This window comes from Chromatiales bacterium 21-64-14, assembly GCA_002255365.1.
GTDB lineage: Bacteria > Pseudomonadota > Gammaproteobacteria > 21-64-14 > 21-64-14 > 21-64-14.
Genome location: NCBI01000019.1, coordinates 1 through 57,671, shown reverse-complemented (window position 1 = coordinate 57,671; position 57,671 = coordinate 1). Strand labels below are relative to the sequence as shown.

General features: G+C 65.3%; 51 protein-coding genes (1 of these 51 running past the window's edge). 37 read left to right on the top strand and 14 right to left on the bottom strand.

Annotated elements, in window-relative coordinates; all coding sequences use genetic code 11:
• Together B7Z66_10065 and B7Z66_10060 are read left to right on the top strand one after the other, a co-directional pair.
• Positions 1-1,471, top strand: partial view of a cytochrome c oxidase subunit I gene (locus B7Z66_10065; GenBank protein OYV76149.1) — the 3' portion only. Its footprint begins 110 nt before the window's first position; only the last 1,471 of its 1,581 coding nucleotides appear in the window; the start codon falls outside the window, past its left edge; it ends in the stop codon at positions 1,469-1,471.
• A 242-nt stretch (positions 1,472-1,713) separates the two neighbouring features.
• On the top strand, positions 1,714-2,580 hold the full coding sequence (locus B7Z66_10060) for a cytochrome c oxidase subunit 3 (GenBank protein OYV76148.1): 867 nt from the start codon (positions 1,714-1,716) through the stop codon (positions 2,578-2,580).
• 267 nt (positions 2,581-2,847) lie between these two features.
• Here the strand turns inward: B7Z66_10060 and B7Z66_10055 are convergent, their stop codons facing one another.
• On the bottom strand, positions 2,848-3,090 hold the full coding sequence (locus tag B7Z66_10055; protein ID OYV76147.1) for a hypothetical protein: 243 nt from the start codon (positions 3,088-3,090) through the stop codon (positions 2,848-2,850).
• Positions 3,091-3,162: 72 nt separating this feature from the next.
• Between B7Z66_10055 and B7Z66_10050 the strand changes: the two genes are divergently transcribed.
• The 3 genes from B7Z66_10050 to B7Z66_10040 all read left to right on the top strand — a co-directional run bounded on the left by B7Z66_10050 (position 3,163) and on the right by B7Z66_10040 (position 5,538).
• On the top strand, positions 3,163-3,900 hold the full coding sequence (locus B7Z66_10050; protein OYV76146.1) for a hypothetical protein: 738 nt from the start codon (positions 3,163-3,165) through the stop codon (positions 3,898-3,900).
• Positions 3,897-4,514, top strand: coding sequence for a hypothetical protein (locus tag B7Z66_10045; GenBank protein ID OYV76145.1), 618 nt, complete (start codon positions 3,897-3,899; stop codon positions 4,512-4,514). Before B7Z66_10050 ends, B7Z66_10045 begins: the two co-directional genes overlap by 4 nt.
• A 94-nt stretch (positions 4,515-4,608) precedes the next feature.
• Positions 4,609-5,538: a protoheme IX farnesyltransferase gene (locus B7Z66_10040; GenBank protein OYV76144.1), complete on the top strand. Its 930-nt coding sequence runs from the start codon at positions 4,609-4,611 to the stop codon at positions 5,536-5,538.
• A gap of 93 nt (positions 5,539-5,631) precedes the next feature.
• Here the strand turns inward: B7Z66_10040 and B7Z66_10035 are convergent, their stop codons facing one another.
• From B7Z66_10035 to B7Z66_10020, 4 genes are all read right to left on the bottom strand, one after another.
• Positions 5,632-6,501, bottom strand: coding sequence for an RNA polymerase factor sigma-32 (locus B7Z66_10035; protein OYV76143.1), 870 nt, complete (start codon positions 6,499-6,501; stop codon positions 5,632-5,634).
• 206 nt (positions 6,502-6,707) lie between these two features.
• The gene (locus tag B7Z66_10030; GenBank protein ID OYV76142.1) at positions 6,708-7,745 is read right to left on the bottom strand and encodes a cell division protein FtsX; all 1,038 of its coding nucleotides are present in this window, start codon (positions 7,743-7,745) and stop codon (positions 6,708-6,710) included.
• Positions 7,742-8,431, bottom strand: coding sequence for a cell division ATP-binding protein FtsE (locus tag B7Z66_10025; protein OYV76141.1), 690 nt, complete (start codon positions 8,429-8,431; stop codon positions 7,742-7,744). The genes B7Z66_10030 and B7Z66_10025 overlap by 4 nt, the downstream gene beginning before the upstream one ends.
• Positions 8,432-8,482: 51 nt before the next feature.
• Positions 8,483-9,493, bottom strand: a complete 1,011-nt coding sequence (locus tag B7Z66_10020) for a signal recognition particle-docking protein FtsY (GenBank protein OYV76140.1) — start codon at positions 9,491-9,493, stop codon at positions 8,483-8,485.
• Between the two features lie 99 nt (positions 9,494-9,592).
• Between B7Z66_10020 and B7Z66_10015 the strand changes: the two genes are divergently transcribed.
• From B7Z66_10015 to B7Z66_10000, 4 genes are all read left to right on the top strand, one after another.
• A complete protein-coding gene (locus tag B7Z66_10015) occupies positions 9,593-10,960 on the top strand; it encodes a peptidase M16 (GenBank protein ID OYV76168.1) in 1,368 nt (455 codons plus the stop codon).
• A 22-nt stretch (positions 10,961-10,982) separates the two neighbouring features.
• On the top strand, positions 10,983-12,635 hold the full coding sequence (locus tag B7Z66_10010; protein OYV76139.1) for a hypothetical protein: 1,653 nt from the start codon (positions 10,983-10,985) through the stop codon (positions 12,633-12,635).
• A 64-nt stretch (positions 12,636-12,699) separates the two neighbouring features.
• Positions 12,700-14,070, top strand: coding sequence for a peptidase M16 (locus tag B7Z66_10005; GenBank protein OYV76138.1), 1,371 nt, complete (start codon positions 12,700-12,702; stop codon positions 14,068-14,070).
• A 171-nt stretch (positions 14,071-14,241) separates the two neighbouring features.
• The gene (locus tag B7Z66_10000; GenBank protein OYV76137.1) at positions 14,242-14,811 is read left to right on the top strand and encodes a 16S rRNA (guanine(966)-N(2))-methyltransferase RsmD; all 570 of its coding nucleotides are present in this window, start codon (positions 14,242-14,244) and stop codon (positions 14,809-14,811) included.
• Positions 14,812-14,820: 9 nt separating this feature from the next.
• Here the strand turns inward: B7Z66_10000 and B7Z66_09995 are convergent, their stop codons facing one another.
• The gene (locus B7Z66_09995) at positions 14,821-15,138 is read right to left on the bottom strand and encodes a hypothetical protein (protein ID OYV76136.1); all 318 of its coding nucleotides are present in this window, start codon (positions 15,136-15,138) and stop codon (positions 14,821-14,823) included.
• A gap of 154 nt (positions 15,139-15,292) precedes the next feature.
• On the opposite strand from B7Z66_09995, the gene B7Z66_09990 reads away from it, so the two are divergent.
• Both B7Z66_09990 and B7Z66_09985 read left to right on the top strand, forming a co-directional pair.
• Positions 15,293-15,772: a pantetheine-phosphate adenylyltransferase gene (locus tag B7Z66_09990; GenBank protein ID OYV76135.1), complete on the top strand. Its 480-nt coding sequence runs from the start codon at positions 15,293-15,295 to the stop codon at positions 15,770-15,772.
• Between the two features lie 53 nt (positions 15,773-15,825).
• Entirely contained in the window at positions 15,826-16,080 is a 255-nt protein-coding gene (locus B7Z66_09985) for a ferredoxin (GenBank protein OYV76134.1), read from the top strand.
• 21 nt (positions 16,081-16,101) lie between these two features.
• Here the strand turns inward: B7Z66_09985 and B7Z66_09980 are convergent, their stop codons facing one another.
• A complete protein-coding gene (locus B7Z66_09980) occupies positions 16,102-17,484 on the bottom strand; it encodes a hypothetical protein (GenBank protein ID OYV76133.1) in 1,383 nt (460 codons plus the stop codon).
• On the bottom strand, positions 17,403-18,218 hold the full coding sequence (locus tag B7Z66_09975) for a DNA-formamidopyrimidine glycosylase (GenBank protein ID OYV76132.1): 816 nt from the start codon (positions 18,216-18,218) through the stop codon (positions 17,403-17,405). Before B7Z66_09975 ends, B7Z66_09980 begins: the two co-directional genes overlap by 82 nt.
• Positions 18,219-18,308: 90 nt before the next feature.
• On the opposite strand from B7Z66_09975, the gene B7Z66_09970 reads away from it, so the two are divergent.
• The 5 genes from B7Z66_09970 to B7Z66_09950 all read left to right on the top strand — a co-directional run bounded on the left by B7Z66_09970 (position 18,309) and on the right by B7Z66_09950 (position 26,266).
• On the top strand, positions 18,309-20,393 hold the full coding sequence (locus tag B7Z66_09970; protein ID OYV76131.1) for a type II secretion system protein GspD: 2,085 nt from the start codon (positions 18,309-18,311) through the stop codon (positions 20,391-20,393).
• A 14-nt stretch (positions 20,394-20,407) separates the two neighbouring features.
• Positions 20,408-21,958 (top strand): type II secretion system protein GspE, encoded by a 1,551-nt coding sequence (locus B7Z66_09965; GenBank protein OYV76130.1) that lies wholly within the window; start codon positions 20,408-20,410, stop codon positions 21,956-21,958.
• Between the two features lie 159 nt (positions 21,959-22,117).
• Entirely contained in the window at positions 22,118-23,332 is a 1,215-nt protein-coding gene (locus tag B7Z66_09960) for a type II secretion system protein GspF (GenBank protein OYV76129.1), read from the top strand.
• A gap of 109 nt (positions 23,333-23,441) precedes the next feature.
• Positions 23,442-24,785: an amino-acid N-acetyltransferase gene (locus B7Z66_09955; protein ID OYV76128.1), complete on the top strand. Its 1,344-nt coding sequence runs from the start codon at positions 23,442-23,444 to the stop codon at positions 24,783-24,785.
• A 359-nt stretch (positions 24,786-25,144) separates the two neighbouring features.
• Positions 25,145-26,266 (top strand): phosphate permease, encoded by a 1,122-nt coding sequence (locus tag B7Z66_09950; protein ID OYV76127.1) that lies wholly within the window; start codon positions 25,145-25,147, stop codon positions 26,264-26,266.
• 23 nt (positions 26,267-26,289) lie between these two features.
• On the opposite strand, the gene B7Z66_09945 is transcribed toward B7Z66_09950, so the two are convergent.
• Positions 26,290-26,952, bottom strand: coding sequence for an SAM-dependent methyltransferase (locus B7Z66_09945; GenBank protein OYV76167.1), 663 nt, complete (start codon positions 26,950-26,952; stop codon positions 26,290-26,292).
• Positions 26,953-26,999: 47 nt separating this feature from the next.
• Between B7Z66_09945 and B7Z66_09940 the strand changes: the two genes are divergently transcribed.
• Positions 27,000-27,902: a 3',5'-cyclic-AMP phosphodiesterase gene (locus B7Z66_09940; protein OYV76126.1), complete on the top strand. Its 903-nt coding sequence runs from the start codon at positions 27,000-27,002 to the stop codon at positions 27,900-27,902.
• A gap of 287 nt (positions 27,903-28,189) precedes the next feature.
• On the opposite strand, the gene B7Z66_09935 is transcribed toward B7Z66_09940, so the two are convergent.
• Both B7Z66_09935 and B7Z66_09930 read right to left on the bottom strand, forming a co-directional pair.
• Positions 28,190-29,860 (bottom strand): sensor domain-containing diguanylate cyclase, encoded by a 1,671-nt coding sequence (locus tag B7Z66_09935; protein OYV76166.1) that lies wholly within the window; start codon positions 29,858-29,860, stop codon positions 28,190-28,192.
• Positions 29,861-30,273: 413 nt separating this feature from the next.
• Positions 30,274-30,735, bottom strand: a complete 462-nt coding sequence (locus B7Z66_09930; GenBank protein ID OYV76125.1) for a hypothetical protein — start codon at positions 30,733-30,735, stop codon at positions 30,274-30,276.
• Between the two features lie 249 nt (positions 30,736-30,984).
• Here B7Z66_09930 and B7Z66_09925 point away from each other — a divergent pair, with 249 nt between their 5' ends.
• Positions 30,985-35,064: a hypothetical protein gene (locus tag B7Z66_09925; GenBank protein OYV76124.1), complete on the top strand. Its 4,080-nt coding sequence runs from the start codon at positions 30,985-30,987 to the stop codon at positions 35,062-35,064.
• A gap of 73 nt (positions 35,065-35,137) precedes the next feature.
• Positions 35,138-36,325 carry a hypothetical protein gene (locus B7Z66_09920; protein ID OYV76123.1) on the top strand — a complete coding sequence of 396 codons (1,188 nt, stop codon included), beginning with the start codon at positions 35,138-35,140 and terminating at the stop codon, positions 36,323-36,325.
• Positions 36,326-36,385: 60 nt separating this feature from the next.
• Here the strand turns inward: B7Z66_09920 and B7Z66_09915 are convergent, their stop codons facing one another.
• The 3 genes from B7Z66_09915 to B7Z66_09905 all read right to left on the bottom strand — a co-directional run bounded on the left by B7Z66_09915 (position 36,386) and on the right by B7Z66_09905 (position 39,793).
• The gene (locus tag B7Z66_09915) at positions 36,386-36,910 is read right to left on the bottom strand and encodes a hypothetical protein (GenBank protein OYV76122.1); all 525 of its coding nucleotides are present in this window, start codon (positions 36,908-36,910) and stop codon (positions 36,386-36,388) included.
• A 33-nt stretch (positions 36,911-36,943) separates the two neighbouring features.
• The gene (locus tag B7Z66_09910; protein OYV76121.1) at positions 36,944-39,208 is read right to left on the bottom strand and encodes a phosphoenolpyruvate--protein phosphotransferase; all 2,265 of its coding nucleotides are present in this window, start codon (positions 39,206-39,208) and stop codon (positions 36,944-36,946) included.
• Between the two features lie 63 nt (positions 39,209-39,271).
• On the bottom strand, positions 39,272-39,793 hold the full coding sequence (locus B7Z66_09905) for an RNA pyrophosphohydrolase (GenBank protein ID OYV76165.1): 522 nt from the start codon (positions 39,791-39,793) through the stop codon (positions 39,272-39,274).
• Positions 39,794-39,951: 158 nt separating this feature from the next.
• Between B7Z66_09905 and B7Z66_09900 the strand changes: the two genes are divergently transcribed.
• From B7Z66_09900 to B7Z66_09815, 18 genes are all read left to right on the top strand, one after another.
• Positions 39,952-40,620, top strand: a complete 669-nt coding sequence (locus tag B7Z66_09900) for a phosphoserine phosphatase (GenBank protein ID OYV76120.1) — start codon at positions 39,952-39,954, stop codon at positions 40,618-40,620.
• Positions 40,621-40,717: 97 nt separating this feature from the next.
• Positions 40,718-42,622, top strand: a complete 1,905-nt coding sequence (locus B7Z66_09895; GenBank protein ID OYV76119.1) for a tRNA uridine-5-carboxymethylaminomethyl(34) synthesis enzyme MnmG — start codon at positions 40,718-40,720, stop codon at positions 42,620-42,622.
• A complete protein-coding gene (locus tag B7Z66_09890; GenBank protein ID OYV76118.1) occupies positions 42,622-43,308 on the top strand; it encodes a 16S rRNA (guanine(527)-N(7))-methyltransferase RsmG in 687 nt (228 codons plus the stop codon). The genes B7Z66_09895 and B7Z66_09890 overlap by 1 nt, the downstream gene beginning before the upstream one ends.
• Before the next feature lie 139 nt (positions 43,309-43,447).
• Positions 43,448-44,251: a chromosome partitioning protein gene (locus B7Z66_09885; protein OYV76117.1), complete on the top strand. Its 804-nt coding sequence runs from the start codon at positions 43,448-43,450 to the stop codon at positions 44,249-44,251.
• On the top strand, positions 44,241-45,122 hold the full coding sequence (locus tag B7Z66_09880; GenBank protein OYV76116.1) for a chromosome partitioning protein ParB: 882 nt from the start codon (positions 44,241-44,243) through the stop codon (positions 45,120-45,122). The genes B7Z66_09885 and B7Z66_09880 overlap by 11 nt, the downstream gene beginning before the upstream one ends.
• Positions 45,123-45,141: 19 nt before the next feature.
• Positions 45,142-45,594, top strand: coding sequence for a hypothetical protein (locus B7Z66_09875; protein OYV76115.1), 453 nt, complete (start codon positions 45,142-45,144; stop codon positions 45,592-45,594).
• A 249-nt stretch (positions 45,595-45,843) separates the two neighbouring features.
• Entirely contained in the window at positions 45,844-46,197 is a 354-nt protein-coding gene (locus tag B7Z66_09870) for a hypothetical protein (GenBank protein OYV76114.1), read from the top strand.
• A gap of 289 nt (positions 46,198-46,486) precedes the next feature.
• Entirely contained in the window at positions 46,487-47,266 is a 780-nt protein-coding gene (locus tag B7Z66_09865; protein ID OYV76113.1) for a F0F1 ATP synthase subunit A, read from the top strand.
• 172 nt (positions 47,267-47,438) lie between these two features.
• A complete protein-coding gene (locus B7Z66_09860) occupies positions 47,439-47,738 on the top strand; it encodes a F0F1 ATP synthase subunit C (GenBank protein OYV76112.1) in 300 nt (99 codons plus the stop codon).
• A gap of 57 nt (positions 47,739-47,795) precedes the next feature.
• Complete coding sequence (locus B7Z66_09855; protein OYV76111.1) at positions 47,796-48,266, top strand: F0F1 ATP synthase subunit B; 471 nt, start codon at positions 47,796-47,798, stop codon at positions 48,264-48,266.
• 64 nt (positions 48,267-48,330) lie between these two features.
• A complete protein-coding gene (locus tag B7Z66_09850) occupies positions 48,331-48,870 on the top strand; it encodes a F0F1 ATP synthase subunit delta (GenBank protein ID OYV76110.1) in 540 nt (179 codons plus the stop codon).
• Positions 48,871-48,880: 10 nt separating this feature from the next.
• Positions 48,881-50,422: a F0F1 ATP synthase subunit alpha gene (locus B7Z66_09845; GenBank protein OYV76109.1), complete on the top strand. Its 1,542-nt coding sequence runs from the start codon at positions 48,881-48,883 to the stop codon at positions 50,420-50,422.
• 37 nt (positions 50,423-50,459) lie between these two features.
• Complete coding sequence (locus B7Z66_09840; protein ID OYV76108.1) at positions 50,460-51,320, top strand: F0F1 ATP synthase subunit gamma; 861 nt, start codon at positions 50,460-50,462, stop codon at positions 51,318-51,320.
• A 101-nt stretch (positions 51,321-51,421) separates the two neighbouring features.
• The gene (locus B7Z66_09835) at positions 51,422-52,798 is read left to right on the top strand and encodes a F0F1 ATP synthase subunit beta (GenBank protein ID OYV76107.1); all 1,377 of its coding nucleotides are present in this window, start codon (positions 51,422-51,424) and stop codon (positions 52,796-52,798) included.
• A 66-nt stretch (positions 52,799-52,864) separates the two neighbouring features.
• A complete protein-coding gene (locus B7Z66_09830; protein ID OYV76106.1) occupies positions 52,865-53,290 on the top strand; it encodes a F0F1 ATP synthase subunit epsilon in 426 nt (141 codons plus the stop codon).
• 177 nt (positions 53,291-53,467) lie between these two features.
• On the top strand, positions 53,468-53,959 hold the full coding sequence (locus B7Z66_09825; protein OYV76105.1) for a peptidylprolyl isomerase: 492 nt from the start codon (positions 53,468-53,470) through the stop codon (positions 53,957-53,959).
• 136 nt (positions 53,960-54,095) lie between these two features.
• Complete coding sequence (locus B7Z66_09820) at positions 54,096-55,466, top strand: UDP-N-acetylglucosamine diphosphorylase/glucosamine-1-phosphate N-acetyltransferase (GenBank protein OYV76164.1); 1,371 nt, start codon at positions 54,096-54,098, stop codon at positions 55,464-55,466.
• Positions 55,467-55,607: 141 nt separating this feature from the next.
• Positions 55,608-57,440, top strand: coding sequence for a glutamine--fructose-6-phosphate transaminase (isomerizing) (locus tag B7Z66_09815; protein OYV76104.1), 1,833 nt, complete (start codon positions 55,608-55,610; stop codon positions 57,438-57,440).
• The last annotated feature ends 231 nt before the right edge of the window (positions 57,441-57,671 follow it).

Below are 57,671 nucleotides of genomic sequence, written 5' to 3'. Positions count from 1 at the left end.
GGTGTTCTCCCTGATCATGCTGTTCGTGGGCGGCATCATGGCACTGATGATCCGCGCCGAACTCTTTGAGCCCGGACTGCAGTTCATGGACCCGGTGTTCTTCAATTCACTGGTCACGATGCACGGGCTGGTGATGATCTTCGGGGCCATCATGCCGGGCTTTGTGGGCTTGGCGAACTGGCAGATTCCGATGATGGTCGGTGCCCCGGACATGGCATTGCCGCGCATGAACAACTGGAGTTTCTGGCTCCTGCCGTTTGCCTTTGCGCTGCTGTTGAGCACCTTTTTCATGAAGGGTGGCGCGCCGGCAGGCGGCTGGACCATGTACCCGCCCCTGATACTGCAGACTGGCGACGCATTTCCGTTTCTGGTCTTCGCGGTCCATCTGATGGGTATATCCTCGGTGATGGGCGCTATCAACATCATCGCGACCATCCTGAATATGCGCGCGCCTACCATGTCCTTGATGAAGATGCCGATGTTCGTCTGGACTTGGCTGATTACGGCCTTCCTGCTGATCGCGGTGATGCCGGTGCTTGCCGGGGCGGTGACCATGCTGCTGACCGACAAGTATTTCGGTACGTCGTTTTTCAACGCGGCGGGCGGTGGTGACCCGGTGCTGTTCCAGCACATCTTCTGGTTCTTCGGGCACCCCGAGGTCTATATCATGATTCTGCCGGCATTCGGGATCATCTCGGAGATCATCCCGACGTTCTCCCGCAAGCCGCTGTTCGGCTACAGCTCCATGGTGTATGCCACCGCCAGCATCGCGTTTCTGTCTTTTATCGTGTGGGGGCACCACATGTTCACGGTGGGCATGCCGCTGGCGGGCTTATTGTTCTTTATGTACTCGACCATGTTGATCGCCGTGCCCACCGGCGTGAAGGTCTTCAACTGGACCGCAACCATGTGGCGAGGCTCATTGAGTTTCGAGACTCCGATGCTGTTTGCGGTGGCGTTCGTGGTGCTGTTCACCATCGGTGGGTTCTCCGGGTTGATGCTCGCCATCGTGCCGGCCGACTTCCAGTACCACAACACCTATTTCGTGGTGGCGCATTTCCACTACGTGCTGGTGACCGGGGCCATGTTCGCGATCGTCGCGGCGGTCTACTACTGGCTGCCCAAGTGGACCGGACGGATGTATGACGAGACCTTGGGCAAGTGGCACTTCTGGCTCTCGACCATTTTCGTGAACGTGCTCTACTTCCCCATGCACTTCCTGGGACTGGCGGGCATGCCGCGCCGTATCCCGGACTACGCACTGCAGTTCACCGGCTTCAACCAAGTGGCGACCATCGGGGCGTTCGGGTTCGGGTTCTCGCAGCTGCTGTTCGTCTATATTGTGTATAAGGCGGCACATAGCGGGGAGAAGGCCACCGATCGGGTGTGGGAAGGCGCGCACGGTTTGGAGTGGACCTTGCCTTCGCCGGCGCCCTATCACAGCTTCAGCACGGCGCCCACGGTCGAGTAGCGTGACCGGCGGCGCGGAGAAGGCGATGGTCGGTGATGATCCGGATCTGAGGAACAGGCAACGGCGCGGTGTGCGGGTGACGGTTGCCGTGCTGCTGCTGATTGCGTTCGGGGCCTACGCACTGTTCGTATGGCAGCATGTCCGCTGATCGGTGGGATGGGCACCGCGCCACGAGACCGGCCGTTGCCGGGACCAGGGCGCCTGGGTTTCGAAAATAAAGATCGAGAGAAGAGGACCAAGGCATGACGGAAGCACATGGCGGCTATTACGTCCCCCACAAGGCCTATTGGCCGATCGTGGGGTCGGTGGGGCTCACGACCCTAATGGTGGGATTTGCGTCGCTGCTGGAGGGACATGATTTCGGCGGCCACATGATGATCGCCGGCGCGGTGATCGTCGCCATTATGATGTTCGGCTGGTTCGGTACGGTGATCCGCGAGAACCTCGCCGGCCTGTACAGCGAGCAGGTGGATCGTTCGTTCCGCTGGGGTATGGGCTGGTTCATCTTCTCGGAAGTCATGTTCTTCTCGGCCTTCTTCGGGGCACTGTTTTACGCGCGCATCTACTCCGTGCCATGGTTGGGAGGGCTGGGCGCGAAGGGCGCTGCGCATACGTATCTGTGGCCGCACTTCACGGCGGTTTGGCCCACCAATGGGCCCGGTGCTATCGGCGGTGCTTTCGAGAGCATGCCCGCATGGGGTATTCCCGCCATCAATACGTTGATCCTGCTCACCAGCAGTGTCACGGTCACCTGGGCGCATTGGGCACTGAAGGCCGAACAGCGCGGGCGGCTGATCTTCTGGCTGTTGTGCACGGTACTGCTCGGCGCCTCGTTCCTGTATATGCAGGCCCACGAGTACATCCATGCCTACACCAAACTGCACCTGACCCTGCACTCGGGCATCTACGGATCGACGTTCTTCATGCTGACCGGTTTCCACGGTCTCCATGTGGCCATCGGCGCCACCATGCTGGCGGTGATGCTGGTGCGGGCGATCAAGGGGCATTTCACCCCTGAGGACCACTTCGCCTTTGAGGCTGCTGCTTGGTATTGGCACTTCGTGGACGTGGTCTGGTTGAACCTTTTCATCTTCGTTTACTGGCTGTAGGCACGAAGATGCGGTGGGGCGGCGGCACTCCAGCCGCCCCACCGACGCCCCGGTTACGCCGCTCTGGCCTGTGGCCGGGCGTTCGCTTTTCAGCCCCGCACTATCAGGTTTCGAAGGATGGTGAGGTTCGCGGCCGGGATCGCGCGGTCTTGGAGATCGTGTAGCTCCGCCGGTGTGAGGTGCGCGGGGGCCGCACGGGTGTGCGACACTCGGTCGGGTACCCCGTCCACCACCGGAGCGGTCAGTCGCCTGCGTGAATAACGCGGGTTAAGGTTTGGAGGACTGCTGAGTGCTGGGGCGCTGCGGATAGATGCCGTGGGGGTGGATCAGCCCGGCGGCCCAGGCCACGAACAGCAGAAAGAAGAGTACCAGCGAGAGGCTGATCCGTACGGTCAATGCCTTCAAGGTCCGGTTACTCTGGCCCTTGTCCTTCACAAGGTAGAACATGGCGCTGGCGAGGCTGGCGATGACCGTCAGCAAGCCCGCGACTATCAACAGTTTGACGATCATCGGGGTGTTCCGGAATGAGGGAATGGGTGCAGTATAGCGTAGTCGTGGGCTCCCCGGCGCGCTGATCTGAAGATGCGCATAGGCCGATACGATTTTCGACCCTCCCTGGTGCCCAGCTTAGTTACCCTTGTGTTGTTTCCGTTCCTGATCAGCCTGGGGATATGGCAGTTGCACCGGGCCGCGTACAAGCGCCAGATCTTGGCGCAGTACGCCGCCGCGGAGCACGAGCCGCCGGTAACACTGGAGGCGATGCTGGCGCATCCGGACTCCCTGAAGTTTCGCCGGGTGACCGTGAGCGGAACCCTCGACGGTGGCCATCAGTTGTTTCTGGACAACCAGTCCCAGGGACCCAACGAAGGCTTCGACGTGCTGACGCCGCTGCGGATCAGCGGTACCAAGCATCGGATACTGATCGACCGTGGTTGGGTGCCGTTGGGCAAGACCCGCCATGATCTGCCGCGCGTACTGGTGCCTGCGGGGGAAGTGACCCTCGCCGGCTGGCTGGTGCCGCCGCCCAAGCCGGCACTGTTGCTGGGCCCCGAGGAGTCCCCCCATGCCGGTTGGCCGCGCATCGTGGAGACCGTGGACATCGGACACCTGACGCGGGATCTGGGGTATCCACTGATGCCCTATGTGGTGCGGCTCGATGCCAACCAACCCTACGGGTTCGTGCGCAAATGGATATTGGTGGCGTTCGGGCCGGACCGCCACATTGGTTACGCGGTGCAGTGGTTTGCACTGGCGGGGACGCTATTGACGATCTACATCGCGACCAACACGTCGCGCGTGAAACCGAAGGAGGAAGCGTGACGCCGCAAGGTGCGCCGGACCGGTTCCGGCGTCTGCTGCCCATGGTGATCGTGGTGCTGGTGTTCCTGGCACCGGTGACGGGTTCCTGGTTGCTCCGTTTGAGTGGCTGGCGCTCTGAACACTTGGTGAACTACGGTACCCTCGTCACACCGCCCAAGCCGGTGCCCGCGGGGGCCGTGGACCTGGAGCGTGTGGGCGGCGGCGCCCTGGATCCCCATTTCCTGCTCGGAAAGTGGACGTTGATCCAGGTCGACAGGACGCCCTGCGATACCGCCTGTGCCCATCGCCTGTGGGTCACCCGTCAGGTCCGGGTGACCCTGGGCGAGGACCTGCGCCGCGTGCAACGGTTGCTGGTGTTCAGCGGCGGGCGACCGGATCCCCATCTGGCCGAACTGCGCGCGGCCCATCCGGACCTGACGATCGTGGGGGGTAGCCCCCAGCAGCTGCGTACCATGTTCGACTGGCTTAATAGTGGTGGTGGCGGCCCGGTGGATGGGCATGTCTATTTGGTGGACCCCCTGGGCAACCTGATGATGCGCTATCCCGCGGATCTGAAGCCCAGCGGGTTACAGAAGGATCTGAAGCGCTTGCTCAAGGTCTCGCATATCGGCTGAGACCGCGCGTAACGGTCCGCGCCCGGCGCGGGATGCTATACTTCTCGCCCCCCTGGCCCCCGAGTTCGGGGCCAGCAGCGGATCGAGGTCGACCATGGGAAACGCCGTTGAGAGTGGTCTGCGGACCATCCGTCAGGATGGGCTGGCCGTGATCCAGACCTATCTGGGACTGTGCAAGGTCCGGGTGGTTGCCCTGATCGTCTTCACTGCGGTGGTGGGGATGTTCCTGGCCACGCCGGGGATGGTACCCGGGAGCGCGCTGGCCTTTGGGACCCTGGGGATCTGGCTGGCCGCGTCCTCGGCGGCCGCTTTCAATCACATCCTGGATCAGCGCGCCGACCGGGAGATGGGCCGTACCAGCGGCCGCCCGTTACCCACGGGCCGGGTGGATACCACCCATGCCTTGGTGTTCGCCTCCGTGTTGGGGGTGCTGTCCATGGTAGTACTGGCGGGGTTGGTCAACCCGCTCACCGCGGGCCTGACCTTCCTGTCCCTGATCGGCTATGCCGTGATCTATACCGTGTTCCTCAAGCGCGCCACGCCCCAGAACATCGTAATCGGCGGCGCTGCCGGAGCGGCTCCCCCGGTGCTGGGCTGGACTGCGGTCACCGGTCATCTGGATCCGAATGCCCTGCTGCTGTTCCTGATCATCTTCACCTGGACCCCGCCGCACTTCTGGGCCCTGGCCATTGCCAAGCGCGAGGACTACGCCAAGGTGAATGTGCCGATGCTTCCGGTGACCCACGGAGTGGCGTATACCCGGCTGCATCTGCTGCTCTATACCGTGCTGCTGGTGGCGGTCAGTCTGTTGCCGTTCGCCACCCACATGAGCGGGCTGCTGTACTTGGCCGGCGCCTTGGTCCTGGGGGGCGTGTTCCTCTATCAGGCGCTGCGCCTGATGTGGGTGAAGGACGACCGCCAAGCCATGAAGACGTTCGGCTATTCCATCCTCTATCTGATGCTGTTGTTCGCCTTTTTGCTGGTGGACCACTACGTGCCGCTGTTCCGCAGCTGGTTGGCCTGACGCACACCACCCGCGCGCCCCGTACTAACCGGGGCGCGCAGAGCGAAGACCGGGATAGGCGCCGTGCCGGGCCGCCGGGGCAGGGGTGGGGACTCAGGCTTCCAGGGCCGATTTCAACCGGCGGATGGCGTTTTTCTCCAACTGCCGGATACGTTCCGCGGATACCTGGTAACGGTCGGCCAGCGTCTGCAGGGTCGCCTTGCCATCGGCGAGCCAGCGCTGCACCAGGATGTCGCGGCTGCGCTCGTCCAGGGCTGCCAGCGCCGCTTGCAGGCGCGCGTTGTTGCGGGTCTCCCAGTCGTTGGCTTCAAGTTGTACCGCCGGGTCGAAGCGCTGATCCGGGAGGTAACCCGCGGGCGCCAACGGGGTTGCGTCATCATCGTCGTTGCCGGCGTCGAAGGTCACGTCACGGCCCGCGAGGCGCGACTCCATCTCCAGCACCGTCTCGGGCTTTACACCCAGGTCCTCCGCGACGGCGCGCACCTCTTCCTGGTTCATCCAGCCTAGGCGTTTCTTGGCGCCGCGCAGGTTGAAGAACAGCTTGCGCTGCGCCTTGGTGGTAGCCACCTTGACGATGCGCCAGTTGCGCAGGATGAATTCGTGGATCTCGGCCCGTACCCAGTGCACCGCGAAGGATACCAAGCGTACCCCCAGGGAAGGGTCAAAGCGCTTCACCGCTTTCATCAGTCCGATGTTCCCTTCTTGGATCAGGTCCGCCAGGGGCAGACCGTAACCCGCGTACCCCCGGGCAATGTGCACCACAAACCGCAGGTGGGACATGACCATGCGCCGTGCGGCGTCCAGGTCCTGATCCCGTTGCAGGCGCACCGCGAGCTCGTGCTCTTCCTCGGCGCTCAGTATCGGGATGGCGTTGACGGCCTGGATATAGGCGCCGACACTGCCGAGCGGCGGCACCAAGGGCATTCCGGTTGCGTTCCTATGGATGGCCAGGGTTTTGCTCATGGCGAGTTCCTCGACTTTCAACGGTCTTTCCCTTGAGCGCACTATTTTAGCACTCAATACTGGAGAGTGCTAAAACCGTTAGAGCGACCCATGGCGGGGAAGTTCCGGCGCCCGCATGGGGGCGCGGGGATATGTGTGCAGATAAGTAAATATTTATTATATAAAGATAAATTTTATAGCCGACGGGGTAGTCGGGGAGCGGCGGGTCAGCGCGGTTCGATTTCCGACAGGTGCCGACCCACTGCGAGCCAGGAGCCCAGGAGCCCCAGCAGGGCGCCGCCGCCGAGCAACTCCAGGGAGGCGCCGGTGCCCAGCATGGTCAGGGAAAAACCGCTGTTGTAGAGCAGTGCGAGGCGCTGCACCGGGCCCTGTAGCAGCCACAGGGCAGCGGTCACCAGGAGCCAGGCGATGGCCCCGCCGAGCGCTCCGTACCACAGCCCGCTATAGAGGAACGGGCGCCGGATGAAGGCGTCGGTTCCTCCCACCAGTTTGGTGATCTCGATCTCCTCTCGCCGGTTCTGGATATCCAGGCGGATGGTGTTGCCGACCACCAGCAATACCGCCAGGGCCAACATGGCGGCTACCACCGATACCCCGCGCTGGGCCAGCGCCATGAAGGCGTAGAGCCGTTCCACCCAGCCCATGTCGAGTTGGGCAAAGTCCACCTCCGGTAGCTGGCGCAACGCGTTCAGCAATCCCTGTACCTGCTGGGGGTCGCGCAGCTCCACCGCCGGTTGTACCACCAGGACCGGCGGCAGTGGATTGGTAGTCAAGGCGTCCAGGGCGGCGCCGAACCCGGACGCCTGCCGGAACTCCTTGAGCCCCTGTGCGGGGCTGATGTACTGCACGTTGGCCACCCCGGGCCGGGCGCGCAGCTTGGCCGCCAGGGCTTGGGCGTGGGTCGCGTCGAGGTCCTGCTTGAGAAACACCGAGATGCGGGCGGTGCCCTGCCATCCGCCGCTCAGCTGCTGCAAGTTGTGGAGCACCACGTAGAGTCCGGTGGGCAGTGCCAGGGTAATGCCGATCACGGTGGCCGTCATCAGGCTGCTGAGGGGGGCGTGCGCGAGTCGTCCCAGGCTGCCCAGGAACACCTGCAGGTGCCGTTGGAGGTAGGCGAATGCCCACTGCAAGGACAGCCGGCGGCGCGGGCGCAGGCTCGCCCCCGCCGACGCCCGGCGCTGCGGCGCTGCGGCGGGCGCCTTGGCAGTAGGGCGGAGGGTGGCCTGCCCCGGCTTGCGCCTCATGCCGGATCACCCGCTTCGGGTTCCGCGTGCTCCGTGTCCTTCAGGCGGCCGCCCTTCAAGACGAAGAGCCGATGTCCCATGCCGCGGATCAGATCCACGTCATGGCTGGCGATCAACACGGTCACACCGACCCGGCTGAACTGTTGAAACAGCTCCATGATTTCCCGCGACAGGTCCGGGTCCAGATTGCCAGTGGGTTCGTCCGCCAGCAACAGGGGGGGCTTGTGCACCACGGCGCGCGCGATGCCGACCCGCTGCTGTTCGCCGCCGGAGAGGGTAACCGGCGCGAGCTTTTCCTTGTCCAGCAACCCGACTTTGTCGAGGGCCGCACGCACCCGCCGGGCTATCTCCTGGTGCCGGAAGCCCTCGATGACCAGGGGTAGCGCCACGTTGTCGAACACGCTCCGGTCGTGCAGCAGGCGGTAGTCCTGAAAGATGATGCCGATGCGGCGGCGCACCTCGGGGATCTGGCGGCGCCGCACCCGACCGAGGTTTTGCCCGTCCACCAGCACCTGCCCGTGGGTGGGCCGCTCCAGCAGTGCGATCAGCTTCAGCAGGGTGCTCTTGCCGGCACCGGAGTGGCCGGTGAGAAACGCCATCTCGCCGTGTTTCAGGCCGAAGCTCACCCCGGACAAGGCCTCGTGGCCGCTGGGGTAGCGTTTGGTGACGTTATCGAAGCGGATCATCGGAACCGTACCGCACCGCCGCGCGAGTGAACCGGAACCCGGCGGCGCGCACTAGGCGTCCTCGGTCGAGCCGGCGCCGGTGTCCAGCAGCGCCGCGACGAACTCCTCGGCGTCGAACACCCGCAGGTCTTCGAGCGCTTCGCCTACGCCGATGAAACGGATCGGAAGCGCCAGCCGCTTGGCGATGGCGAACAAAATCCCGCCCTTCGCGGTGCCGTCCAACTTGGTCAAGGTGATGCCGGTGACCCCCACCGCCGCATGGAACTGAACCGCCTGGTTGACGGCGTTCTGGCCAGTACTGGCGTCCAGGACCAACAGCACCTCGTGGGGTACTGCGGGGTCCAGTTTGCCCAATACGCGCTTGATCTTCTTCAGCTCCTCCATCAGGTTGGACTGGGTGTGCAAGCGCCCGGCGGTGTCCGCGATCAGTACGTCGATGCCGCGGGTCTGAGCCGCCTGCAACGCATCGTAGAGCACCGACGCGGAATCGGCGCCGGTGTGCTGGGCGATGACGGGAACCGCGTTGCGTTCACCCCAGACCTGGAGTTGTTCCACCGCTGCCGCGCGAAAGGTATCGCCCGCGGCCAGCATGACACTCAAGCCATCGGCGCGGAAGCGACTGGCGAGCTTGCCGATGGTGGTGGTCTTGCCGGCGCCATTGACGCCAACCATCAGGATCACGAACGGGCGGATACCGGCGGGGATGCTCAACGGCCGGCTTACCGGCGCCAGGATCCGTCCCATATTTTCACGCAGGGCGGCGAACAGCGCGTCCGCGTCGGTGAGCTGACTGCGCGCCACGCGCCGGGTCAGGTCGCCAATGATCTCCTGGGTGGCATCGATGCCCACGTCCGCCATCAATAGGCGCGTTTCCAGCTCTTCGAGCAGCTCGGCATCGATGGCCTTGCGGCCCAGCACCAGGCTGGCGAGCCCTTCCGTGAGTCCGCTGCTGGTCTTGGCGAGACGCCGCTTTAGGCGTGCAAAGAGTCCGGGCGCTTCGGAGGCCTGCTCCGGCGCTGGTTCTTCACCGCTTCGGGCCTTGCTTTTGCCAAAACCAAACATGGATGTGTGCTGTGGGTGGCCGCGGCTCTGGGAACCGGGTTATCCTACCACCCTCCTGTGGTGGATGATAAGCGCGCTGGATGGCGCGGCTGGGTGGGCATGTTGCAACGCGCGTTCCTGTTGGTCCTGCTGGTTTTCCCGCTCCCGGCATACGCCGGCCCGGTGCATGAATACCGCCTTGACAACGGCTTGCGGATCCTGGTGCAGGAAGATCACCGCGCACCGGTGGTGGTGAGCCAAGTATGGTACAAGGTGGGTTCCGGCTATGAGCATGGCGGGACCACCGGCATCTCCCATGCCCTGGAACACATGATGTTCCAGGGCACGGCCCGGCACCCCGGCGGCGAGTTTTCGCGCGTCATTGCCGCGAACGGTGGCGCGGAGAACGCGTTTACCGGCCGTGACTACACTGCGTATTTCCAAAGCCTCGCCAAGGACCGTTTGCCGATCAGTTTCGCGCTGGAATCCGATCGCATGCACAACCTGTCCTTGAAGGAGGGTGATTTCCGCAAGGAAATCCAGGTGGTCATGGAGGAGCGGCGCCTGCGTACCGATGACAACCCGCAGGCCCTGACCTACGAGCGGTTCAACGCTGCGGCTTTCGTGAGCAGTCCCTACCATCATCCCATCATCGGTTGGATGGATGACCTCAAGAACCTGACGGTGGAAGACCTGCGGGCGTGGTATTCCCGATGGTACGCGCCCAATAACGCGACCCTGGTAGTGGTCGGGGACGTGGATCCCGAGGCGGTGTACCGGATGGCCAAACGCGACTTCGGTCCGCTCAAGGCCGGCCCGGCGCTGGAGATCAAGCCACGCCATGAGCTGGAACAACGCGGGCTGCGTCGTGTCACAGTGGAGGCTCCGGCGGAGCTGCCCTACGTTTTGATGGGTTACCACGTGCCGGTGCTGCGTACCACCAAGGACCGATCGGAGGTCTACGCGCTGGAGATGCTGAGCGGCATCCTGGACGGGGGCGGGGGCGCGCGCCTGACACGGGATCTGGTGCGCGGCGCGCAGGTGGCGGCGTCGGCATCGGCGGGCTACAACCTGTACGCACATCGCGACGACCTGCTGGTGCTGCAGGCGACGCCGGCCCGTGGGCATGACGCGCAGGAGCTGGAGCGGGCCTTGCGCAGGGAGATCCGCCGGTTGCGGGATCAACCGGTCACGCAGGCGGAGCTCGACCGTGTGAAGGCGCAGGTGGTAGCGCACCGCGTATTCGAGCGCGACTCGGTGTTCTATCAGGCCATGCAGCTTGGCACGGTGGCGACTGCGGGGCTCGACTGGCGGGTGCTGGACGAGTACGTGGACCGGGTGCGCGCGGTGACTCCGGCGCAGGTCCAGCAGGTAGCGCGCAAATACCTGATTCCGGAACGGCTCACGGTGGCGGTACTCAAGCCGTTGCCGATCCACGGCCCGCGCCCGCCGCGGACACCCGCCGCCGGCGCTGCGCCGGTGCGTTAACCGGCTCCAGGCGATCCCCGCCATGAAGCGCTCCACGCGCGGACTGCTGTACCTGGCTGCCATCCTGCCGGTCACGCTGCTGTTGCTGGCGTCATTCTACAAACTCGGCATGCATTATCTGGAAGGCAGTGATCGGAATTTCTGGGCGAGCCTGGAGTGGGCCGCGGAAACGCTGACCACCATCGGCTACAGCGACTCGAGCTGGCATAATCCGATGATGGTGTTGTTTGTGATCGGCTCCCAGTTCATGGGCGTTTTTCTGGTATTTATGGTATTTCCACTCTACGTGTTGCCATTCATCGAGGAGCGCTTCGAGGCCCGACTGCCGGGCACGTTGCCCGTCATGGAGGGCAGGCGCTGCGTGCTGGTGTATCGCTACGGACCGGCGGTGGCAATGTTGATCGATGACCTGCTGCGCTTTGGGCGGCACGTCGTGGTGTTCGAGGAGGATCCGGCGAACGCGCGGCGTCTGCTCGAACGGGGCTTTACGGTGGTTCATGCGAGCCTCAATGACGAGCACCTTGACCTCAGTCCGTTGCGTGACGCGGAAGCGATAGTTGCCAATGGCGAGGATCACGATAACGCAGCGCTGGTCTTCATCGCCCGCGAATTGGGTTTCCAGGGGCCCATCTATGCCCTGGTGGAGGATCCGCTGCACCGCGATCTGATCGTCAAGGCGGGAGCCGACGCTGTGTATACCCCGCGGCACGTGCTTGCGGCGGCGCTCGCGGCCAAGGCCGGCGGGCGCATAAGGGGCCGCGTCAGCGGTCTGCAGCAGCTTGGGTCTCACGTCACGGTGACCGAGATGCGCATCCATCCCGAGAGCCCACTGGCCGGCCACACCTTGGCGGAAGTGCGCATGCGCGAGCACTTCGGTGTATCGGTACTGGGGCAGTGGTTGGATGGTGAGTTCAAGGCGGGAGTACGCGGCAGCGCGCGGCTGGAACCCGGCGCCATCATTGTTGCCATCGGCAGCCCGCAGGGTATCGCGCGTCTGGGGGAGATCGCCACGCCGCTCAAACAGGGCGGCGCGATCGTCGTTCTCGGTTTTGGGGAGGTGGGGCAGAAGATCGTCGAGCTGCTGCACGATGCCGGCGAGCGTACCACGGTCATTGACGTGCAGCCGGGGCCGGGTGTGGACGTGGTGGGTAACGCCCTCATACAAGGCACGTTGGAGCGCGCCGGTGTGCGTGATGCCAGTGCGGTCGTGCTGGCGCTCAGTAACGACAACGAGGCCTTGTTCGCGGCCTCGGTGATACGCAGCTATGCCCCGCAGGTTCCGCTGATCGCGCGTGTCAACCAAGCGCAGACGGTGAAGCGGCTCTACCGCGTGGGGACCGATTTCGCATTATCGATCAGCCAAGTCGCGGGCCCGTTGTTGGCTCACCAACTGCTCGGTGAGAAATACGTAAGCCTGGAGCCGACCGTGAGGGTCGTCAAGATTGACGCGTCGTCACTTGTCGGGCAGCACCCGCTCGCGGCGGGAATCCGGGAGCGCTCAGGAGCGCTAGTGGTGGCGCTGGAACGCGAGCGCCAAGTGTTGGTGGAGTTTGGGGAAGATCTGCGCATCGTTCCTGGAGATACGCTGTTCCTGTGTGGCGGGCCGGATACCTTGGACGCATGTTTCGACGCATTTCCCGCCTTGCGTCCACGCAGCCCCGCGCGCGCGCCCTGAACCGCCGGGAAGCCGGGAGTCTGTCAGGCGCCTTGATGTATAGTGCGGGCCAGGAGACGCGAAGATGGAAATGCGAGGCAGTATGGGGAAACGGATCACATGGGGCGCAGGCTGGGCGGCGCTGACACTTGCGATGCTGCTTTGGGCGGTCCCCGGCTGGGCCTTTCCGCCCATCCAGCATTGGGTATTGGCGAATGGGACGCGGGTGTACTTCGTGCCGGCGCCCGGCCTGCCCATGGTGGATCTGCGCGTGGTCTTCGATGCCGGCAGCGCCCGGGACGGCGCCCACCCGGGGCTGGCGCAGTTGACCAATGGACTGCTGGAAGACGGTGCCGGTGATCTGAACGCCGATCAGGTCGCGACCCTGCTCGATGGGCTGGGCGCGCAATTCTCCTCCGGGGCCTTGCGCGACATGGCGTGGGTGTCGTTGCGCAGCCTTGCGCAAGCGCGCAGCCTGAATGAGGCCGCCGGCTTGGTGGCGCGGATCCTCGGTCAGCCGTCCTTTACGGAAACGGACTTCAAACGCGAGCGCAGCCGTATGCGGGTGGCGCTCCGGCAGCAGGAGCAGTCCCTGGGCAGCGTTGCGCAGCGGGTCTTCTACCGGGCGCTCTACCGGAACCATCCCTACGCGGATCCCCCGGAAGGGACCCTCGCCAGCGTCCCTACCCTGAGCCGGGCCGAGGTGCGGGGTTTCTACCGGCGCTATTACGTGGGCCGCAACGCGGTGGTGGCGATCGTGGGTGCGCTGGACCGGCACCAGGCGGAAGCCCTGGCCCAGCGTGCCGCGGGCGCCCTGCCGGCGGGTGCGCCGGCCCCGGCGTTGCCCGCGGTGCCGGCGCTCGGCGCATCGCGTACCGTCGATGTCCATCGCGACTCCAGCCAGACCCACGTGCTGATGGGGGCGCCGGGCATGACCCGCACCGACCCGGACTATTTCCCGCTCTACGTGGGTAACCATATTCTTGGCGGCGGGGGCCTGGTCTCGCGGTTGTCGGAGGACATCCGCGAAAAACGCGGTCTGAGTTATAGCGTGTACAGCTACTTTCTGCCGATGCGGCGCAAGGGACCGTTTCTGATGGGCTTGCAGACCCGCAACGGCCAGACCGCGGAGGCAGTGGCGCTGCTGCATGCGGATCTGCGCCGCTTCGTGGCGGACGGGCCCACGGCGGCGGAGTTGCAGGCGGCCAAGAAAAATATCACTGGCGGGTTTCCCCTGCAGATCGACAGCAACCAGGATATCGTCGGATATTTGGCCATGATCGGTTTCTACGGGCTCCCGCTGGATTACCTTGAGACCTTTACCAAGAAGGTGGAGGCCGTGACCAAGGCGCAGATTCGCGCAGCCTTCCGGCGTCGGGTCGATGCTGGCCGGCTGGTAACGGTGATCGTGGGCGGCGGCGCGACACGTCCCGGTGTCAAGGCGGTCGGTGGGTAGCGTGCATATCCCGGTGGTCCACCGCGGTGGCCGTCGCAGCGCTTGCGCGTGCCCGGCGGATGCCCCGCGCGTGCGTCGACGGCGTGCCCGCTATACCTTTGGCGCCCCGCGGTTCGCGCACCTGGCTCTTGAGGGTGCCCGGCAAATCCCCGCGCCGTTGCGCTCGCCGTCATGAAGCCGGCGGCCCGCAACCGGCTGCGGATCATCGGCGGGCGCTGGCGCGGGCGCCCGGTTCCGTTCCCGCCTGTGCCCGGCCTGCGTCCCACTCCCGACCGGGTACGCGAGACCCTGTTCAACTGGTTGCAGCCGGTGATCGCCGGGGCGCGTTGCCTGGACCTGTTCGCGGGCAGCGGCGCGCTGGGCCTCGAGGCCGCGTCGCGGGGCGCGGCGGAGGTGGTGCTGGTGGAACGCGAGACCCGGGTGGTGGAGGGCTTGCAGGATTTGGTGCGGCGCCTGGATGCCCCTGAGGTCCAGGTGGTGCGCGCCGACGCCCTCGCGTGGCTGGCCAATCCGGTACGTGCCTTCGACGTGGTGTTTTTGGATCCACCCTTCGCCGAGTCGGAACTGCTGGCGGATTGCGCCCGGCGTCTGGAGGACGGCGGTTGGCTGGCCCCCGGCGCGTACCTTTATCTGGAAGCCGGGGGTCGCGCGGGCCTGCCGCCTCTGCCCGCCGCGTGGCGCCTGGTGCGCAGCAAACGCGCCGGCCGGGTGGGGTATCACCTGGCGGTGCGCGATGCTTGAGCCGCGCCGTCATGGGTCCGGATGGGGCGCGCCACAATGCCAGCAGTCGGTGAACTGGCCCTCGATCGGTTCGTTGCAGCGCGGGCAGGTCCAGGCGGGGCCTGCTTCCGGCCCGGTAGTCAACGTCTGTTCCACCAGGACCTGGGCCTGTTGGTAGCGGGCATCGTCCTGGACCCATAGTTCCGGCCAGACTTCGATCAGGGGCAATTCGCCCGCAGCGCCCCCGAGGTACTCGTTCTTGAGCACACAGGGAATGCCCTGTGCCTCCAGCACATTGCGCAGGTGGCTCACCAGCATGCCGTTCTGGGCGGTATAGACGCGTTTCACGGCCGGATCCCCACTCCTCACGATCTCAAGGAAATCCCGATCCACTCTACGGGGCGCGCCCCGGCGCTGGCAAGGCACGCCGGGCGCGGGCTGGAAATGCCCCGCGCTTGCCCCTATGCTCTCTGGCCACGGTCTCCACAGGCGGTGCCGATCCATGGAACTCACGGCGGTCTACCCAGGCACCTTCGATCCCATCACCAACGGCCATGCCGATCTGGTGCAGCGTGGCGCCCGGTTGTTCGACCGGCTGATCGTCGCCATTGCCGCCCATCCCCAGAAGGAACCGTTCTTTTCCCTGGAGGAACGGGTCGCCATGGCCCGCGACGCGGTGCAGGGCATCCGCGGCGTGGAGGTGTGCGGCTTTGATACCCTGCTCGCCGCGTACGTGCGGGAGCGCGGCGCGCGGGTGATTCTGCGGGGACTGCGCGCGGTGTCGGACTTCGAGTACGAGTTCCAGCTCGCCAGCATGAACCGGCAGCTGGCCCCGGAAGTGGAGACCTTGTTCCTCACGCCGGCGGAACGCTATTCGTTTATCTCCTCCAGCCTGGTACGGGAAATCGCATCTCTGGGCGGTGCGGTGGCGGATTTCGTGCATCCCACGGTGGAGGCTGCATTGAAAAGAAGAATCCGCTAATATGCGGTTTCGGGCTTGGCGCCGTGCCCGCCCCCAGTGCTCGGGTTTGTCGCATGTCCTTGATGATCACCGACGAATGCATCAACTGCGATGTCTGTGAGCCGGAGTGCCCGAATACCGCAATTGCCCCCGGTGATGAGGTCTATGTCATCGACGGGGATCGGTGCACCGAATGTGTGGGGCACTACGACACGCCCCAATGCATCGCAGTATGCCCGGTGGATTGCATCGTGCTGAACCCGGAGCGCACCGAAACCCCGGAACAGCTCCTGGTCAAGTATCAGCGGTTGACCGGCGAGTCGGCCTGACACCAGCGGCCCTGCGCCGCCCTACGGCGTTCCCAAGGTTCCAGTCCGCGGTCCGACGGCACGCCCCGATTCCGCGACTACCTTATAAAATGCTTGCAGGGGCACGGGCAGAGCCAGGACCATGGGTGCGCCGGTGGCCGTGAACGTCAGCGCGATCTGGTAAGGACCTGCTGCCTGGTGCCCGGCGAGCAACCGATAGCGGTGTCCGCGCGGCAGGGCCTCGAGTTGCAGCACGGTGCGGTTCCCGCGCCGCTCTACCCGATAGCCACCGAAGGGCCGCGCCAGCGGCTCGCCGATGAAGATGCCCTGTCCTGGCCATGCCACGCTCTTCCAATAGGCGTCCAGCAGGGTTTCCCCCTGCAGGTAGCGCCGCATGACGATCTTGGGGTCCGGGAATTTCTCCGGGAAGTTGCAGGGCTCCACCACGGTCCCGTAGCTGCCGGTGGCACCCGCCTGCAGCCAGCGCAGGCTGCTCATCTGAGTCGTGGTAGTCAGGGCGCCGCCGGTAGAGGTCAGGTGGTCCGCGATGGCGCCCGGCAGAAACCGGTTGGTGTCCAGGTCGGGTACCGTCACCGCGCCGATGAAATAGAACAGGATGTCGCGGCGGTGGGCTAGGAACTCCGCACGCACGATCCTGACCCGCAGTTCGCCGCCCAGCGCCCGTACCGCCGCCGGGTAGCCGCGGGCCCGCACGTTGCGGGCCTGGTCCGATGTGCTTACCAAATAGGCGGTGCCTTTGGGGAAGGTGTGGTCCGCCGCGACTCCCCGGTCGATGAGGGCCCGCACCTGCGCGAAGGACTTGCCCGCCAGTGCCATGGTGGGGCGCAGCCCAAAGTCCCGATAGGGCCGCGTGCTGTTGGAGTCGAAGGCACGGTTGAACCGGGTGGGTTTGCAGCCGGAGGCGCAGAACCCGGGATCGTAGCCTGCCGCGAACGCCGTGGTGATGGACATGCAGCCGACCCGATAGGGCGCGGTCCAGGTGAGGACATAGGCCTGAACCGCGGGCGGGGTGTTGGCGTCCACTGCCGCTTTAAGGGGCGCGAACTGCTGCGGACTCATCTCCGGCTGTCCCGGGGCAAAACGCACGTGGATCAGGTTGCGCGCCGGAATCCCGCGCCGTGCCTGATAATAGGCGGCGATGCGCCGGCTCAGGGGGTCCGCATCGTTGACGATTACCGCCACTTGCGCCGGGCCCAGGGCGGTCTTCGGCACCTGAACGGCGATCGGAGGCGCGGCGCACGCGGGGGATCCCGCCAGCAGCAGGGCGGCGAGCCACACGGCACGCAACCGGGGCCAGCCAACGGCGCGGACGGAGGGGGCGTTCACCGTTGGCAGTGGCTGCAATAGAAGGTGGAGCGCTGCCCCTGGCGGATCCCCTGTACCGGCCGCGCGCAGGTTACGCATGGGGCGCCCGCGCGCTGGTAGACCCGCAGGTGCAACTGGAAATAGCCGGGGCGGTCCTCGCCATTGCGAAAGTCCCGCAGGGTCGTGCCGCCCTGCCGCAGAGATTCCTCCAGCACCTGCTGGATCGCCGCTACGAGCGGCTCGTACCGCGCGCACGCGATGCGGCCCGCGGACCGCAGCGGATGGATGCCCGCCAGGAACAGCGCCTCGTTCACGTAGATGTTGCCCAGGCCGGCGACCATGCGGCTGTTCATGAGGAAATGTTTGATAGCCACCCGCCGGCCGCGGGACCGGGCGCACAGGTCCGCGGCCTGGAGGTGGGGTGCGAGCGGCTCGGGACCCAAGTGACACAGCAGCGGGTGGCGATGGGGATCCACCGTGGTCCACAGGACACACCCGAAGCGGCGCGGATCCCGCAGCCGCAGACAACGGCCGTTGTCCAGTTGGATTTCCACATGGTCGTAGGGTTCCGGCGCAGTGTCGGTGGCAGTGACCCGGAGGCTGCCGGACATCCCCAGGTGCAGGATCACCGTGCCCCGGGAGGTGCGCAGCAGCAGATACTTGGCGCGGCGTTCCAGGGTCTCCACCTGGGCCCCGGGCAGGGTCCGGATGAGTGCTCCCGGCACCGGCCAGCGCAGGCGCCGGTCGCGGACTATCACGCCGGTGACCTTTCGGCCGATGACATGGGGGGAAAGCCCCCGGCGGGTGATCTCAACTTCGGGTAGTTCAGGCATTGTTCATTTGTATCGCGGGACGCGGGTCGGATAGTATTGGAATTTCATATCATTTCAAATCGCTGGGTTGGCCCGCGGGCCGCTGGAGCCATGGAAGCACCCTACAGAAACCTCGTTCGCCCGGCCGGTTCCCCCGCCACGCGTCGGCGCGGCACATGGCACCTAGCCCTGCTCTGCGGGTGGCTGCTGGTGGGTGCGGCCTTGTGTCCGGTCCACGGGCAGGGTACCAAGGTCCTACCCAAAGCCAATGACAGCCAGCAGGTCACCCTGAATTTGAAGGACACGGACTTGCAGGCCCTGATCGCCACGGTGGCGGAAATCACCGGCAAGAATTTCGTGGTAGATCCCCGGGTACAGGGCAAGGTGACGGTGATCTCCTCGCGGCCCATGAACCAGAATGAATTGTATCAGGTATTCCTGTCCATCTTGCAGGTGCACGGGTTCGCGGCGGTGCCGGCGGGAGCGGTGATCAAGATCGTCCCGGACGTGACCGCCAAGCAGGACGCCATCCCCACCGCGACTCGGGAGAATCCCGGCTCCGGGGACGAGATGGTCACCCGGGTGATACACGTGAACAATGTCTCTGCCGCCCAGCTGGTCCCTATTCTGCGCCCGCTGGTGCCCCAGCAGGGGCACTTGGCGGCCTATCCGTCCTCCAACATGCTGGTGATCTCGGACCGTGCCGACAATGTCGAGCGCCTGGTACGGATCATCCGGCGCATCGACGCCTCCGGTACCAGTGATGTGGATATCGTACCGTTGCAGCACGCCTCGGCGGCGGACGTGGTTCGGGTCCTTGGTTCGCTGCTGCAGACCGAGCAGCAGGGCAGGGGGCCGGGCAACGGGCCGATGGTGATCGCCGATGAGCGTACCAACAGCGTGCTGATCGGCGGCCCGCGCGCCGACCGGGCGCGGCTCAAGGCGATCATTGCCCATCTGGATACCCCGATGAAGTCCACCGGCAACACCCAGGTGGTCTATCTGCACTACGCGGATGCGAAGGATCTGGTGCCGGTGTTGCAATCCGTGGTGAAGGGTCAGAGCGGGAAAGGCGTGGGCGGGGCAGCCGGTGCCACCGGGTCCCAGAGCGTTGAGATCAGCGCCGATCAGGCCACCAATGCCCTGGTCATTACTGCCCCCCCCGACGTGCAGCGCTCCCTGCGCGCCGTCGTCCGGCAGCTCGACATCCGCCGTGCCCAGGTGCTGGTGGAGGCGGTGATCGCCGAGGTCTCCGCGAACAAGGCCGCGCAACTGGGGGTGCAGTTCAATGCGGCCCAGAACTTCGATGCGACTGGTCCGGTGGCAGGCACCAACTTCACCACCGGAGGTTCCTCGGTGACCAGCGTCGCCGCCAATCCGCTCGGCGCCCTGGGCGACGGTCTTGCCCTCGGATTTGTCCAAGGCACCAGCACGTTGTTCGGGACCCAGTTCTTGAACATTTCCACCCTGATCCAGGCGCTGGCCTCCGACACATCGACCAATATTCTGTCGACGCCCACGCTGCTCACAATGGACAACCAGGAAGCGGAGATCGTGGTAGGCCAGACCGTGCCGTTCGTTACCGGCCAGTTCACCAACACCGGCAACACCAGCACCACCGGTGTCGTGAATCCGTTCCAAACCATTCAGCGCCAGGATGTGGGTCTTACCCTGAAGGTCAAGCCTCAGATCCACGAAGGGGACACGGTCAAGCTCGATATTCAACAAGAGGTATCCAGCCTGACCAATAGCACGGTGGCCGCTGACCCGATTACCAACAAGCGTTCGATCAAGACCAGCGTCCTGGTGGATAGCGGCAAGATTGTGGTGCTGGGTGGCCTGATCCAAGAGACCCACGACGAGAGCGTGGAGAAGGTTCCAGTGTTGGGTGACATCCCGGTGATCGGTGCGTTCTTCCGGAGCAAATCGAGTACGTTGAATAAGACCAATTTGATGGTGTTCCTGCGCCCAGTGATCATGCGTGACACCGGGCTGGCCAGCGCGTACACCGCCGAGAAGTACAACTACATTCGTGCCCAGCAAATGGCGCTGCAGAGCAAGGGCGTGTTCCTTATGCCCCGGGCCCGGGCACCGATGCTTCCGGAACTCAGCCGGTACACCCAGTTGCCGCCGCCGTTCGACGGCGAGGCCCCGACCACGGCCGGACCCGGCACCGCCGGGTCCGGGCAGCCGTAACCCTAGCCCCGCCCATGGCGACGGAATCGACTCTGGAGCGCTATGGGGTCCCTCAGCCGGTCCCCGGCGTGCCCGCCGATGCCTGGGAAGACGGCGTCATATCCAGGCCGTCGTTTATTTTCGCCCGGCGCCATGGGTTGCTGGTCACTGGCCGCGAGGATGGTTGCGCGGTCGTCGCCTGCCGTGTTGGGGTGAGCAGCCAGGCCCTCGCGGAGTTACGCCGTTTCCTGGGGCGGCCCCTGCGCCTGCAGACGATATCCAGCGAACAGTTCGACTTGTTGTTGGGCTCCTCCTATCAGGAAAACACTAACCACGCCATGTCAATGATGGAGGACCTGGGGGATGAGATGGATCTGTCCCGGGTGGCGCAACAGCTCTCAGAACCCACTGACCTGCTGGAGAGCCAAGACGACGCGCCCATTATCCGCTTGATCAACGCACTACTCACCGAGGCGGTGAAGGAAGACGCCTCGGATATCCACATTGAGCCGTTCGAAAACCGGCTGGTGGTGCGGTTCCGGGTGGATGGTGTGTTGCGGGAAGTGCTCACACCGCCGCGCCAGGTCGCCCCCCTGATCGTCTCCCGGGTAAAGGTCATGGCGCGGCTGGACATAGCGGAGAAGCGCTTGCCCCAGGATGGGCGTATCTCCCTGCGGGTCGCCGGGCGCGCGGTGGACGTGCGGGTGTCCACCCTGCCGTCCGGCCATGGTGAGCGGGTGGTGCTGCGTTTGTTGGACAAGCAGGCCGGGCGCCTGGACCTGGAACACCTGGGTATGGCCGTGGAAACCCTGCATGTGATCGATCAGGTGATCCACCGGCCGCACGGGATCGTGCTGGTTACCGGCCCCACCGGATCCGGCAAGACCACTACCCTGTACGCAGCCATCACGCGCCTCAACGACCGCAGCCGCAACATCATGACTGTGGAGGACCCTATCGAGTATTACTTGGACGGCATCGGCCAGACCCAGGTCAACACCAAGGTGGACATGAGCTTCGCGCGCGGCCTGCGCGCTATTCTGCGCCAGGATCCAGACGTGGTGATGGTAGGCGAAATCCGCGATCTGGAGACCGCGCAGATAGCAGTACAGGCGAGTTTGACGGGTCACCTGGTGTTTTCGACCTTGCATACCAACACCGCGGTAGGTGCGGTGACGCGGTTGCGGGATATGGGGGTGGAGCCGTTCCTGCTTGCATCGAGCCTGATCGGCACCCTGGCCCAGCGCCTGGTGCGGACGTTGTGTCCCCACTGCAAGACGGCCTATACACCGTCCCGCGGAGAGTGCGAGGCCTTTGGGTTGGATCCTGATGCGCCACCTACCCTGCACCGGCCCAACGGTTGCGAGCACTGCAGTTTCCTGGGATACCGCGGGCGTACGGGTATCTACGAGCTGGTGGCCTTGGACGACCCGATGCGCACTATGATCCATGACGGCGCCGGTGAGCACGAGCTGGAGACTTATGCGCGGAAACTCGGTCCCAGCATCCGCCAGGACGGGCGCCGTCGCATCCTGACCGGCGACACCTCGGTGGAGGAGGTGTTGCGGGTCACCCGGGAGGACTGATCTGCCTCCCGGTCCAGACGGCGCGGGTGGTGGCCGTCCGAGCCGTCCCAGTAGAACAATTCTGATCCCGGCCGGGTGTGCGTCGAGAACTCGCAACCCACGACCGGTACGACGATCTATCCGCCGCAACCGTAACGAGCCCCCGACGCCGGAGTCCTGATGGGTGCCTTCGAATACAACGCCCTCGATGAGAAAGGCCGGGAACGCACGGGCGTGCTGGAGGGGGATACCGCCCGCCAAGTGCGTCAGCGGTTGCGCGAAAAGGGCCTCGTTCCATTGTCGGTGGACGAGGTGGTGCGCCGCGAGTCCGGTGGTACCCGCCGTCCCCTGGTGCGCCGCCGGGTCAGCGCCACAGATCTGGCGTTGATCACCCGCCAGCTCGCCACCCTGGTGCGCGCCGGTCTCCCGCTCGAAGAGGTGTTCCATGCGGTGGCCCGGCAGACCGAAAAACCCCGGCTTCAGAGCATGCTGCTGGCGGTCCGTTCGCGCATCACGGAGGGCCATGACATGGCCACTGGGCTTGCGGATTTCCCGCATGTGTTCCCGGAGTTATACCGGGCGACGGTAGGCGCCGGTGAGCAGTCCGGCTACCTGGAGGCGGTGTTGGAGCGGCTTGCCGACTACACCGAGACCCGCCAGCAGTTGCACCAACGCATCCAACTCGCCTTGCTCTATCCGGTCATATTGACCCTGGTGGCGCTGGCGGTGGTCACGGGCCTGCTGGCCTACGTGGTGCCCCAGGTCGTGCAGGTATTCACCAACCTCAATCAGCAGCTCCCGGTGCTGACGCGCGGCTTGATCGCCGTCAGCGATTTTCTGCGTGCGAACTGGGGCCTGATTCTGGTGGTCCTGATCGCAGCAGGGGCGGGGACCACGTATGTATTGCGCCTGCCAGGGCCCCGACGCCAGTTCCATCGCTTTCAGCTTCGGATCCCGCTGTTGGCGCGTTTGGTGCGCGGGCTCAACACCGCGCGCTTCGCGCGCACCCTCAGCATCCTGGTGGAAAGCGGCGTCCCGGTACTGGAGGCCCTTCGGATCGCCGCCCAGGTGATGTCCAACCTTCCCATGCGCGCGGCGGTGGAAGACGCGGCGGCACGGGTGCGGGAGGGGGCGACTCTGCACGGTGCCCTGGAGGCCAGTGGCCTGTTCCCGCCCATGATCGTAAGCCTGATCGCCAGTGGCGAGGCCAGCGGTAATCTGGAGGGGATGCTGGATCGGGCCGCGGTGAGCCAAGAACGGGAGATCGAGACCCTGATCTCGGCCCTGCTGGGCCTGTTTGAGCCCTTGCTGATCCTGCTCATGGGCGGCATGGTGTTGGTGATCGTTATCGCCATCCTGCTGCCTATTTTCGACCTCAACCAGCTGGTGAAGTAGCGCGCCACGCCGATCGTCCATCGGGCCTGCATCCCCGCTCGCTTGTTTCACGGTGGGATTCCGGTAAACAATACGCCGGGCATCCTGTCCAGCGGGAGGAGTCGGAGCCGTGCCGCGTACCACAAAAGAATACGTTGCCCATGTCCAGTGGTTTCGGGACTCCGCGCCCTATATCAACGCGCACCGGGGGCGTACCTTCGTGGTCGTGTTCGGCGGCGAAGCGGTGGCGGATCCGCGGTTTCCCAACCTGGTCCACGATATCGCGCTGCTCCACAGCCTGGGGGTGAAGCTGGTGCTGGTGCATGGCGCGCGCCCGCAGATCGAGGATCGTCTGCGGGCGCACGGCGCACAGTTGCACTATGTCAATGGCCTGCGGATCACCGATGACGCGGCGCTCGCGTGCGTGAAGGACGCTGCGGGCAGCGTGCGGGTGGAGATCGAGGCGCTGCTGTCCATGGGGCTTGCCAACACGCCCATGTCCGGTGCCCGGCTCCGGGTCGCCTCCGGAAATTTCGTGGTGGCCCGCCCGCTGGGCGTGCGCGACGGCGTGGATTATCTGCACACCGGGGAGGTGCGTCGCGTGGACGGGGAATCGATCCGCCGCCACCTGGACGGCAACGCCATCGTGCTGTTGTCCCCGATCGGTTATTCCCCTACCGGCGAGGTGTTCAACCTGAGCGCCGAGGATGTGGCATGCGCCGCGGCGGTCAGCCTGCGCGCCGACAAGCTCCTGGGGCTGGTGGAGGAGGCCGGCGTGGTAGACGCGCGCCGGCGTTTGGTGCCGCAACTCACACCTCTGGAGGCGGAACGCAGGCTTCATGGGCGGCGCCGGCTTCCCGAGGACGTGGCGCGCCACCTGGCCGCGGCGGTGGAGGCATGCCGTGCCGGTGTGCCGCGCGCGCACCTGGTGAGCCGTCACGTGGATGGTGCCTTGCTCCTGGAACTCTTCACCCGTGAGGGGGCGGGTACACTGGTCACCTCCGAGGTCTTCGAGGGGATCCGTACTGCGACCATCGACGACGTCGGTGGAATCCTGGAGCTCATCGCCCCCCTGGAGGCGGAGGGGGTCCTGGTGCGCCGCTCCCGGGAGCGGCTGGAGATGGAGATCGAGCGTTTTTCGGTAGTGGAACGCGACGGGATGATTGTCGCCTGCGGTGGTTTGTACCCCTTCCCCGAGGAGCGCTGTGCGGAACTCGCCTGCCTGGCGGTTCATCCCGATTATCGTAGTGCGGGCCGCGGCGACGCCTTGTTGCAGTACCTGGAGCGCAAGGCGTCGGACTTGAGTATTCAGCGGTTGTTCGTCCTCACGACGCGCACCGCCCACTGGTTCCGTGAGCGTGGATTCGAGGCGGCGGAGCCGCGCCAGCTTCCGATCCAGCGCCAGCGGCTCTACAACTTTCAGCGCAACTCCAAGGTGTTCATGAAGCGGCTGCGGGTGGGCAAGGCAGTTTGAGTCTCGCTACCTGTAAGGAATGCGGTACCGGGGCGACTTAACCCGCATTATGCATGAACGTTCGCGCAGGGCAGTGCGGTCCGCGCCGCCCTGGGGGCAAGGCCGGGGCGATGGGGTCCCAGGGCACGGTAAGCGATCCCGAGAGCCTCCGCCCACGCACTGACCGGCGGACCGTGTGTCGCGCCACTGGCCTGAGAGGTGTGCCAGGCGGGCCGCACGGATTCTACATGTGGCCCACAGTCCCGCACTGGAGCACTCGCCGCCCTTGCGGATAATGTCGGTAGGTGCCAGCGGGACCGGACCCGATGTTCTGTTCGATCCACCCAACTGTCTTATCGAGGTGATCTCCCGTGGAAGTAATGCTCTTCGCCTGCATTGTGTTTCTCGCCTATGCCAACGGAGCCAACGACAACTCGAAGGGTGTTGCGACCCTGTTCGGGAGCGGTGTCACCCAGTACCGGGGTGCGATCCTGTGGGGTACTCTGGCGACCCTGCTGGGCTCGCTCATGGCGGTGTTCATTGCCAAGGGCTTGCTGGGCACCTTCAGCGGTAAGGGGCTGGTGCCGAACGCGGTGGCGCTCATGCCGAGCTTCACCGTCGCGGTGGCCCTGGCGGCGGCCCTGACAGTCATGTTGGCGGTGCGGTTGGGGATGCCGATTTCCACGACCCACGCGTTGGTGGGCGCACTGGTGGGCGCCGGTTGGTTCGCGTCGCGGGCGGGAGTGGACACGGGCCAGCTATGGCACAGCTTTTTCATGCCCTTGCTGGTAAGTCCGCTGTTGGCTATTGCTGCCGCGGCGCTGGTCTACCCGGTGGTGCGCTATGTGCGGCGCGCGCTTGGCATCACCCGTCAGACCTGCGTATGTATCGGGCAAGAGATCGTGGCGAGCGTGCCGGAGGGTACCGTGGACGCGCGTGCCGCGGTGATGGCTCAGGCCCAGTCCCTGCCGATCGTGCGCGTGGGCGTGAAGCCGGCGTGCATGGACCGCTACACGGGGCGGGTCGTGGGGGTGGAGTGCGACCGCGCGGTCCACGTCATGCACTATCTCAGTGCCGGCGCGGTGAGCTTCGCCCGCGGGGTGAACGATACCCCGAAAATGGCGGCGATCCTCCTGTTGACCGGTGGCCTCAGCGCCCAGGCCGGCATCACGCTGGTGGGGATCGTGATCGCGATTGGCGGATGGCTGAGCGCGCGCCGGGTTGCTGAGACCATGGGCCATCGCATCACCGGGATGAACCCGGGTCAGGGCTTGGTGGCCAACTTGGTGACGTCCACCCTGGTGCTGGGCGCTTCGGCCCTGGGCATGCCGGTGTCCACCACCCACGTTTCGTGCGGGGCGCTGTTCGGGATCGGGACCGTGACGGGACAGGGTCGCTGGGGGACCATCGGCGCCATCACGTTGTCCTGGGTGGTTACCCTGCCGGTGGCTGCGTTGTTGGGCGCCGCGGGCTTCGCGGCCCTGAGGGGGTTGGGAGGGTAACGGAAGGGAGTGGGGCCGTTCCGTCAGCGCTTCAGTGCCAGGGTGAGACCGTCGGCGATCGGGAGCAGGCTGATGGCCACGCGCTCATCGGCGTACAGCCGGTGGTTGAAGGCCCGGATCGCCTCGGTATCCGGTTCTTGGTTGGACGGATCCGCGACCTTGCCGGCACGCAGCACGTTGTCGACGGCGATGAGTCCACCGGTGCGCAGCAGTTTCAGGCTGCGTTCGAAGTAATCCCAGTAGCTTTCCTTGTCGGCATCGATGAAGGCGAAGTCAAAACTGCCATCCTCCCCGTTTGCCAGCAACGCATCCAGGGTCTCGATAGCGGGGGCCAGGCGCAGGTCTATCTTGTGCTCTACCCCCGCCTCTTTCCAATAGCGCCGGGCGATCGCGGTCCATTCCGCACTAATATCGCAGGCCACCATGCGCCCTTCGGTGGGCAATGCCTGGGCCACCGACAACGCGCTGTAGCCGGTGTACACACCGATCTCCAGGGTGCGCTGTGCGCCCATCAACTGTACCAACAGCGCCATGAATTGCCCCTGCTCGGGGGCGATCTGCATACGCGCCATAGAATCGACGGCGGTCTCTTCACGCAGCCGGCGCAGCAGGGTGCTTTCGTGAATTGAGACCGAGAGCACATACTGGTATAGCGAATCCGTTAGGGTAAAGGTGTGGTTGGTCATGGAATATGTTGGTCCACTGCGGATGGCAAGGCTAAAGGTAATCATCTATGCTTGCGCGGCCGAAGACAAGACCATTTCCCTCATCCTCGCGAGGAGAGTTGGCTGTGTCCTATACGGGCCGCACCCCTGCTGTTTCTGACCGGTTTTCCGGCTGTCCCGCCGACAGCGTCAGGGTCCTCCAGTTCACGGACACCCATCTCTACCGCGACGCTGACCGGACGCTGCTCGGTCTGAATACTCAGCAGTCGTTTGAGGAAGTGCTGGTCCGCGCCCGGGCGCAGCATTGGCCGGCGGATCTGGTGCTGGCCACCGGCGACTTGGTGCACGATCATTCCCTGGAAGGTTACCAACGCCTGCGCGAGACCCTCGCCACCCTGGGCGTTCCCGGTTATTGGTTGCCTGGTAATCACGACGATCCGCGGCTGATGCGCGCCGCCCTGCAGCGCAGCGGTGCCAGCGACCCGCGCAGCGTACGCGTCAAAGGTTGGCAGATCATCCTCCTGGATTCCCACCTGGAAGGCAGCGACGCAGGCCGCGTCGCCCCCGCGGAATTGGAACGTTTAGAGGAAGACCTGGAGCGTTTTTCGGACCACCATGCCCTGGTGTGTTTGCACCATCCGCCGGTGCTCATCGGTAGCCGCTGGATGGACGCAATCGGCCTGCAGAACGCCGAGGAGTTGCTCGCGCTCCTCGACCGTCATCGCCAGGTACGCGCGGTGCTGTGGGGCCACATTCACCAGGAATTCCTGGGTGAGCGACGCGGCATGCTGCTGCTCGGTACGCCGTCTACATGCTTCCAGTTCAAGCCGAACCGTGCCGATTTTGAGGTGGACTCGGAGCCTCCCGGTTACCGCTGGCTGGTGTTGCATGCCGACGGGCGCGTGGAGACCGGGGTGGAACGGCTGGCGGACTTCCCGGTGGAGATCAACATGGCGTCTACCGGCTACTGACGTAGGGGTTCGAGCCGAGGCCGAGGCGGGCAGTTGATGCAACAGGCCCGCAATGAGCTCACCGCCCCGGTAGCGGCCGATGATAGGTACACGCGTCCCGGACCTGCTGGCCGTGGGATCGCCAGAGCGCGGCGGCGAGCGCCCGCGTATTCCCTGATTGATTCCTTCAAGCCGTGCCCGCCCGTCGTCGCGCAGCTCATAAGGCCCATGCCTAGCATCATGTCCCGCTGGCGCTTTGCCCGTAGGCAGGAGTCCGATCCACGGCTCGGCAACGTCCTGGGTGACGATCAAGCGTAACTGACCCGGTTTCGTCCCAGGTCCTTGGATCGGTAGAGATGCTTGTCCGCGGTTGAAATGAGGGTATCCAGGCTGCGGTGGCGTGTTTCCCATTGTGCCACGCCGAAGCTCGCGGTAACGGTGATATCAACGCCCTCATGCCGTACGGTCACGTTTGCCACCACCTTGCGCATTCTTTCCGCCAGAGCCGTGGCCTCGCGGACATCCGTTTCGGGCAGGAGCAGGATAAACTCCTCGCCGCCCCATCTGGCAATCACATCCTGCTCTCTCATGGCGCCCGTCAGGGCGCTCGCCGTTGCAACCAAGACCTCGTCTCCACGGGCGTGGCCATGGGCGTCATTGATACGCTTGAAATGGTCGATGTCCAATAGGACGACGGATAGGTTGCGATTGTGCCGTATCGTTATGTTCCAGATGGGAGCGGATATGGCGTAGAAGGCCCGTCTGTTGTTGAGTTGGGTAAGCGGATCCACCTTCGCTAGTTGTTCCGCGCGTAGCTTCTCCTCCTGACCGACGCGGAATCGATAGGTCAGCGCCAGCGCCAGCAGCGTGGCGTCCAGCAGCATCCCAATCTCCGCCGCGTGGTAGGTCCAGATGTTCAGTGGGATGAGGCCCGATACCGAAAGCGCGGTCAATGAAGCGCCGACCATGGCTGCAACAGCGGCCAGCAGAAAATACCTGGCCGACCCCTGGCCCGCTTTCACGGCGATCACGCACATGCCCAACATGACGCCGGTGAATATAAAGACGAATGCAAATGAAACGAACAGGGCATATTGCTGTCGGCCGGAAAGGACAGTGAGCAGCAGGAGGGATGAGGAAACTGCCAGATAGCCGATTACGGATTTGTGGATGCGCGGGAAATGTGTGCGTGTATGCAGAAAACGCAGGGCGAACATCAGGCCGCTCGTCCCGTAGAGCTGCATGAGAATTGGGTTTGACCACTGTTCCCAGCGCGTGTGGTTGGGCCAGATCCACTCGAAGCCATGCCCCGTATAGGAGATGTTCATCAGCAGGAACATCCCAAGATACAGGGAATAAAGGGCGTACCACGGTTCCCGAAGACCGGCATACAACATTACATTATACGCCAGTAGTGCGAACAGAAATCCGTACAGGAAACCGTAACCGTAGTCCCGGTGCCGTTCTGCGGCGTGTGCGTGTTTCGGCGCCATCAGGTATATCGGCAGGACCATCGGGTCGGGCGTTTCCACGCGCACAAAGATGTCGCTGACGCCGGGTTCAAATTTGTGGTCGAACGCGAAGTAGCGACTTTCGACAGGGCGGAGATTGAATGCCTTGCGGTCGCCAACGTGGTAGGTGGCCTCCGTTCTGCCGCCATGAAGGAAATAGATGTCGACCTGATCGAGCCATGCGGTATTGATAGATAACTGCCGTTGCAACGGCCGTCCGGTCGGGTTACCGACGCGAAAATGAATCCAAGCGGGTTCCGAACCAATACCGAAATTCAGAACCGGACTGCGGCCAGCAGTGAATTTCCCGCGATCGTGATCGGCGATGGCGTTGTCCAGCGTAAGCCTGCCATGTGCCTCCCTGAGGTAGTCGGTGTAGCGTCCGATGGGGCCTGCGTGAGGCGCGTTCGCGGAAACGATGAGGCTGGAGGGGGCGGCCGTTCCCTCCAGCGTGATCCAAAGCAACAGGATCAGTGGTAGGAGCGAATGAGTGTTCATGAATTAGAACCTATCTCAAAATGCATCTTGGTCGCCCATGCGGCGTTGCGGACCCTGCTGCGGTGCTCATTTGCTGGGCGTAAATTGCGCTCCTCGCAGGGCCCACGCCTTGCCTGAGCGCCCGATCTGCGATTTTGAGATAGGTTCTAGTAACGCGCCGCTGGGTCCGGTGACCGGTGTCGCCGATCCGGTGGATGGATCTATCGCGGGCTCAATGCGATCTTCCGGTAACATCTCCCCACCGGGACGGAGGCTGGTATCGCGATGGCCCGCCACCGAAAACCCCCACCCACCGGACCGCTTCAGAAATTATCATACTCCAAGCTGAGGACGGATTGGCCCGCTTCCCCCGTGCCTTCTACCATTGCATTGCGCAATGGATGCTACCGATCCTGATGTCCGACCGGCGCCGCGGGTGCGCTGAGGATGCGCGCCATCTCCTGGATCCGTTGCGCAGCCGGACGTTCGGTTTTATTCGCCGCGGCTAGCACCTGGACATAGTCCGACAGGAACGCGGGCAAGGCCTGGAGTATGCGTGCCCGCCGCCGCCGGCCGACGCCCTGTACCGTCCATGTGGCGCGCCACTGGCAATTGGGCGTGGCGTCGCACACCTTCAGGCTCCAGGTGGGACGGTTGGGTTGCCACTCATGGCACCGTACGACCAGCCGGTAGGCCTCGGAGGCGCCGTCCAGTCCCACCGCCGGGCCGTAGTGCTCGACCTCCAGTTGCGCCGTCAAGGTCGCGAGTTCCTGGTCCAGTTGTGCCAGGGCCTCGGTGACCTCGGAGCTCATTTCCGGCGCGTCGGTGCGCGATCTCTGCGCCAGCAATTTCAGGTAGTCGTTCATCGGCGGATCCCGGGGTGAGTTCGGTGACCGGTGGTGGTCAGTTGTGAAGGCGGTCACAAACCGGCCGGCCTCGAAACCCTATCCTGTTGTATGGAGAAGCCTTCCGCGGCGGCGCGGCCGAGCGGCCTTGCGCCATAGCCGGGGTGACGTCGTACCGCTCAAGTACCGCTCACCCATGCCGCCTTCATTGTAGCACTGTGCTGCCGGCGTTGAGGCTGGCGGTGTGCGTCGGAACGCAGGGAAAAGGGCATGGGTGCGGCACAAAGACTGGTTGACACAGCTCGCTTGAGCGAGCTGGTTCCCCTCCATGGACTCACTCTGGATCATCTCCAGGAGCTTGCACGCAAATTTCCCGTTGAGGAACTGCCCCCCGGTACCGTCATCTTCGCTGCCGGCGAGCAGGATGCCCGTGCCATCTACCTATTGACCGGCGCGGTGGTTTTGGAAGCGCCGCGGCAGACCAAAGAGACCGTGCGCGCCGGGACCGACACGGCGCGCTACCCCCTCGCGCATCACCAGCCGCGGCGGCTGAGTGCGCGCGCCCTCGGCCCCGTCAGCGTAATCCGTATCGACGCCAGTTTGCTGGACATGATGCTCGAGTGGCGGCGGACCGATTCCTATGAAGTTACCGAACTGGATTCCGTGCCGGAGAACGATGACACCGACTGGCTGGTCCGTTTTCTGCAGTCTGCGGGGGCGGGCCGCATACCGGCCGGAAATCTCCACACCCTGCTTGGGCGGCTTGAGGAGGTCCCGTTCGCCCGCGGCGCCACTGTGGTTCGGGCCGGCGACCCGGCGGATAGTTACTACATCGTCAAGCAGGGGCGCTGTTCGGTGCTGCGCAGCGCGGCTCCGGGTGCGTCGGTGGAGTCGGTGGCGGAACTGGGCCCGGGCGAGGGTTTCGGCGAAGAGGCACTGGTCACCGGCGCTGCGCGCAACGCCACGGTGCGTATGGTGGAGGACGGGATGCTGCTGCGTCTGTCCCGCGAGGACTTCCACGAACTGCTTGCCGAGCCGTTGCTGCACCATGTGAGCTACGGGCAGGCGCGCGCGCTACTTCTGAAAGGGGCGGCGCTGGTGGATGTCCGAAACGCCGCGGAGCGTCGCGCCGTGCCTCTGGATGGGAGTCTGCATCTGCCCCTGGCGCTGCTTCGGGAGCAGGCCGCGGAGTTGGAGCATGACCGCCCGTATATCCTCTGTTGCGATACCGGAATCCGCGCCGCGGCCGCCGCGCTGTTGCTGGCCAACCGCGGCTTTGAGGTGAGCATCCTGGAGCGCGGGCTACGGAGTATCCCTGGATACGAGGCGTCGGTGTCCGGACCGGCGCCGCGCCCACATGTCGTCCCACGGGACGTCGTTGGCGGCCGCGGGCCGGATGGGCCCGCAGCTGCGTTGTCGGTTGCGCCGGCAGATGCGATCGAGCAGGCCCGTCGTGCCGTAGACGACGAGGCAGTGCGGATGCGGCAGGATGCTACGGCGGCGCGTAGCAAGGCCGAGGACCAAGCCTTGCGCGCGGCGCAGGGCCGTGAGCGTGCCGAGCGGGATGCCGCGGAATCGGTCCAAAGGGCGGAGCATGCGCAGCGGCGCGCCGAACAGGAAGCGCAGGCGCTGCGCGCCGAACAGGTGCGGATGGAGCAGGAAGCGGCCGCCGCGGCGGAGCAGATCCGCAGTGACCTGGAGGCGGCGCGGCGCAAGGCCGCGGCGGATGCGGCGCACCTGAAGGCGGACGCGGATCAGGCGCGCCAGAACGCCCGGGAGCAGGCGCAACGCGCGGCGCAGGCGGATGCGGCGCGCACCGAGGCCCAGAAGGAGGCGGCCCGGATCCGCGCCGAGGCCGATGCGGCGCGCGCTGAGGCCGGGGACCTTGCGGTACGGTTGCAGGAGCACTCGCGGGTATCCGAACAGGCGGCGGAGGATAAGGAGCGCCGGCTGCGTGCCGAATGGGAGGCTGGGCGCCGCGCGGCGGAAGAGCGTGCCGCGCGTCTTCAGTCCGAGGGTGAGGCGGCGCGGCGCACCGCAGAGGAAGTGGCGCAGCGTGCCGCCGTGGTGGAACAGGCGCGCGTGGCCGCGGAGACTGAGCTGGAGCGCATCCGCCAGGAGATGCAGACCACAAAATCTCAGGCGGAGCGCGAAATTGCAGCGCTCCAACAGGCGCAGATTCAGCGCGCGGAACAGGTCCGGCACGAAGCCGCGCGCATCCACGGCGAGATGGAGCGTCTGCGGCGTGACACCGATGTGGAACTGGAGCAACTACGGTCTGAGGCGGAAGCGGCACGGCGCGCGGCCCAGGACGAGGCGCGCCGCCTGGAAGCCGCCGACGTTGCCCGTATTGCGGCGCAACGGGAAGTGCAGCAGATGCGCGAGGAGGCGGAGGTAATACGCCGCCAGGCTGAGCAGGAAACCGAGCGTTTGCGTGCAGAACTGACAGCGGTGCAGCAGCGTGCGCGCGAGGAAGTGGAAAAGTCGTCCGCCGCTGCCTTGGCGCGCGCGCGCGCTGAGCAGCAGACGGACCGGGTGCGGGAGGAGGAAGGAGCCCGCCGGGAGGTCGCGGTGGGCGCCGCTCGCAAGCAGGCGGCGCAAGAAGTGCTGCGGGTACAGGCGGCGGAAGTCGCTCGCCGCCGGCGTGCAGAAGCGGAGGTGGCGCGCCTGCGTGCGGAGGTGGAGGCCGCGCGGTCCCAGGCAACCGAGGAGGCAGAGCGGGCCGCCCAGGCGGAGGCCGCGCATCGTCGGGCGGCGCAGGAGGCGCGCCGGTTGGCGCAAGCAGATGCGGCCCGGGCGCAGGCCGAGCAGGAGGTACGGCGGGTACAGGCGGCGGCGGAAGCGGCGCGGCACAAGGCCGAGCAGGAGGCACGCCACCTGCGGGAAGCGGCCGATGCCCTGGAACGCCGTGTGGCCGCGGAACAGGTGCTGCGGGAGGCAGCGGAGCAGGCCGAGCGGATCCGAGTGGCCTATGAGGGCTTTGCGCCCACGGATGCAGAGTCAGATCCGGAGCCAGCTCCCAGCCCAGCCACCCGCGCGGGTCTGGCGGCGCCGCCGTTGGCAGCGTCGCCCCCAACGTCTCCGGTATCGGAGGAATTCCCGCCAGAGCGCGCCGCTGCGCCGCCGCCGCGCGCCGCTGCGGGCGCTGCACCGCAGGGCCTGAAGCGGGCGCTGCCCAAGGACGAGCCACCCCCGCCCCTGGATTTCTCCATGCCCTGGCTGCAGGACCTGGTGGATCCGGATCCAGAGCCCGCGCCTCGGATCGACGCCGCGTCCGCGAATATTACGGCGGAGGGCGAGGGTGGTGCGGAGCCCGAGGAGTTTGTGGTTCTCCCGCGGATCCCGGAGATTCCCCCCTGGGACGCGGAGGTGGGTCCCAGGGATACCTCCACTGCGTCGCAGGTAGTGATACCACCGGCGGCTTCCACTTTGCGCGCCCGTTCCTCTGCTCTGCCGGTCGCCCCAAGCCAAGGCGACGTGGAGGATTTACCGTCGCCGGTGTCGAAGCCGGTGCGGGTGGCGGAGGAGGTGCCACCCCGCCGCGCGGGCTCCCAGCCGCGTACCGCAGTGGGACGGGTGATGGCGGTTTTGGGGGCGAGCTTGGCGCTGGTGGCCGGTAGTGCTGTCTATCTCCACACCGTGGCCCAGCGCGAGGATCGCGCACCCCTACCCGCGCTGGTGACCGCCCCACGTCACGCCCCTGCGGTGGTGGCTGTTACCCCGGTACCCGCAGCGGCGTCGCCGGTCCCCGCCGTACCGACTTCCCAGGCGCCGAGTATCGAGGCGGCGGAGCACCGGGTGCTGGCACAAGCGGAGCAACGGTTGCGGATGCGTCAACGGGCCCAGGGCGTCGCCACCCCGGCCCCCACGGGTCCGATCCTCCGGGGAGGATCCCTGCCGGCTCCCGTCCATGGTGGGCCAGAGCCGGCACGGGTGGGTCCCAGTGCGGCTGGGATGGCCACTTCGGCCACCAGGGTGAATCGCGCGCCTATAGGGGTCCCCGTGGCAGACACCCGAACGTCACCCACGCTTTCCCAAGGCCTGCCGGTCCCGTCATCTCCAGCGCCTAGCGGTGTCCCCAAGGCGGCGTCGCGAGCGCCGGTGGTCCGACCCCCCGATCCGTCCGGGCGGCTGCCGGCAGCGGTCCCGCCCCCTTCCCCGGGGCGGGACACCCGCGGTAGTGCGCCTCGTGCCGCCGTCCCGGTGGTGACGCCGGATCCCGCGCCTCCGACGATCACTGCCCCGGCCGCGGCGGCGGCCATCATCCCCGCGTCGCAGTCCGGCACCGGCGTCACCAAGTCGGTGACGAATTCCTTGATCCCTACCCCTACCCCTACCCACCAACCCTGATTTGCCCCCTGGGGTTCGTTGGGCGGAAGCCAGTGGAATTTGGCCGCCCACCCGACGAGAATCATGATGGCGCGTGGGTTCCGGTTCTGGTGCGGTTCTGTTCCACGAGCCGGTGGTGGGCAAATCTCCAGATGATGAGGTCATAGGCGTGTCAGATCAGGGTGCGATGCGGTCCGCTGCCACGACGCGGGCCGAGTGCCCCGGCCGCGGTGCCCCGAGGTCCATGGCCTCCGCCCTGCGCCGCGGCGCCGGGATCACGATCGGGTTGGCAGCGGGGTACTGGTTGCTGCGTGGCTTGGACTTCGGCCGTCTCGTGGGGATCATTGCCCAGGCACACACGGGCTTTCTGCTGCTGGTGCCCGGCGCGGTGATCGTGGAACAGTGGTGCCGGGCCTGGAAGTGGCGCCAGGTCCTGGCCGCCACGCGGAAGGTGCAGGTCCACTGGGCGTTCCGGGCCCAGATGGCGGGGTATATTCCGGGCATGGTCGCGGGTTTTGGCACCAGCGCGTTCATCCGTTCCTGGCTGCTTGCGCGGCGCGCGGGTCTGCGTACCAGTGCGGTATTGGCGAGCAGCGCCGTGGACCGTTTGATCGATTCCTTCGCCTTCGCGCTATTTGTCGGGCTGGCGGCGGGGGTGGTGATCCTTCCCAAGGCCGATGCCGGCATGACCCAGGCACTGCGTCTGTCCAGCGTGGTGATCCTCGCCATCGCGCTAGTGCTGCTGGCGGCGTTCGCCAGTCTGCGCAGGGGGGGGATCCCCAGGTGGGCCCGATGGCTGCTGCGGCGTTTGCCCATTCGTGCCGCGCGTGGGACCCTCAAGGGGATGAAGGGTTTTTCCGGCGGATTGACCTGGCCACAGTCGTCCGCGCGGCGCGGCGGCGTCGTCGCGACCGCCATCCTGATCAAACTTCTTGCGACCACGCAATACCTGTGGGCGGGACTCGCCTTCGACGTCCACCTCGCCGCAGGTGACTACCTCTTCATCATGGTCTTCCTGGGCGCGCTGGTCTTCGTGGGCATATTCGTGCGCATCCCAGGGGGCGGACTGCTCGCCTCCCTGTTCGTACTCGAGCTGTTCGGGGTACCGAAGGCGCAGGCACTGGCGATGACCTTCGTGGTCATGAGTTCCTTCCTGCTGACGGTGGTCCTGGCGGGAGGGGCTGCACTGATTCTGGAGGGCGTAGGCGTGGGAACGCTGCGGCGTCTCGTTGCCGGGTCGCGTCAGGATCGGGATCCCGACCGATCCGTTGCCCAGATCTGATCCGTCTCCGGCTAATCGCACCGCGGCCGGGGCGTTGCCGTCCTGCGCCGTCATCGGGGTCTAGTGCGTGGGCTTGGTGGGTATCGCGGCGGCTGGTACGGGCGCCGCTTTGGGCGCGGATGCAGCGGCCGGTGGCGCCGGTTTTCCGGGGTGCGCTGCCACGTAGTCGAACATCTCCGCGTGCAGGGGCCATCCGGATCCATCAGTGACCACCACGGTCCAACGTCCGAGCGACGTGGGGTCCAGGGTCTTGAGGGAATAGACCCGCCAGCGGGGGCCGCCGATCTTGAAACGGACTTCGGCGACCACCCGTCCATCGTACATCCAACGGTGGATGATGGTCTTGCCTTCCATGCCTTTTATATCGGTGAAGTAGTACACCTGGTCCACGGAGTTCGGCAGGGTGACCACATCGTCCACCGGCTCGCGGTCCTTGATCCCGCGGGTGAATTGGGAGCGGACGACGGGATCCTCGTGGGCCGGCGCCGCCGCAGGGGATGCGGATTGCGCCGCGTGCGCCGCGATCCCACCCCCAATAAACAGCAGGAACGTGAGCGTCGCACACAGAATACTCCAGTGTCGCATGCTTACCTCCTGATGCCGTCCTGCCGCGAGACGCTATTGGCCGGCGTGGATCAACCCTCCCAGGCCTGCCTGGTCCAGGGACTCGTGGATTCTTTTGCGGATTGCCACCGGGTCTTCCAATTTCAAGACCTCCTGCACGAGCGCCTGCGCCCGTTCCCGCGGGTAGCTGCGGATTACCCACTTGACCCGGGGCAGATTCGCGGCGCTGGTGCTGAGGCTGTCGATGCCCATGCCCAGCAGCAAGACCGCCGCCGCGGGGTCGCCCGCCATTTCCCCGCATACGCTTACCGGTTTGCCGTGCCGGTGTGCACCCTCTACGACCTGAACCAGTGCCTGGAGTACCGCCGGGTGCAATGCATCGTAGAGCGCAGCGACGCGGCCGTTGTTGCGGTCGACCGCCAGCAGATACTGGGTCAGATCGTTGGTGCCCACTGACAAAAAATCGGCTCTGCGCGCGAAGGCGGCGGCTTGATAGACCGCTGATGGCACCTCGATCATCGCGCCTACCAGGGGCATGTGCACCGCCTCCCCCTCAGCGATCAGTTCATGATAGGCGCGACGGATCAGACACAGGGCCTCGTCCAATTCCGCCACCCCGCTCACCATGGGCAGCAGCACTTGGAGGTTGCCGGTCTCGGCGTCGGCGCGCAGCATCGCGCGCAGCTGGGTGATGAAGATCTCCGGGTGGTCCAGGCTGATGCGGATTCCACGCCAGCCGAGGAACGGGTTCTCCTCGCGTACCGGGAAGTAGGGCAACGCCTTGTCGCCACCGATGTCCAGCGTGCGCAAAGTGACCGGACGGGGCGCGAACGCTTGCAAGACCTGGAGGTAGATACCGCGTTGTTCTTCCTCGCCGGGGAAACGGTCGCGCATCATGAACGGCAGTTCCGTACGGTAGAGTCCGACGCCCTCTGCGCCGCTGCGCAGCGACGGCGTGATGTCCGCCAGCAGACCGGTGTTCACGTAGAGGGGGATGCGCACACCATCCGGGGTTTCCGCCGGCAGATCGCGCAGCGCCTCCAGGCCCGAGACCAGCCGTGCCTCCTCTTCCGCGAGCCGCTGGAACTCCTCGCGTACCCGGGCGTTGGGCCGTACGTGGACCCGGCCCTGATAGCCGTCGACGATCAACTCTTGGCCATCGAGGCGCCCGATGCGCAGGTCCTCCACCCCCATGACCGCGGGCACGCCCATCGCCCGGGCGAGGATCGAGACGTGTGAGGTGCTGGAACCACGCATGCACACCACACCGGCGAGCTGCCCGCTGGGGACCTCGGCGAGTTGGGTGGCGCTGATCTCCGTCCCGATGAGGATCGCCCGCTCCGGGTATTGCCGCGCTTCAACACTACGGGTCTGCAGGTGGATGAGAATACGCCGGCCCAGGTCGCGGATATCCTCGCCGCGCTCCCGCAGGTAGGTGTCGTGCATCTCGTCGAACCGATGCACGTGCTGTTCGATCGTTGCGCGCAGCGCGCCTTGCGCCCAATTGCCGTCGTGGATGCGCTGGAGGGCAGCCCCCAGCAGACTGTCGCTATCGAGCATCAGGGCGTAGGCGTCGAACAGCGCGTGCTCCTCGGGGGGTAGCAGGTCGCGCATGCGTTCACTCAGCGCACCGATCTCCTGGCGGACCGCTGCGAATGCGTCCCGCAGGGCGGCCTCCTCGCCGGCTACGTCCTCGGTGGGCCGGTCCGGCACCACATGGAGTTCCGCCGGCGGATAGACGGCGGCCGCGGTCCCGATCCCGACCCCGGGGGAGCCCGGCAGCCCGGTGAGGAACCGACGCTCCGACTCGCGTGGCACCGCGAGGTCCTCGATCCCGCCGCTCGCCTCGGCGTGGGCGATGGCACCGGCGAGCTGCGCGGCCAGCGTAACCAGGAAACTGACCTCTTCCTCCGCGTACTTGCGCCGTTCGCGGTTGCGTACCACCAGGACGCCCAGCACTTTGCGGTAGTGGATGATGGGTACGCCCAGGAAACCGTGGTAGAGCCCTTCACCGGTTTCCGCCACGAAACGGTAGTTGGGGTGGGCGGGCGCGTCCTCCAGGTTCATCGGTTCGGCGCGCCCGTGTACTACCCCGATGAGACCTTCGGTGAGTTTCAGGCGCACCTTGCCTACCATGTCGGGGTTGAGCCCCTCGGTGGCCATCAGCACGTTCTCGGAGCTTGCATGGTCCGTGAGGTAGACCGAGCAGGCGTCGGTGGACATGGAGGCGCGTACCTGCGCCACGGTGATGGACAGGGCTTGCCCCAAATTCTGGGCAGCGCTCACTTCCTGTACGATGCGGCTCAGGATGTCCAGCATGGACGGGCTTCCGTGTGGATGGGGGTCACTGGACCCCCGGTACGCGCCGGTGGCGGGGAGGTTTCAGTTCGACGACGGATGCGGCCTCTCCTGTTTCCAGGCGGGGACGCCGTCCGGGAACAGTAGGGGCGCCAGTTCCCGAAGTGCGCGCTTGTAGACCGCACGCTTGAACGGCACGACTTCCCGTATCGGATGCCAGTAATCCACCCAGCGCCAACCATCGAACTCCGGCCGGTCGCTGCGATCCAGACATACCGCGTGCTCGCTGCCCACCAGTTCCAACAGATACCAGACCTGCTTCTGGCCGATGCACAGGGGATCACAGTGGCGGCGGATGTAGCGCTCCGGTAACCGGTAGCGCAACCAGCCCTGGGTGCAGCCGATGACCCGCACGTCCTGGGCCTGCAGCCCAGTCTCCTCGGTTAGCTCCCGGAACAAGGCCTGTTCAGGGGTTTCGCCGCAACGGATGCCGCCCTGCGGGAACTGCCACGCGTCCTGCCCGATGCGCCGCGCCCAGAAGACCCGCCCGTCCCGGTTGCTCAGGATGATGCCGACATTCGGTCTATATCCATCACAATCAATCACTTCAAGTCCCTTCGGCGGTACCGGATCGCGTGCCAATTGTCCCATATTACATGGTTTTACACCAGTGACGCGGGCGCGGCGGCGCCCTGGGGTTTTGACTTTCCGTGTCCCGGCCCTATGCTGAGCGGTCGTTTGTCTAGGCGTCGGAGGGGATCGTTTTGGCGGTGGCACTGTTCGATCTGGATAACACCTTGTTGGCCGGGGACAGCGACTATGAATGGGGCTGTTTCTTGGCGGACCAGGGCGTGGTGGACCGGGAGCAGTACCTGGCAGCGAACCGGCATTTCTACCAGCAGTATCAGGCGGGCACGCTGGATATCCATGAATTCCTGGCGTTCCAGCTACGCCCGTTGACCGAGCACGACCCCACAACGCTGCAGCGCTTGCGCGCGGCCTTTGTAGATCAGCGGATCCGCCCCATTGTGCTACCAGCGGCCTGCGACCTGGTGAAACGCCACCGCGACCAGGGAGATGTGCCGGTCATCATTACCGCGACCAACCGGTTCATCACTGAGCCGGTGGCCGCTTTGCTGGGAGTGGAGCATCTGCTGGCCACCGAGCCTGAGTGGCAGGACGGGCGTTATACCGGGCGGGTGGCGGGCACGCCCTGTTTCCAGGCCGGCAAGGTGGAGCGGCTGCAGGCGTGGCTCGACGCCCAGGGCTTGGGTTGGCCCGGTAGCTGGTTCTACAGCGATTCCCACAACGACTTGCCCTTGCTGCAACGGGTGGATCACCCGGTGGCGGTGGATCCCGATCCGGTGCTGGCCCGTCATGCTCAGGAGCGCGCGTGGCCGGTAATCAGCTTGCGGGATCCGGACCGTCAATAGGGTCGCCCGCTCCTGGCCGTGGGCGCTGGCGTCCGCCGGGGCGGTCTGATTACACTGGGATGCAGTAGCAACGGGAGCCGGGCCGGGGGTAGCGCCGATGGACGATCCAGAACGCTTCGATGTCATCGTGGTAGGGGGCGGTCACGCTGGGGCTGAGGCGGCCCTGGCGGCGGCGCGCCTCGGCGCCCGTACCCTGTTGCTGACCCAGAATCTGGAAACCCTGGGGCAGATGAGCTGCAATCCGGCCATCGGCGGGATCGGCAAGGGCCATCTGGTAAAGGAGATCGACGCCCTTGGGGGTCTCATGGGCCGTGCCGCAGACCAAGCGGGCATCCAGTTCCGGGTGCTGAACGCCAGCAAGGGGCCGGCGGTGCGTGCCACCCGTGCCCAGTGCGATCGCCAACTCTACCGGCAGGCCGTGCGTGGCGCCCTGGAGTCCCAAGTCAACCTGGCGTTGTTTCAGCAGGGGGTGGACGACCTGATTCTGGAGCAGGGCCGGGTGGCCGGAGTGGTGACCCAGATGGGGTTGCGCTTCGCCGCTCGCGCCGTGGTGCTCACGGTGGGGACGTTCCTGGGTGGGCGTATCCATGTGGGACCGGCCCAGTACGAGGGGGGGCGCGCCGGTGATCCGCCGGCCAACGCCCTGGCGCGACGCCTGCGCGAACTGCCGTTTCGGGTCGAGCGGCTCAAGACCGGCACGCCGCCGCGCATCGACGGGCGCACCGTGGACTTCACGCGGATGGAGGCTCAGCCCGGCGACATCCCGGTGCCGGTGTTCTCGTTCCTGGGGCGGGCGGAACAGCATCCGCGCCAGGTGTGCTGTCACATCACCCGCACCACCGAACGTACCCACGACATCATCCGCGGTGGGCTGGATCGCTCGCCGCTGTACAGCGGTGCCATCGAAGGCGTGGGTCCGCGCTACTGCCCGTCCATCGAGGACAAGGTGGTGCGCTTCGCGGACCGGACGTCCCACACCTTGTTCGTGGAGCCCGAAGGGCTGAATACCCACGAGCTTTACCCCAACGGGATCTCCACCAGCCTGCCGTTCGACGTGCAGCGCGAACTGGTGTGCTCCATCCCCGGTTTCGAGCACGCGCGGATCACCCGGCCCGGTTACGCCATCGAGTACGACTTCTTCGATCCCCGAGACCTGCATGGGTCCCTGGAGACCCGGCATGTCGCGGGGCTGTTCTTCGCCGGGCAGATCAACGGCACCACCGGTTACGAAGAGGCCGCCGCGCAGGGCCTGCTGGCCGGCATCAACGCGGCCCGCCAAGTCCAGGACCGGGAGCCCTGGTGTCCGCGCCGGGACCAGGCTTATCTAGGGGTGCTGGTGGACGACCTGATTACCTGCGGGACCCGGGAACCCTACCGAATGTTCACCAGTCGCGCCGAGTACCGCCTGCTGCTGCGGGAGGACAATGCGGATCTGCGTCTCACCCCGCTGGGGCGTGAGCTGGGGCTGGTGGACGAGGCGCGCTGGCGCGCCTTCGAGACCAAGCGGGAGGCCATTGAGCGCGAACAGCAGCGGCTGGCGGCGCTCGTGGTACGGCCCGGTAGTGCGTTGGCGGTGGCCCTGGAGGCGTATCTGGGTCAAGCCCTGGGCCGGGAGTGTGCGGCGCTGGAGTTGTTGCGCCGGCCAGAACTCAGCTATGACCAACTCACCTCCCTGTCCGGCGCCAGCCCTCCGGCGGCGGACCCGGCGGTGGCGGCGCAGGTGGAGGTTCAAGCCAAGTACCATGGCTACTTGTCCCGTCAGGAGGACGAGATAGAGCGGGCGCGGCGCCACGAGGCCCTGCGGTTACCGGAGGATCTGGACTACGGCGCGGTGCGCGGGTTGTCGGCGGAGGTGCGCGAGAAGCTCCAGGCCGGCCGTCCCGCCAACCTCGGTCAGGCGGCCCGTTTGCCGGGGGTTACCCCCGCGGCCATCTCCCTGTTGATGGTGTATTTGCGCCGGCGGGAGGGTAGCACGACCGGCGGCGGCCGCAAGCGCGCCTGATGGTGTTCCGACCGCCGCCGCGCGCGCCAGGCGCCTCAGGGGCTGGTTCGGACCCCGGCCTTACCACCCCGGAAGCGCGTCTGTCCCACGGCCTCGCCGCCCTCGGCCTGTCGCCGGACTCCAGCCTCGCGCCGCGCCTGCTGGCCTACCTCGCCCTGCTCGCGAAATGGAACCGGGCCTACAACCTGACCGCGGTGGAGGATCCATTGGAGCAGGTGACCCGTCACCTGCTGGACAGTCTCGCGGTGCTACCGTACCTGCCGCCGGGCCACGTGCTGGACGTGGGCAGCGGTGCCGGTCTTCCGGGTATTCCCCTGGCGCTGGCCGCGCCGCGACGCCAGTTCCAGCTCCTCGACAGCGGCCTCAAGAAGACCCGGTTTCTGACCCAAGTAGTGGCGGAGTTGGCGCTTACCAACGTTACCGTGGTGCGCGAGCGGGTGGAGGATTTCCGGCCCGCGTTGCCCCCGGAGGTGATCATCGCCCGCGCGTTTGCCCCCCTGGACCGGCTCTTGGAGGCGCTCCGGCACCTGTGCCGGCCGGGGGTGGTGGTGCTGGCCATGAAGGGGATCTATCCGGGCGCGGACGAGCCCCCCTTGCCGGCGGGTTTCGCCCTGTCCGAGACCCACAGCCTGCAGGTCCCGGGTCTGGCTGCGCAACGCCACCTGCTGAGGATTGAACCCCGATGAGGGGTGTCCCCGGTGTGGACGCGACTGGGCAGGGCGCGGCAAAGCGGTTATGCTGAACCCGGGCCGGGATCGCCTCCGTCCAGGCTCGGACGAGTCCCCTTGCGGACGCGCCGCCCCACTTTCCGGTCACCTGGGTCTCATGGGCAGAATCATCGCCATCGCCAACCAGAAGGGGGGGGTCGGCAAGACCACCACCTGCGTCAATCTGGCCGCCTCCCTGGCGGCGGCCAAGCGGCGCGTCCTCCTGATCGACCTGGACCCCCAGGGCAACGCCACCATGGGTTGCGGGATCGACAAGCGCGAGGTGATCCACAGCACCTGCGACGTGCTGCTGGGGGATGCCCAGGTGGATCAGGCCGCGCTGACCCTGGAGGCCGCCGGGTTCGATGTGTTGCCCGCCAACGATGACCTGACCGCGGCGGAAGTGCAGCTCATGGGTGCCCAGCACCGCGAGCAGCGCCTGAGCCAGATCCTGGCCACGGTCCGAGACCGCTACGATTACTTATTCATTGATTGCCCGCCGGCACTCAACATCCTGACCCTCAACGCCCTGACCGCGGCGCGCGGGGTCATCGTGCCGATGCAGTGCGAGTACTACGCCCTGGAGGGGCTGTCCTCCCTCATGAACACCATCACCCAGGTCCAGAAGACCGTGAACCCGGCACTGGAACTGGAAGGTCTGTTGCGTACCATGTACGACACGCGCAACAACCTTGCCAACGAGGTTTCCGAGCAACTCAAGCTGCACTTCGGCGATAAGGTGTACAACACGGTGATTCCGCGCAACGTGCGCCTCGCCGAGGCACCCAGCCATGGGTTGCCGGTGTTGCTGTATGATAGGACCTCGCGCGGAGCCCTCGCATACCTCACCCTGGCGGGCGAGATGCTCCGGCGTCAGCGCATCACCCCCGAAACGGTGGAAATGGCCCACAATGGTGGCTAAGAAGCGGGGCCTCGGCAGGGGTCTGGAGGCGTTGCTGGGTTCGGCGGCTACGGCTGTGCCACCGCCGGTGCCAGCGGCGGTGGCGCGTGGCGAGGGATTGCGGACGTTGCCGGTGGGCGTGATCCGCCGTGGCCGGTCCCAGCCGCGCAGCGAGTTCCCCATCGCGGGGTTGGAGGAGCTCGCCGAGTCGATCCGTGCCCAGGGGGTGGTCCAGCCGATCGTGGTACGGGGCAGCGACGCCGACGGCTACGAGATCATCGCGGGGGAACGGCGCTGGCGGGCGGCGCAAATGGCCGGACTGCAACACATCCCCGCCCTGGTACGGGACGTGTCGGATCAAGCCGCCCTGGCCATGGCACTCATCGAAAATATCCAGCGGGAGGACCTGAGCCCACTGGACGAGGCACGTGCGATCCAGCGTCTGGCTGAGGACCACGGGCTCACCCACCAGCAGGTGGCGGAGTCCATCGGGCGTTCCCGGACGGCGGTCACCAACCTGCTGCGGCTTTTGGACCTGGAGGCGGAAGTGGCCGGGTTGCTCCGGGACGGGCGTTTGGAGATGGGCCACGCCCGGGCGCTGCTCTCCCTGGACGGCCGCCGGCAGATCCAGGTGGCGCGCGAAGTGGTGGCCAAGGGCCTGTCGGTGCGTGAGACGGAGCGCTTGGTCCGCCGTCTGCAGGCCGCACCGCCGTCGGGACCGGCCGGCGCGCCGCCGCGTACCGACCCGGACATCCAGCGCTTGGAGGAACGCCTGTCCGGGCAACTCGGCGCTCGGGTCAAGCTGGATCACCGTGCCGGCGGTAAAGGACGGCTGGTGGTCCAATACAACAGCCTGGACGAGTTGGACGGTATCCTGGCCCACATCAAGTAATTACTTATGGGATTTCCCTATGTTGGTACGCGACATCATGACCCGGGACATCAAGACCGCCCGTCCGGACACGCTAATCCGGGAGGTGGCGCTGGTGATGTGTTTTCACCGGATCAGCGGCATGCCAGTGGTGGCCGAAGACGGGAGCTTGGTGGGAGTTATTTCGGAGAAAGACGTGCTCCACGCGATGTTCCCCCAGCTTGAGGACTACATGCACAACCCGGCAACCCTGGATTTCGAGACCATGGAACGGGGCTACAAGGACGTGGTCAGCCTGCGGGTGGAGGAATTGATGAGCACCCGTGTATACACTGTCGATCCCGAGATGCCGGTGCTCAAGGCCGCCTCTGCGATGTTCCGGCACCGCATCCGCCGGATTCCGGTGGCGGAGGACCAGCGCCTAGTGGGGATCATCAGCGTGGGTGACGTCCATAAGGCGATCTTCCAGGAAAATCTGCACCCGGAATTGTAGCGGCGACCATGTCAGCCGCCCGCGGGTCCGGGGCCCGGCAGGGTGCCGGCGCCCACGGTGGCCCTCAGGCCTAAGCTGTGGTTTCTTAGGGCGTTAACATTGACCATTCCAGGCCGAGTCTTTATACTGCGCGGCGCCTAACCACCCCGCACTTTTGTGGTGCTGGCGGGCAGGGCCAGTTTCACCCGGGCCCGGTCGCAGGCGACGGCCTGGACGCTACTACGGCAGCCCGCATCGAGGTCCGGGGGCATGGGCAGCGGCATACGCAATATCCTAATTATACAAATAATAATAGTTCTAGCCGCGGCCGGAGTGTGGCTCGCGGTGCAGGGAACTGCCGCCGCCGGGGGGGCGCTCTTCGGCGGCGGACTGGCAGTACTCAACAGCCTGTTGCTGGCACGCGGGGTGCAGCAGGCCGGCGCGGCGGCGGCCCACAACGCAATAGGGGGCGTGGGCCACCTGTATCTGGGTGCGATGCAGCGTTATGTGCTGACCCTGGTGGGCTTCGGGGTGGGAATCGGGGTGTTCGGATTGCCGCCCGTGCCCCAGATCGTCGGGTTCGCCGTGGCCCAGCTCGGCTACATGGGCGGCCTGCGCCATTGACCCGCGCCGACGGTTGTCCCGCTGAGGATTGAAAGTCGGTCCGAGCAACAGGCGCGCAGCGCCGCGTGTGGGAAATCGAGGACCGTTTCGCGATCGTCCGAGGTGAATAGCGGAGCTATCCGACGCGCAGGATCGGCGAAAGTGGCTGTCTTCACGCACGCCCCGGTAGCGCACGATCACGCGGACCGTGTTTCTGGATGAACGTGTTAGCGTCCCGAACGAGCCCGGGCCGACGGTGGGGGATCCGCCGCGCGGTGCCGCGGCAGGGAGCAGGGGAGAGGGTGTAACGGTGACGGCGGCTGAACCGGCGACAGCGAATCCGGTCGAGTACATCCAGCACCATCTGGTCAACTGGCAGGTTGGGCACGGCTTCTGGAGCGTGAACCTGGACAGCTTGGTCGTAGGCTGGGTACTCGCCGGCGTGATCATGTTGGTCAGTTGGCGGGTGGGCCGCAACCTGGACCCGGACCGCCCGACCGGCATGCAGAACGTGCTGGAGTATCTGATGGAGTTCGTGGACGGGATGGTGCAGGAGGCATTCGCGTCCCGTAACCCCTTCGTCGCGCCATTGGCCTTCACGGTATTCATCTGGGTGTTTCTCATGAATTCCCTGGACTTGGTTCCCGTGGATCTGTTTCCCAAGATTGCCTCCTGGTTCGGCGTCGGACACTTCAAGCTGGTCCCCACCACGGACCCCCACACAACCTTTGCCCTGTCGCTGAGCGTTTTCGCGCTGGTGATCTTCTACAACATCAAGATCAAGGGTCCTGTGGGTTACCTCAAGACCTTTTTGTTCCACCCGTTCGGAAAGTGGCTGATCCCGGTCAATATCTTGATGACGGCGGTGGAAGAAATCGCCAAGCCACTAAGCTTGGCGCTGCGGCTGTTCGGCAACATGTTTACCGGCGAGTTGGTGTTCCTGCTCATCGCCCTGATGCCTATCTACGTGATACCGGTGCTGGGGGGGGTATGGGGCATTTTCGAGATGCTGGTAATCACCTTGCAGGCGTTTATCTTTATGGTGCTCACGATCATGTATCTGAGCATTGCCCACGAGGAGGCGCACTAGGACGTGTTGACGCGATACGCATGGCGGCGACGGGAGTCCTGCTGCTGCGCACTGCCGGTGCAGTTTTCACGGCAGGACGCATAGGCGGCACCCCGCGCCGGCGCCACGGGCCCGGCGGGAGACACGGTGCAACCCGATTTTCGGTTCATGTTTTTGCTAAGGAGAATGCTCGATGACTGCCGATGCGAATCTGACCAACCTGGTAACCATGATCTACGCCAACACCGCGCTAGGTGTAGGCGTGATGCTGGCCGCCGCCGGCCTCGGCTCGGCGCTCGGCTGGGGCTTGATCTGTGCCAAATATATGGAGGGCGTTGCGCGTCAGCCTGAGATGATGCCCACGCTGCGGATCCAAATGTTCATCACTGCCGGTTTGATGGAATCGTTCCCCTTCATCGTACTGGCATTCGCCATGTGGTTCGTGTTTGCCAACCCATTCGTTGTGGCGGCCCGTGCGCAACTCGGCGGCTAAACCCGCCCGCTGGAGCCTTATGGGAAGACACGGTTTATCGACACCAGGAGTCCGGACGTGAATGTCACTTCCACGCTCATCGGCCAGATGATCACCTTTGCGGTCCTCGTCTGGTTCGTTATGCGCTTCCTGTGGAAGCCGTTAAGCCACATGATGGAAGAGCGCAGCAAGCGGATCGCCGATGGCTTGGCGGCCGCTGAGCGCGGGCTGCGCGACCTGGAACTCGCACAGCAGCGCGTGGCGGAGACCTTGCGCGAGGCCAAGACTGGCGCGGCTGAGGTGATCACCCAGGCCCAGCGGCGTGCCGCGGAGATCGTCGATGAGGCCAAGACCGACGCCCGCGAGGAGGGGCAGCGCATCCTGACGACGGCACGCTCCGAGATCGATCAGGAGGTCGCCCGCGCCAAGGAGGAGCTGCGCCGCCAAGTGGCGGGATTGGCGGTGATCGGCGCCGAGCGCATCCTCAAACGGGAGATCGACGCCAAGGTTCACAACGAGCTGCTCAAGGACCTGGCCGAGCAGATCTGAATCTACCTGAGTTCTCAGCTGCGGCGAGCGGCGCCGTGACATTACCCGGACGGACTGACAAGCAATGGCCGAAGACGAGACCCTAGGCAGACCCTACGCGCGGGCGGTGTTCGAGCTGGCGCGGGACGCGGGGGTGTTGCCCGCGTGGTCTGAGCGGCTGGCGGCCGCTGCGCGGGTGGCGGAGAACCCGCAGTTCAAAGAACTCATCGACAATCCGCGGCTCACGGTCGCGGACGTCGCACAGGTTTTGTTGGACATCCTCGGCGATCGGTTGGACGACGCGGGGCGCAACCTGATCCGCGTGTTGGCGGACAACCACCGTCTCGCTGTGCTGCCGACCCTCGCGGCCCTCTACGAGGACTACCGCGCCGCGGCGGAGGGCACCGTCGAGGCGCAGTTGATCAGCGCCTACCCGGTGGAGGAGACGGAGCGCCACCGGATCACCGCGGCGCTCAAGGCGCGGCTCGGCCGGGAGATCCATTTGGAGTGTGCCATCGACGCGCGGCTGCTGGGCGGAGCCGTGGTGCGCGCCGGCGATCTGGTCATCGACGGATCGGTGCGCGGCAAGCTCGAACAACTGGGCATTAGCCTGAGTCATTCGTGAGGATATCGGAATGCAATTGAACCCCACCGAAATCAGCGAGCTGATCAAGAAACGTATCGAAGGCTTCGATGCGGTCAGCGAGGCACGCACCGAGGGGACGGTGGTCGCGATCACCGACGGTATCGTGCGCATCCATGGCTTGGCGGACGTCATGCAGGGAGAGATGCTCGAGTTTCCGGGCAACACCTTCGGTATGGCGCTCAACCTGCAGCGCGATTCCGTCGGCGCGGTGGTGCTGGGGGCCTATACCCACATCTCTGAGGGCGACACGGTTAAGTGCACCGGCCGTATCTTGGAGGTGCCCGTTGGAGACGGGTTGCTCGGCCGGGTGGTGAACTCCCTGGGTGAGCCCATCGACGGCAAGGGTCCGGTGGCCTACGACACCACTTCGCCGATCGAGAAGGTGGCGCCGGGTGTGATCAGCCGTCAGTCGGTGAGTCAGCCGGTGCAGACCGGTCTGAAGGCCATCGATTCCATGGTGCCCGTCGGGCGTGGTCAGCGCGAGTTGATCATCGGAGACCGCCAGACCGGAAAGACGGCAGTGGCCATTGACGCCATCATCAATCAGAAAGGTACCGGCATTAAGTGCATCTACGTCGCCATCGGACAGAAGAACTCCTCTATTTCCGGGGTGGTGCGCAAGTTGGAGGAACACGGCGCGATGGAACATACCATCGTGGTCGCTGCGGGGGCGGCCGATGCCGCGGCGCTGCAGTTCATCGCCCCCTACTCAGGCTGTGCCATGGGTGAGTACTTCCGCGACAAGGGCGAGGACGCGCTGATCGTCTATGACGACCTCACTAAACAGGCCTGGGCCTATCGACAGGTGTCGCTGTTGCTGCGCCGCCCGCCCGGGCGCGAGGCCTATCCCGGCGATGTATTCTATCTGCACTCGCGGCTGTTGGAGCGCGCGGCGCGGGTCAACCCGGGCTACGTGGAACAGGCCACTGGCGGCAAGGTCCAGGGGCGTACCGGATCCCTGACCGCGCTACCGATCATCGAGACCCAGGCCGGTGACGTCTCGGCCTTCGTACCGACCAACGTGATCTCCATCACCGACGGACAGATTTTTCTGGAAACCGATCTGTTCAACGCCGGTATCCGCCCGGCCATCAACGCAGGGCTGTCGGTGTCGCGTGTAGGCGGTGCTGCCCAGACCAAGATCATCAAAAAGCTCGGCGGCGGGGTGCGGCTCGCCTTGGCCCAATACCGTGAGTTGGCCGCCTTCGCCCAATTCGCCTCGGACCTGGATGAGACGACGCGCAAGCAGTTGGAGCGCGGGCAGCGGGTTACGGAGGTGATGAAACAGCGCCAGTACTCGCCACTGTCTGTCGCCGAGATGGCGGTATCGTTGTTCGCGGCCAACGAGGGCTATCTGGACGACGTTGAGATCAGTAAGGTGGTGGACTTCGAACACGCGCTGCACGGCCATATGCGGTCTAGTCATGCCGGTCTGTTGGAGCGGATCAACGAGAATCCCGAGTACAGCGCGGAGGTCGAAGCGGCCCTGCGCAAGGCGCTGGATGACTTCAAGGCCCACCACGCCTGGTGAGACACGCAACCCAATCATGAAGAGCGATCCCTGAGTCATGGCCGGTGCCCGAGAGATCCGCACCAAGATCAAGAGCGTGCAGAGCACGCAGAAGATCACCCGTGCGATGCAGATGGTGGCCGCGAGCAAGATGCGCAAGGCGCAGAATCGCATGTTCGCCGCGCGTCCCTATGCGGGAAAGATGCGCGCAGTAATTGAGCATTTGGCCCATGCGCATCCCGAGTACCGGCACCCCTATCTTCAGGACCGCGAGGTCAAGCGGGTAGGCTACGTCGTGGTGTCCAGTGATCGCGGGCTATGCGGCAGCCTGAACATCAATTTGTTCAAGACGCTGGTGAATGAGATGCAGTCCTGGTCGGACAAGGGTGTGGAGGCCGACCTCGCGGTGTTTGGGAGCAAGGGCGTGGGGTTTCTAAGCCGGTTCGGCGCGCGCATCCTTGCCCAGACCACTCATTTGGGAGACCGCCCGTCGGTACAGGACATGATCGGTCTGGTGAAGGTGATGTTGGACGCCTTCAGCGAGGCCCGGGTTGACCGACTGTTTCTGGTCTCCAACGAGTTCATCAATACCATGAGCCAGCGCCCGCGGGTGGATCAATTGGTCCCGGTTCGGGCTCACGATGACGATGTCGCGCGCCACTATTGGGACTATCTGTATGAGCCCGACGCCCGCGAGGTCCTGGACGCCCTGTTGGCGCGCTACATTGAGTCCATGGTGTACCAGGGCGTGGTGGAGAACATCGCCTGCGAGCAGGCGGCGCGCATGATTGCCATGAAGAGCGCATCGGACAACGCCGCGACGCTGATCGACGACCTGCAGCTCGCTTATAACAAGGAGCGTCAGGCTACCATTACTCAGGAGTTGGCGGAGATCGTCGGGGGCGCGGCGGCCGTATAAGGACGCTGCGCGCGGTTCGGCGGTTTCAGGCTTCGGGTTTCCGCCCTACATGATGGAGACCGGAAGCCTGAAACTGAAAGTGATTTTGAGGGGATGAAACAATGAACACCGGGAACGTCGTCCAGATCATCGGTGCCGTGGTGGATGTGGAATTTCCGCGCGAAACAGTGCCAAAAATATACGATGCGCTGCGCATCGACGAGGCAGATCTGATCCTTGAGGTGCAGCAGCAACTCGGCGATGGAGTTGTGCGGACCATTGCGATGGGTTCCACTGACGGACTGAAACGCGGTCTGCCGGCCCACAATACCGGCGCGCCGATCTCGGTGCCGGTGGGCCAGAAGACGCTGGGGCGGATCATGAACGTGCTCGGCGAGCCGGTAGATGAGCGAGGTCCGGTGGACGCGGAGCAACGTTGGCCCATACACCGTTCTCCGCCCAGCTACGCAGATCAGGCGGCGACCGTAGAACTGCTGGAGACCGGCATCAAGGTTATCGATCTCATCTGCCCATTCGTCAAGGGTGGCAAGGTGGGATTGTTCGGCGGCGCGGGCGTGGGTAAGACCGTTATGCTGATGGAGTTGATCCGCAACATCGCCAGCGAGCACAGCGGCTACTCGGTGTTTGCCGGGGTCGGCGAGCGTACTCGCGAGGGCAACGACTTCTATCACGAGATGAAGGATGCGGGCGTCCTTGATCAGGTGGCGCTCGTCTACGGGCAGATGAACGAACCGCCGGGCAACCGCCTGCGGGTCGCGCTTACCGGCCTGACGATGGCGGAGTTCTTCCGAGATGAGGGCCGCGATGTGTTGTTGTTCATCGACAACATCTACCGCTACACCCTCGCGGGGACCGAGGTCTCGGCGCTGCTCGGGCGTATGCCTTCGGCGGTGGGCTACCAGCCCACGCTGGCCGAGGAGATGGGCGTGTTGCAGGAGCGCATCACCTCCACCAAGACCGGCTCGATTACCTCCATCCAGGCGGTGTACGTGCCTGCCGATGACATTACCGACCCGTCACCCGCGACTACCTTCGCGCATCTGGATGCCACCGTGGTGCTCTCGCGCCAGATCGCGGAACTCGGCATCTATCCTGCCGTGGACCCCCTGGATTCCACCAGTCGGCAGCTGGACCCGCTGGTTATCGGGCAGGAGCACTATGACACCGCCCGGGCGATACAGAGTACGCTGCAGCGTTACAAGGAGCTCAAGGACATCATCGCGATTCTGGGCATGGACGAGCTCTCTGAAGAGGATAAACTGGCGGTGGCGCGGGCGCGCAAGATCCAGCGCTTCCTCTCTCAGCCCTTCTTTGTGGCGGAGACGTTCACCGGGAGCCCCGGAAAATACGTATCGCTCAAGGAAAGTATCCGCGGGTTCAAGGCCATCGTGAACGGCGAATACGATCACCTGCCGGAGCAGGCGTTCTACATGGTCGGGACCATCGACGAGGCGGCGGAGAAAGCGAAGGGCCTGTAGCGGGGGCACACCGGGTAATTCAACCGTAGCGCGCCGAACCCACGCAGCACCGGGACGAAACAATCAATGGCCATGACCATACACGTCGACATCGTCAGCGCGGAACAAGAGATCTTCTCCGGGCCCGCGGAGATGGTGTTCGCACCGGCGGAGATGGGCGACGTGGGCATCGCGCCCCGCCATGCCCCATTGCTCACCAGGCTCAAGCCCGGCGAGGTCCGCATCAAGACGCAGGGCGGCGGGGAGGAGTTTTTCTACGTGTCCGGGGGGATGTTAGAGGTGCAGCCGCACGTGGTGACGGTGCTGGCCGACGTGGCGTTGCGCGCCCATGATATCGACGAGGCCCAGGCCCTGGAGGCCAAGCGGCGCGCCGAGGAGGAACTGCGGCACAAGAGCGCCGAGTTGGACTATGCCAAGGCCCGTGCGCAGCTCGCCGAGGCCATGGCGCAACTCCAGGCCCTCGAACGTCTGCGCCGGACCGGCCGTCGCTGATTCCGGTATGTAGGCGGTCGTTCCTCGATCGTAGCCGTGTGAGTTGTGCTGACAGGTGCCAGTGGCCAGGGAGCGGTCGGGTAGTCCGCGGCGCCGGACTCGCGGCCAACAGCTTCCAACGCAACCGGCGGACGCGCAGCGCGCCCTACCCTCGACTCAATCAATCCAGGAGCCACTGTGTCCGAGCAACGGGTCACTAAAAACAAGGTAGTCTACTTCACCTATGTGATCCGGGATCCGCTCGGGGACGAATTGGAGCGCAGCGACGTGCCAGTTGGGTATGTCCACGGCATTGGGGGAAAATTACTGCCGAAACTGGAGGAATCCTTCGAGGGGCGTACCGTGGAGGATGTGATCGAGGTGGTAATCCCGCCCGGTGAGGGGTTCGGTGACCACGACCTGAATCTTACTTATACCGATGATTTGGACAACGTGCCCGAGGCGTTCCGGTATGTCGGTGCCCAGGCCGAGTTTCAGAACGACCGGGGCCAGACCAAAACCTTTATGGTGACTCGCATCGAGGGGGGGCGATTGACCCTGGACGGTAACCATCCATTCGCCGGTAAGATCCTGCACTACAAGGCGAAGATCGTCGAGATCCGGGATGCCCGTCCGGACGAACTGGAAAACGGGGTGCCGGCGGGCGCGGACGGTCCGGTCATCCACTGACGGGCGTGTACCCGCACTGGCCTGGGCAGGCGTCTCGACTGTCCCCCGTCAAGCCCGTTGGCGCTTCAGGAATTCCCACGGATTCCGATGTAGGATGGACGGGGATGAGCGCCTTTTTCTCAGGGAATGTCCCAGCATGAGCGTGAGCACCATCATCCTGGCCGCCGGCCAGGGTACCCGGATGCGTTCGGGATTCCCGAAGGTCCTGCATCCCGTCGCGGGCCGCTGCCTGCTAGAACATGTGGTGGCGGCGGCGTTGCGCCTGGAGGGGCGGGCGATCCACGTGGTCTACGGCCATGGTGGCCAAGCGGTGCCGGAGCGGCTGGCGGCGCTACCGGTCCATTGGGTGGAACAGGCCGAGCAACTGGGCACCGGTCACGCAGTGGCCCAGGCCCTGCCCGCCGTCCCCCCTGAAGATACGGTACTGGTGCTATACGGCGATGTCCCTTTGATCACCGCGGGAACGTTGGAGCGGCTGGTGGGGGAGGCCGGAAACAGCCGATTGGCCCTGCTCACGGTGGAGCTGCCGGACCCCACCGGCTACGGACGCATCGTGCGTGGACCCGGCGGCGGGGTCTTGCGGATCGTCGAGGAGAAAGATGCGAACGTGCAGGAACGCGCCCTGCGCGAGGGTAACACCGGGATCCTGGCGGGTCCCGCCGGCATGCTCGCCCGCTGGCTGGCGGCCCTTGACAAGAACAACGCCCAAGGAGAGTTTTATCTGACCGACGTGGTTGCCATGGCGGTCGCCGATGGGGTGGATGTGCCCACCGTGGCACCGGCGTCGATCGCGGAGGTAATGGGTGTGAATGACCGGATCCAGCTTGCCGAGCGCGAACGCGACTACCGGCTGCGCGAGGCGCAGCGCCTGATGCGCGATGGGGTGACCCTGCGTGATCCGGAGCGCTTCGACCTGCGTGGCGAGGTGCGCGCCGGCCGCGATGTGGTGATCGACGTCAACGTCGTCCTTGAGGGTGTGGTGCATCTGGGGGATCGGGTACGCATCGGTCCTAACTCGGTGATCCGCAATACCCGGATCGGTGACGACACGGAGATACTTTCCCACACCCTGATCGAAGACGCCGTTATCGGCCCGGGTTGCCGCGTGGGTCCGTTCGCCCGGGTGCGTCCCGGCACGGATCTGGCGGCCGGGGTGCATGTCGGTAACTTCGTCGAACTGAAGAACGCGCAGGTGGCGGACGGGTCCAAGATTAACCACCTGAGCTATATCGGGGATACCACCGTGGGGCGTCGCGTGAACATCGGCGCCGGTACCATCACCTGCAACTACGACGGTGCCAACAAGCATCGCACCGTTATCGAGGACGAGGTGTTCATCGGTTCGGACACCCAACTGGTGGCGCCGGTTACCGTAGGGGCGGGGGCCACCATCGGTGCTGGAACTACCGTCACGCGGGACGCGCCTCCCGGCGAACTTACCGTGAGCCGGGTGCCACAGCAGACCCGTCCGGGGTGGAAGCGACCGGTTAAGAAACCGAAGGCATAGGCGCGCGCCCAGGGCGGCAGGCTGGGACAGATCCGCGGTGCATGTGCGGTAGGGGGGAGGGGGACCGGTAATGCCGGTTCGTGACCCGTGTACTCCGGTGGGCTGCACTTCGGGCAGGCGCGATCACAGAGGTAACCACGCATGTGTGGAATCGTTGGTGCGGTGGCGCAGCGGGATGTGGCGCCCATTCTGTTGGAAGGGCTGAAGCGGCTCGAATACCGGGGCTACGACTCCGCGGGCATCGCGGTGTTGGGCCCGGTATCGGGAATCGAGCGCATCCGTACTGCGGGTAAGGTTCGTCAGTTGGAAGACGCCCTGAGCCGCGACCCGCTGCCTGGCGTCACCGGCATCGCCCATACCCGCTGGGCCACCCATGGCGCGCCCAGCGAGCGCAACGCCCATCCGCACATCAGCTGCGACAGCATCGCCGTGGTACACAACGGCATCATCGAGAATTACGAGGCCCTGCGGACCCGGCAGCGGGAGGCAGGCTACCGCTTCGATTCCGACACCGATTCCGAAGTCATCGCGCACCAGATTCATCTCTATCTAAGCCAGAGCATGGACTTGCTGGCGGCGGTGCGCGCGGCGGTGGCGGACCTGGAGGGTGCCTACGCATTGGGTGTGATCTGCACCACCCTGCCTGGCGAATTGGTGGCCGCACGCCGCGGCAGTCCGCTGGTAATCGGTATCGGCATCGGCGAGCATTTCATCGCCTCTGATGTTTTCGCGCTGTTACCGGTGACCCAACGTTTCCTGTTCCTGGAGGACGGGGACGTGGCCCATCTCACCCGCGACAAGGTGACGGTGTGCGACGCGGCTGGCGCTTCGGTAAGCAGAGCCGAGCGGATCTCGGAGCTGTCCGTGGACAGCGTCGAGCGCGGCGAGTACCGGCACTACATGCTCAAAGAGATCTTCGAGCAGCCGCGCGCCATCTCCGACACCCTGGAAGGGCGCATCTCGAGCCAGCGGGTGCTGGACGCCGCTTTCGGACCTGGCGCCGAGGGCATCTTCGATACGGTGCGCGGTGTGCAGATCGTGGCCTGTGGTACCAGCTACCATGCCGGCCTGGTGGCCCGCTACTGGATGGAATCCATCGCCGGACTCCCCTGCGCCGTGGAAGTGGCCAGCGAGTTCCGTTACCGCAGGACCGTAGTCCCCCCGGGCACCCTGTTCGTGACCTTGTCGCAATCCGGCGAGACCGCAGACACCCTGGCGGCGCTGCGCGCCGCGCAACAACTGGATTACGTCCAGACCCTCGCCATCTGCAACGCGCCCGAGAGTTCCCTGGTGCGCGAATCGGGCCTGACCCTGATGACCCATGCCGGCCCCGAGATCGGGGTAGCCTCTACCAAGGCCTTCACCACCCAGTTGACTGCGCTGCTCCTGCTGGTGGTCTGCCTGGCCCGCCGCCAGGGCCTGTCGGGACGCGACGAGGCGCACCTGGTATCCGAACTGCGTGGCCTTCCCGGGCGTATCGACGCGGTCCTGGGTCTCAATGGCGAGATCGAGGCCATCGCTGACGAATTCGCGGACAAGCACAACGCGCTATTTCTGGGGCGTGGTGCCCAGTATCCGGTGGCCATGGAGGGGGCCCTGAAGCTGAAGGAAATCTCCTATATCCATGCCGAGGCCTACCCGGCGGGCGAACTCAAGCACGGACCTCTGGCCCTGGTGGACGCCAGCATGCCAGTGATCGCTGTGGCACCTAACAACCAGTTGCTGGAGAAATTGAAGTCCAATCTCCAGGAGGTCCGCGCCCGCGGCGGCCAGCTCTACGTATTCGCCGACGAGCACACCGGCCTGAATCGCGAGCCCGGGACCCGTGTCCTACCGGTCGCCCCGACCGGCGACGTGATTGCACCCATCGTGTTTACCGTTCCACTCCAACTTCTGGCCTACCATGTGGCGGTGCTCAAGGGCACCGACGTGGACCAGCCAAGAAACCTGGCAAAGTCCGTTACGGTTGAATGACCCTGGGAAGACGTGGGGCGGTAGTTGTCCGGCGGCAATAATATTCTTTCTCCTGTAATAAGTTTCTTTCCGAATTCATTTTAAAGTGGAGCCTCGCACGCCGGGTATCCGGCGATATTATTTTGTTATTACCCCGGCTTATTCACCCTACGTGCGTAAGAACCGATCAGCAACCCAAAATTCTGCACTTTTACGCAACCAATCACGGAATTGTCCCGCGCGACAAGAAAT

Excerpts from the sequence above, each read along its gene's own strand:
- B7Z66_09875 (OYV76115.1), top strand. The coding sequence starts at position 45,142 with ATGTTGGTACGCGACATCATGACCCGGGACATCAAGACCGCCCGTCCG.
- B7Z66_09860 (OYV76112.1), top strand. The coding sequence starts at position 47,439 with ATGACTGCCGATGCGAATCTGACCAACCTGGTAACCATGATCTACGCC.
- B7Z66_10040 (OYV76144.1), top strand. The coding sequence starts at position 4,609 with ATGGGAAACGCCGTTGAGAGTGGTCTGCGGACCATCCGTCAGGATGGG.
- B7Z66_10060 (OYV76148.1), top strand. The coding sequence starts at position 1,714 with ATGACGGAAGCACATGGCGGCTATTACGTCCCCCACAAGGCCTATTGG.
- B7Z66_10010 (OYV76139.1), top strand. The coding sequence starts at position 10,983 with ATGAAGCGCTCCACGCGCGGACTGCTGTACCTGGCTGCCATCCTGCCG.
- B7Z66_09885 (OYV76117.1), top strand. The coding sequence starts at position 43,448 with ATGGGCAGAATCATCGCCATCGCCAACCAGAAGGGGGGGGTCGGCAAG.
- B7Z66_10035 (OYV76143.1), bottom strand. The coding sequence starts at position 6,501 with ATGAGCAAAACCCTGGCCATCCATAGGAACGCAACCGGAATGCCCTTG.
- B7Z66_09980 (OYV76133.1), bottom strand. The coding sequence starts at position 17,484 with ATGCGTAACCTGCGCGCGGCCGGTACAGGGGATCCGCCAGGGGCAGCG.
- B7Z66_09910 (OYV76121.1), bottom strand. The coding sequence starts at position 39,208 with ATGCTGGACATCCTGAGCCGCATCGTACAGGAAGTGAGCGCTGCCCAG.
- B7Z66_09965 (OYV76130.1), top strand. The coding sequence starts at position 20,408 with ATGGCGACGGAATCGACTCTGGAGCGCTATGGGGTCCCTCAGCCGGTC.
- B7Z66_09840 (OYV76108.1), top strand. The coding sequence starts at position 50,460 with ATGGCCGGTGCCCGAGAGATCCGCACCAAGATCAAGAGCGTGCAGAGC.
- B7Z66_09945 (OYV76167.1), bottom strand. The coding sequence starts at position 26,952 with ATGACCAACCACACCTTTACCCTAACGGATTCGCTATACCAGTATGTG.
- B7Z66_10030 (OYV76142.1), bottom strand. The coding sequence starts at position 7,745 with ATGAGGCGCAAGCCGGGGCAGGCCACCCTCCGCCCTACTGCCAAGGCG.
- B7Z66_10025 (OYV76141.1), bottom strand. The coding sequence starts at position 8,431 with ATGATCCGCTTCGATAACGTCACCAAACGCTACCCCAGCGGCCACGAG.
- B7Z66_10050 (OYV76146.1), top strand. The coding sequence starts at position 3,163 with ATGCGCATAGGCCGATACGATTTTCGACCCTCCCTGGTGCCCAGCTTA.
- B7Z66_09835 (OYV76107.1), top strand. The coding sequence starts at position 51,422 with ATGAACACCGGGAACGTCGTCCAGATCATCGGTGCCGTGGTGGATGTG.
- B7Z66_09940 (OYV76126.1), top strand. The coding sequence starts at position 27,000 with ATGCTTGCGCGGCCGAAGACAAGACCATTTCCCTCATCCTCGCGAGGA.
- B7Z66_09850 (OYV76110.1), top strand. The coding sequence starts at position 48,331 with ATGGCCGAAGACGAGACCCTAGGCAGACCCTACGCGCGGGCGGTGTTC.
- B7Z66_09845 (OYV76109.1), top strand. The coding sequence starts at position 48,881 with ATGCAATTGAACCCCACCGAAATCAGCGAGCTGATCAAGAAACGTATC.
- B7Z66_09970 (OYV76131.1), top strand. The coding sequence starts at position 18,309 with ATGGAAGCACCCTACAGAAACCTCGTTCGCCCGGCCGGTTCCCCCGCC.
- B7Z66_10000 (OYV76137.1), top strand. The coding sequence starts at position 14,242 with ATGAAGCCGGCGGCCCGCAACCGGCTGCGGATCATCGGCGGGCGCTGG.
- B7Z66_10020 (OYV76140.1), bottom strand. The coding sequence starts at position 9,493 with ATGTTTGGTTTTGGCAAAAGCAAGGCCCGAAGCGGTGAAGAACCAGCG.
- B7Z66_09870 (OYV76114.1), top strand. The coding sequence starts at position 45,844 with ATGGGCAGCGGCATACGCAATATCCTAATTATACAAATAATAATAGTT.
- B7Z66_09915 (OYV76122.1), bottom strand. The coding sequence starts at position 36,910 with ATGCGACACTGGAGTATTCTGTGTGCGACGCTCACGTTCCTGCTGTTT.
- B7Z66_10055 (OYV76147.1), bottom strand. The coding sequence starts at position 3,090 with ATGATCGTCAAACTGTTGATAGTCGCGGGCTTGCTGACGGTCATCGCC.
- B7Z66_09830 (OYV76106.1), top strand. The coding sequence starts at position 52,865 with ATGGCCATGACCATACACGTCGACATCGTCAGCGCGGAACAAGAGATC.
- B7Z66_09925 (OYV76124.1), top strand. The coding sequence starts at position 30,985 with ATGGGTGCGGCACAAAGACTGGTTGACACAGCTCGCTTGAGCGAGCTG.
- B7Z66_09985 (OYV76134.1), top strand. The coding sequence starts at position 15,826 with ATGTCCTTGATGATCACCGACGAATGCATCAACTGCGATGTCTGTGAG.
- B7Z66_09930 (OYV76125.1), bottom strand. The coding sequence starts at position 30,735 with ATGAACGACTACCTGAAATTGCTGGCGCAGAGATCGCGCACCGACGCG.
- B7Z66_09895 (OYV76119.1), top strand. The coding sequence starts at position 40,718 with ATGGACGATCCAGAACGCTTCGATGTCATCGTGGTAGGGGGCGGTCAC.
- B7Z66_10005 (OYV76138.1), top strand. The coding sequence starts at position 12,700 with ATGGAAATGCGAGGCAGTATGGGGAAACGGATCACATGGGGCGCAGGC.
- B7Z66_09990 (OYV76135.1), top strand. The coding sequence starts at position 15,293 with ATGGAACTCACGGCGGTCTACCCAGGCACCTTCGATCCCATCACCAAC.
- B7Z66_09890 (OYV76118.1), top strand. The coding sequence starts at position 42,622 with ATGGTGTTCCGACCGCCGCCGCGCGCGCCAGGCGCCTCAGGGGCTGGT.
- B7Z66_09820 (OYV76164.1), top strand. The coding sequence starts at position 54,096 with ATGAGCGTGAGCACCATCATCCTGGCCGCCGGCCAGGGTACCCGGATG.
- B7Z66_10015 (OYV76168.1), top strand. The coding sequence starts at position 9,593 with ATGTTGCAACGCGCGTTCCTGTTGGTCCTGCTGGTTTTCCCGCTCCCG.
- B7Z66_09975 (OYV76132.1), bottom strand. The coding sequence starts at position 18,218 with ATGCCTGAACTACCCGAAGTTGAGATCACCCGCCGGGGGCTTTCCCCC.
- B7Z66_09880 (OYV76116.1), top strand. The coding sequence starts at position 44,241 with ATGGTGGCTAAGAAGCGGGGCCTCGGCAGGGGTCTGGAGGCGTTGCTG.
- B7Z66_09950 (OYV76127.1), top strand. The coding sequence starts at position 25,145 with ATGCTCTTCGCCTGCATTGTGTTTCTCGCCTATGCCAACGGAGCCAAC.
- B7Z66_09960 (OYV76129.1), top strand. The coding sequence starts at position 22,118 with ATGGGTGCCTTCGAATACAACGCCCTCGATGAGAAAGGCCGGGAACGC.
- B7Z66_09815 (OYV76104.1), top strand. The coding sequence starts at position 55,608 with ATGTGTGGAATCGTTGGTGCGGTGGCGCAGCGGGATGTGGCGCCCATT.